This window comes from Rummeliibacillus sp. TYF005 (assembly GCF_003844195.1).
Taxonomy (GTDB): Bacteria; Bacillota; Bacilli; order Bacillales_A; family Planococcaceae; genus Rummeliibacillus.
Genome location: NZ_ML122547.1, coordinates 1 through 57,671, shown reverse-complemented (window position 1 = coordinate 57,671; position 57,671 = coordinate 1). Strand labels below are relative to the sequence as shown.

General features: G+C 33.7%; 55 protein-coding genes and 1 pseudogene (1 of these 56 running past the window's edge). 15 read left to right on the top strand and 41 right to left on the bottom strand.

Annotated elements, in window-relative coordinates:
* The 3 genes from CW357_RS06060 to CW357_RS06050 form a co-directional block, all read right to left on the bottom strand.
* Window positions 1-1,534 carry the 5' portion of a GGDEF domain-containing phosphodiesterase gene (locus CW357_RS06060; RefSeq protein ID WP_119414700.1) on the bottom strand. Its footprint begins 464 nt before the window's first position, so only the first 1,534 of its 1,998 coding nucleotides appear in the window; its start codon is at window positions 1,532-1,534; its stop codon lies beyond the left edge, outside the window.
* 237 nt (window positions 1,535-1,771) lie between these two features.
* On the bottom strand, window positions 1,772-3,883 hold the full coding sequence (locus tag CW357_RS06055; RefSeq protein ID WP_119414699.1) for an RNA degradosome polyphosphate kinase: 2,112 nt from the start codon (window positions 3,881-3,883) through the stop codon (window positions 1,772-1,774).
* Window positions 3,884-3,886: 3 nt separating this feature from the next.
* Window positions 3,887-5,425 carry a Ppx/GppA family phosphatase gene (locus CW357_RS06050; RefSeq protein ID WP_124217595.1) on the bottom strand — a complete coding sequence of 513 codons (1,539 nt, stop codon included), beginning with the start codon at window positions 5,423-5,425 and terminating at the stop codon, window positions 3,887-3,889.
* A gap of 144 nt (window positions 5,426-5,569) precedes the next feature.
* Between CW357_RS06050 and CW357_RS06045 the strand changes: the two genes are divergently transcribed.
* A complete protein-coding gene (locus CW357_RS06045; protein ID WP_124217594.1) occupies window positions 5,570-6,040 on the top strand; it encodes a YkyB family protein in 471 nt (156 codons plus the stop codon).
* 67 nt (window positions 6,041-6,107) lie between these two features.
* On the opposite strand, the gene CW357_RS06040 is transcribed toward CW357_RS06045, so the two are convergent.
* From CW357_RS06040 to CW357_RS06020, 5 genes are all read right to left on the bottom strand, one after another.
* The gene (locus CW357_RS06040) at window positions 6,108-7,013 is read right to left on the bottom strand and encodes a chemotaxis protein (RefSeq protein ID WP_124217593.1); all 906 of its coding nucleotides are present in this window, start codon (window positions 7,011-7,013) and stop codon (window positions 6,108-6,110) included.
* Window positions 7,014-7,083: 70 nt separating this feature from the next.
* Window positions 7,084-8,394 (bottom strand): MFS transporter, encoded by a 1,311-nt coding sequence (locus CW357_RS06035; RefSeq protein ID WP_124217592.1) that lies wholly within the window; start codon window positions 8,392-8,394, stop codon window positions 7,084-7,086.
* Window positions 8,395-8,656: 262 nt separating this feature from the next.
* Window positions 8,657-9,517 carry an NAD(P)-dependent oxidoreductase gene (locus CW357_RS06030; RefSeq protein WP_124217591.1) on the bottom strand — a complete coding sequence of 287 codons (861 nt, stop codon included), beginning with the start codon at window positions 9,515-9,517 and terminating at the stop codon, window positions 8,657-8,659.
* 287 nt (window positions 9,518-9,804) lie between these two features.
* Window positions 9,805-9,984, bottom strand: coding sequence for an aspartyl-phosphate phosphatase Spo0E family protein (locus CW357_RS06025; protein ID WP_119414693.1), 180 nt, complete (start codon window positions 9,982-9,984; stop codon window positions 9,805-9,807).
* A 91-nt stretch (window positions 9,985-10,075) separates the two neighbouring features.
* Complete coding sequence (locus CW357_RS06020; protein WP_119414692.1) at window positions 10,076-10,264, bottom strand: hypothetical protein; 189 nt, start codon at window positions 10,262-10,264, stop codon at window positions 10,076-10,078.
* 260 nt (window positions 10,265-10,524) lie between these two features.
* Between CW357_RS06020 and CW357_RS06015 the strand changes: the two genes are divergently transcribed.
* Complete coding sequence (locus tag CW357_RS06015) at window positions 10,525-10,716, top strand: YkvS family protein (protein ID WP_119414691.1); 192 nt, start codon at window positions 10,525-10,527, stop codon at window positions 10,714-10,716.
* Between the two features lie 353 nt (window positions 10,717-11,069).
* On the opposite strand, the gene CW357_RS06010 is transcribed toward CW357_RS06015, so the two are convergent.
* Complete coding sequence (locus tag CW357_RS06010; protein WP_119414690.1) at window positions 11,070-11,516, bottom strand: MarR family winged helix-turn-helix transcriptional regulator; 447 nt, start codon at window positions 11,514-11,516, stop codon at window positions 11,070-11,072.
* An 80-nt stretch (window positions 11,517-11,596) separates the two neighbouring features.
* A complete protein-coding gene (locus CW357_RS06005) occupies window positions 11,597-13,066 on the bottom strand; it encodes a PAS domain-containing sensor histidine kinase (protein WP_119414689.1) in 1,470 nt (489 codons plus the stop codon).
* Between the two features lie 268 nt (window positions 13,067-13,334).
* On the opposite strand from CW357_RS06005, the gene CW357_RS06000 reads away from it, so the two are divergent.
* Window positions 13,335-15,083 (top strand): B12-binding domain-containing radical SAM protein, encoded by a 1,749-nt coding sequence (locus CW357_RS06000; RefSeq protein ID WP_124217590.1) that lies wholly within the window; start codon window positions 13,335-13,337, stop codon window positions 15,081-15,083.
* A gap of 84 nt (window positions 15,084-15,167) precedes the next feature.
* Here CW357_RS06000 and CW357_RS05995 read toward each other — a convergent pair whose 3' ends face one another.
* A complete protein-coding gene (locus tag CW357_RS05995) occupies window positions 15,168-16,517 on the bottom strand; it encodes a TrkH family potassium uptake protein (protein ID WP_124217589.1) in 1,350 nt (449 codons plus the stop codon).
* A gap of 231 nt (window positions 16,518-16,748) precedes the next feature.
* Window positions 16,749-17,543 carry a TerC family protein gene (locus CW357_RS05990; protein ID WP_119414686.1) on the bottom strand — a complete coding sequence of 265 codons (795 nt, stop codon included), beginning with the start codon at window positions 17,541-17,543 and terminating at the stop codon, window positions 16,749-16,751.
* A gap of 512 nt (window positions 17,544-18,055) precedes the next feature.
* Here CW357_RS05990 and CW357_RS18725 point away from each other — a divergent pair.
* Window positions 18,056-18,181, top strand: a complete 126-nt coding sequence (locus CW357_RS18725) for a hypothetical protein (protein WP_255416296.1) — start codon at window positions 18,056-18,058, stop codon at window positions 18,179-18,181.
* Window positions 18,182-18,270: 89 nt separating this feature from the next.
* Here the strand turns inward: CW357_RS18725 and ahpF are convergent, their stop codons facing one another.
* The 6 genes from ahpF to CW357_RS05960 form a co-directional block, all read right to left on the bottom strand.
* On the bottom strand, window positions 18,271-19,827 hold the full coding sequence (gene ahpF / locus CW357_RS05985; RefSeq protein WP_124217611.1) for an alkyl hydroperoxide reductase subunit F: 1,557 nt from the start codon (window positions 19,825-19,827) through the stop codon (window positions 18,271-18,273).
* 263 nt (window positions 19,828-20,090) lie between these two features.
* Complete coding sequence (ahpC, locus tag CW357_RS05980) at window positions 20,091-20,654, bottom strand: alkyl hydroperoxide reductase subunit C (RefSeq protein WP_119414685.1); 564 nt, start codon at window positions 20,652-20,654, stop codon at window positions 20,091-20,093.
* Window positions 20,655-21,206: 552 nt separating this feature from the next.
* Window positions 21,207-22,292 (bottom strand): SDR family oxidoreductase, encoded by a 1,086-nt coding sequence (locus CW357_RS05975; protein ID WP_124217588.1) that lies wholly within the window; start codon window positions 22,290-22,292, stop codon window positions 21,207-21,209.
* A 291-nt stretch (window positions 22,293-22,583) separates the two neighbouring features.
* Entirely contained in the window at window positions 22,584-24,158 is a 1,575-nt protein-coding gene (locus CW357_RS05970; RefSeq protein ID WP_119414683.1) for a peptide chain release factor 3, read from the bottom strand.
* 434 nt (window positions 24,159-24,592) lie between these two features.
* Window positions 24,593-26,071 carry a UDP-N-acetylmuramoyl-L-alanyl-D-glutamate--2,6-diaminopimelate ligase gene (locus CW357_RS05965; protein WP_119414682.1) on the bottom strand — a complete coding sequence of 493 codons (1,479 nt, stop codon included), beginning with the start codon at window positions 26,069-26,071 and terminating at the stop codon, window positions 24,593-24,595.
* Between the two features lie 17 nt (window positions 26,072-26,088).
* A complete protein-coding gene (locus CW357_RS05960) occupies window positions 26,089-27,144 on the bottom strand; it encodes a M42 family metallopeptidase (protein WP_119414681.1) in 1,056 nt (351 codons plus the stop codon).
* Window positions 27,145-27,338: 194 nt separating this feature from the next.
* Here CW357_RS05960 and CW357_RS05955 point away from each other — a divergent pair, with 194 nt between their 5' ends.
* Window positions 27,339-28,826 (top strand): two-component system sensor histidine kinase NtrB, encoded by a 1,488-nt coding sequence (locus CW357_RS05955; RefSeq protein ID WP_164489553.1) that lies wholly within the window; start codon window positions 27,339-27,341, stop codon window positions 28,824-28,826.
* 40 nt (window positions 28,827-28,866) lie between these two features.
* On the opposite strand, the gene CW357_RS05950 is transcribed toward CW357_RS05955, so the two are convergent.
* On the bottom strand, window positions 28,867-30,258 hold the full coding sequence (locus CW357_RS05950; protein ID WP_233548016.1) for an aldehyde dehydrogenase: 1,392 nt from the start codon (window positions 30,256-30,258) through the stop codon (window positions 28,867-28,869).
* 146 nt (window positions 30,259-30,404) lie between these two features.
* Here CW357_RS05950 and CW357_RS18175 point away from each other — a divergent pair, with 146 nt between their 5' ends.
* Window positions 30,405-30,560, top strand: coding sequence for a hypothetical protein (locus CW357_RS18175; RefSeq protein WP_164489552.1), 156 nt, complete (start codon window positions 30,405-30,407; stop codon window positions 30,558-30,560).
* A gap of 104 nt (window positions 30,561-30,664) precedes the next feature.
* Window positions 30,665-32,833, top strand: a complete 2,169-nt coding sequence (locus tag CW357_RS05945; RefSeq protein WP_124217586.1) for a YhgE/Pip domain-containing protein — start codon at window positions 30,665-30,667, stop codon at window positions 32,831-32,833.
* 890 nt (window positions 32,834-33,723) lie between these two features.
* Here CW357_RS05945 and CW357_RS05940 read toward each other — a convergent pair.
* The 5 genes from CW357_RS05940 to CW357_RS05920 form a co-directional block, all read right to left on the bottom strand.
* A complete protein-coding gene (locus CW357_RS05940; RefSeq protein ID WP_119414678.1) occupies window positions 33,724-34,722 on the bottom strand; it encodes an inorganic phosphate transporter in 999 nt (332 codons plus the stop codon).
* Between the two features lie 11 nt (window positions 34,723-34,733).
* Complete coding sequence (locus CW357_RS05935) at window positions 34,734-35,354, bottom strand: DUF47 domain-containing protein (protein ID WP_119414677.1); 621 nt, start codon at window positions 35,352-35,354, stop codon at window positions 34,734-34,736.
* A gap of 381 nt (window positions 35,355-35,735) precedes the next feature.
* Window positions 35,736-36,311, bottom strand: a complete 576-nt coding sequence (locus tag CW357_RS05930; RefSeq protein ID WP_119414676.1) for a histidine phosphatase family protein — start codon at window positions 36,309-36,311, stop codon at window positions 35,736-35,738.
* 96 nt (window positions 36,312-36,407) lie between these two features.
* Window positions 36,408-37,211: a thermonuclease family protein gene (locus CW357_RS05925; RefSeq protein ID WP_119414761.1), complete on the bottom strand. Its 804-nt coding sequence runs from the start codon at window positions 37,209-37,211 to the stop codon at window positions 36,408-36,410.
* A 144-nt stretch (window positions 37,212-37,355) separates the two neighbouring features.
* On the bottom strand, window positions 37,356-37,901 hold the full coding sequence (locus tag CW357_RS05920; protein WP_119414675.1) for a phosphatidylglycerophosphatase A family protein: 546 nt from the start codon (window positions 37,899-37,901) through the stop codon (window positions 37,356-37,358).
* A 105-nt stretch (window positions 37,902-38,006) separates the two neighbouring features.
* Here CW357_RS05920 and CW357_RS05915 point away from each other — a divergent pair, with 105 nt between their 5' ends.
* From CW357_RS05915 to CW357_RS05905, 3 genes are all read left to right on the top strand, one after another.
* Window positions 38,007-38,729 carry an alpha/beta hydrolase gene (locus tag CW357_RS05915; protein WP_119414674.1) on the top strand — a complete coding sequence of 241 codons (723 nt, stop codon included), beginning with the start codon at window positions 38,007-38,009 and terminating at the stop codon, window positions 38,727-38,729.
* An 87-nt stretch (window positions 38,730-38,816) separates the two neighbouring features.
* Window positions 38,817-39,335, top strand: coding sequence for a YjcG family protein (locus tag CW357_RS05910; RefSeq protein WP_124217585.1), 519 nt, complete (start codon window positions 38,817-38,819; stop codon window positions 39,333-39,335).
* A 3-nt stretch (window positions 39,336-39,338) separates the two neighbouring features.
* Window positions 39,339-39,764: a GNAT family N-acetyltransferase gene (locus tag CW357_RS05905; RefSeq protein WP_119414673.1), complete on the top strand. Its 426-nt coding sequence runs from the start codon at window positions 39,339-39,341 to the stop codon at window positions 39,762-39,764.
* 124 nt (window positions 39,765-39,888) lie between these two features.
* Here the strand turns inward: CW357_RS05905 and CW357_RS05900 are convergent, their stop codons facing one another.
* The 7 genes and pseudogenes from CW357_RS05900 to CW357_RS05870 form a co-directional block, all read right to left on the bottom strand.
* Window positions 39,889-40,176, bottom strand: coding sequence for a hypothetical protein (locus tag CW357_RS05900; protein WP_124217584.1), 288 nt, complete (start codon window positions 40,174-40,176; stop codon window positions 39,889-39,891).
* A gap of 74 nt (window positions 40,177-40,250) precedes the next feature.
* A complete protein-coding gene (locus tag CW357_RS05895) occupies window positions 40,251-40,496 on the bottom strand; it encodes a stage VI sporulation protein F (protein WP_119414671.1) in 246 nt (81 codons plus the stop codon).
* Between the two features lie 11 nt (window positions 40,497-40,507).
* Window positions 40,508-40,579, bottom strand: a pseudogene (locus tag CW357_RS18855) (YjcZ family sporulation protein); the annotation flags it as partial.
* A gap of 143 nt (window positions 40,580-40,722) precedes the next feature.
* A complete protein-coding gene (gene spoVAE / locus CW357_RS05885; RefSeq protein WP_119414669.1) occupies window positions 40,723-41,088 on the bottom strand; it encodes a stage V sporulation protein AE in 366 nt (121 codons plus the stop codon).
* Between the two features lie 9 nt (window positions 41,089-41,097).
* Window positions 41,098-42,102, bottom strand: coding sequence for a stage V sporulation protein AD (locus CW357_RS05880; protein WP_124217583.1), 1,005 nt, complete (start codon window positions 42,100-42,102; stop codon window positions 41,098-41,100).
* Window positions 42,102-42,557 carry a stage V sporulation protein AC gene (gene spoVAC / locus CW357_RS05875; protein WP_124217582.1) on the bottom strand — a complete coding sequence of 152 codons (456 nt, stop codon included), beginning with the start codon at window positions 42,555-42,557 and terminating at the stop codon, window positions 42,102-42,104. The genes CW357_RS05880 and spoVAC overlap by 1 nt, the downstream gene beginning before the upstream one ends.
* Window positions 42,557-42,964 (bottom strand): YhcN/YlaJ family sporulation lipoprotein, encoded by a 408-nt coding sequence (locus CW357_RS05870; protein ID WP_124217581.1) that lies wholly within the window; start codon window positions 42,962-42,964, stop codon window positions 42,557-42,559. Before CW357_RS05870 ends, spoVAC begins: the two co-directional genes overlap by 1 nt.
* A 132-nt stretch (window positions 42,965-43,096) precedes the next feature.
* Here CW357_RS05870 and CW357_RS05865 point away from each other — a divergent pair, with 132 nt between their 5' ends.
* The gene (locus tag CW357_RS05865) at window positions 43,097-43,621 is read left to right on the top strand and encodes a CotY/CotZ family spore coat protein (protein WP_119414665.1); all 525 of its coding nucleotides are present in this window, start codon (window positions 43,097-43,099) and stop codon (window positions 43,619-43,621) included.
* Window positions 43,622-43,779: 158 nt separating this feature from the next.
* Here the strand turns inward: CW357_RS05865 and CW357_RS05860 are convergent, their stop codons facing one another.
* The 6 genes from CW357_RS05860 to CW357_RS05835 form a co-directional block, all read right to left on the bottom strand.
* Window positions 43,780-44,175, bottom strand: a complete 396-nt coding sequence (locus tag CW357_RS05860) for a hypothetical protein (RefSeq protein ID WP_119414664.1) — start codon at window positions 44,173-44,175, stop codon at window positions 43,780-43,782.
* A gap of 51 nt (window positions 44,176-44,226) precedes the next feature.
* Window positions 44,227-45,600: a magnesium transporter gene (gene mgtE, locus CW357_RS05855; protein WP_119414663.1), complete on the bottom strand. Its 1,374-nt coding sequence runs from the start codon at window positions 45,598-45,600 to the stop codon at window positions 44,227-44,229.
* Between the two features lie 256 nt (window positions 45,601-45,856).
* Window positions 45,857-46,756, bottom strand: a complete 900-nt coding sequence (locus CW357_RS05850) for an RluA family pseudouridine synthase (protein ID WP_124217579.1) — start codon at window positions 46,754-46,756, stop codon at window positions 45,857-45,859.
* Window positions 46,756-47,562 carry an NAD kinase gene (locus CW357_RS05845; RefSeq protein WP_119414662.1) on the bottom strand — a complete coding sequence of 269 codons (807 nt, stop codon included), beginning with the start codon at window positions 47,560-47,562 and terminating at the stop codon, window positions 46,756-46,758. Before CW357_RS05845 ends, CW357_RS05850 begins: the two co-directional genes overlap by 1 nt.
* On the bottom strand, window positions 47,559-48,239 hold the full coding sequence (locus CW357_RS05840; RefSeq protein WP_119414661.1) for a GTP diphosphokinase: 681 nt from the start codon (window positions 48,237-48,239) through the stop codon (window positions 47,559-47,561). Before CW357_RS05840 ends, CW357_RS05845 begins: the two co-directional genes overlap by 4 nt.
* A gap of 21 nt (window positions 48,240-48,260) precedes the next feature.
* Window positions 48,261-48,650 (bottom strand): UPF0738 family protein, encoded by a 390-nt coding sequence (locus tag CW357_RS05835; RefSeq protein WP_124217578.1) that lies wholly within the window; start codon window positions 48,648-48,650, stop codon window positions 48,261-48,263.
* Between the two features lie 209 nt (window positions 48,651-48,859).
* Between CW357_RS05835 and CW357_RS05830 the strand changes: the two genes are divergently transcribed.
* The 4 genes from CW357_RS05830 (at window position 48,860) to CW357_RS05815 (ending at window position 51,732) form a co-directional block, all read left to right on the top strand.
* A complete protein-coding gene (locus CW357_RS05830; protein ID WP_124217577.1) occupies window positions 48,860-49,453 on the top strand; it encodes a CYTH domain-containing protein in 594 nt (197 codons plus the stop codon).
* Window positions 49,454-50,317 (top strand): lytic transglycosylase domain-containing protein, encoded by an 864-nt coding sequence (locus tag CW357_RS05825; protein WP_119414658.1) that lies wholly within the window; start codon window positions 49,454-49,456, stop codon window positions 50,315-50,317.
* A 201-nt stretch (window positions 50,318-50,518) separates the two neighbouring features.
* Window positions 50,519-50,917, top strand: a complete 399-nt coding sequence (locus tag CW357_RS05820) for a globin domain-containing protein (protein WP_119414657.1) — start codon at window positions 50,519-50,521, stop codon at window positions 50,915-50,917.
* A complete protein-coding gene (locus tag CW357_RS05815) occupies window positions 50,914-51,732 on the top strand; it encodes a DsbA family protein (RefSeq protein ID WP_119414656.1) in 819 nt (272 codons plus the stop codon). Before CW357_RS05820 ends, CW357_RS05815 begins: the two co-directional genes overlap by 4 nt.
* A 563-nt stretch (window positions 51,733-52,295) precedes the next feature.
* Here the strand turns inward: CW357_RS05815 and pepF are convergent.
* The 4 genes from pepF to spxA all read right to left on the bottom strand — a co-directional run bounded on the left by pepF (window position 52,296) and on the right by spxA (window position 56,985).
* A complete protein-coding gene (gene pepF / locus CW357_RS05810; RefSeq protein WP_119414655.1) occupies window positions 52,296-54,113 on the bottom strand; it encodes an oligoendopeptidase F in 1,818 nt (605 codons plus the stop codon).
* Between the two features lie 64 nt (window positions 54,114-54,177).
* Window positions 54,178-55,299 (bottom strand): competence protein CoiA, encoded by a 1,122-nt coding sequence (locus tag CW357_RS05805; RefSeq protein ID WP_256386321.1) that lies wholly within the window; start codon window positions 55,297-55,299, stop codon window positions 54,178-54,180.
* A gap of 253 nt (window positions 55,300-55,552) precedes the next feature.
* Complete coding sequence (gene mecA / locus CW357_RS05800) at window positions 55,553-56,206, bottom strand: adaptor protein MecA (protein WP_119414653.1); 654 nt, start codon at window positions 56,204-56,206, stop codon at window positions 55,553-55,555.
* Window positions 56,207-56,589: 383 nt separating this feature from the next.
* Entirely contained in the window at window positions 56,590-56,985 is a 396-nt protein-coding gene (spxA, locus tag CW357_RS05795) for a transcriptional regulator SpxA (protein ID WP_119414758.1), read from the bottom strand.
* Window positions 56,986-57,671 lie beyond the last annotated feature (686 nt).

Below are 57,671 nucleotides of genomic sequence, written 5' to 3'. Positions count from 1 at the left end.
GTTTAGGTGAAATATTGACAGCTATTCTTATATTGGAAATGCCACAAAGTTTCCATTCTTTTAACTGTTTACAAGCTTGTTCTATTACCCAATCACCAATTTCAATTATGAGACCCGAGTCTTCGGCTATCGGTATAAACTGTCCAGGAGAAACAAATCCAAATTTTGGATTTTTCCACCGAAGTAATGCCTCACAACTTGTAATTTTACCAGTTTCCAATTCAATTTGCGGCTGGTAATATACTTCTAGCTCTTGTTTCTCAATTGCTCTACGTAAATGTGCTTCCATGAGGGCCGTATTTCGAAATTGCTCTTCCATATCACTATGGTAAAAATCAAATCCTGAGCGCAATTTTTCTTTTACGTAGAGTTGTGCTTGGTTTGATTTTCTTATTAGTTCATCAATATTTCCTCCATCATTTGGAAAAGTCGCAATACCTATAGATGCTGATATAGATAATTCTAAGTCCTCTACTATAAACTGCTCCTTTAAAATATTAATGATTTGGATTGCATAAGATTTTATCTCTTCTTTCGTAGCGTTTTGAATAACAAAAATAAAATTATCACCGTTTAATCTATATAAATATCTAGACTCACTAGTTAATCTAGAGATACGATTGACCACTTCACATAAAATAGCATCTCCAATAGCAGATCCATACGTCTCATTAATCTTCTTAAAACGTTCCAGATCAATGGACATGATTGCTACTTTATTTTTTCTTTGCTTAGCTGTTTCTACAAAATCTTGAAAATGCTTGGTTAGTGCTTTCTTATTCCATACCCCAGTTAATTGGTCATGATAAGTTAGATACGTAACACATGAATTTTCCAAGCTATAAGGTGTGATATCTCGTAATATTAACAATATTTTGCTTACTTGTTGTTGTTCGATTATCGGAATACTCTTAGCGAATATATTTAATGTTTTCCCATCGATTGTTTTAAAACCACATTCCGCTAGTTCAATTGGCTTTTGCAACTTTACCGTATTTTTAATGAACTTTTGCACAGTTTCTTTTGAAAATACCGAGATGAATTCATAAAAGGACTTACCATTTATGTTAGAACTTTTGTAACCAAATTTTCCGTTCGCTATATGATTAGCATTGATAATAGTACCATTAGCCTCAATCGTAATAATTGGATCTAAATTATGTTCAAACAATACAGAAGGTGAGGCTTGTTTTGTATTATTTAAGGCACAAAAATAGTAAGAATTTTTTTCTTCATGAACTACTAATAATGTGATTTTATAATTTTCTCCAAGTTGTTTTGTTACGATATTGCTTTGTGTATTTTCTAGCAATGTCTTTAATGGTAACCAAATATCTTTTGGTAAATAATCCTTTGCAATTTGATGTTCTTTTTGAAGATTTCCAAACTGCTTTTTACATCTATCATTCACAAAAACAACAGAATATGTATCTGCCATGCGATGAATTACGAAACTAAATGCATTTGTATCTAACTCACTATAATAATTAGCCATATTATGCAAAGTCGTAAGGTCTAAAGTTGTCCCTTTCATGTCATGCCTCCAATGAAAACATAAACTATATTCCTATGATAATCGATTTCAATGAGAATTCATATAAAAATTAGACTTATTTTTTAATCTTTTAATATAAATAACCTAAAAAGCACTCGCTGATTTTAGGTATTAAGACCTTATTTATAATAATTATAACTTAGAACCCACTAAAACAGATCTTCTTATTAATAAAGGCTAACTAGAAATCATGCCAATAGGTAGACGCCACTAGCTCTATTCCTCATCAACTAACCCATGGAAAGCCTCTTTCAAGAAAATCTCTTGGCTATTAATCCTAGCATCAGATTTTTTCTTTTCCTTATATCGATATACGCCATCTGCCCCTTGTACACGAGCTTTTACATTATCCTCTAATTCAGTTTCTAATATCTTCATAATACGTTTTTTTATCTCTGTATCAAAAATCGGAAATAGAATCTCAACACGTTTAATCATGTTCCTTGTCATCATATCAGCAGAGGATAGATATAAACGATTTTCTCCATTATGATGGAACCAGTAAATTCGCGAATGTTCCAAAAATCTACCAACTATACTGATGACCGTAATATTTTCACTAATGCCCGGTATTCCTGGTCTTAAACAACAAATGCCACGAATAACCAACTCAATACGGACGCCGGCAATTGAAGCTTCATACAATTTCATGATTAACTCTTTATCGGTTAAAGAATTCATCTTCGCGCGAATATGTCCTTTGCCAAACTTTTTATGGCATAAAATCTCTTCATCTATTAACTTGATAAACTCACTTCTAATATCGAATGGAGATACAACAAGATGATGGAAATTTGGTTTTTCTGTATACCCACTTAAATAGTTAAAGAAGTTCGTTGCGTCAATACCAATTTTTTTATTTGTGGTGATAATCCCCATATCCGTATAGACTTTTGCCGTTGCATCATTATAATTTCCCGTTCCTAAATGGACAAATCGTTCAATCCTACCTTGGCGTTTTCGAACGACTAGTGTAATTTTAGAATGAGTTTTTAAATTATGCATCCCGTAAATCACTAAACAACCTGCTTGTTCTAATTCTTTCGCCCAATGTACATTATTTTCTTCATCAAATCTTGCTTTCAGCTCAACTAAAACAGTCACTTGTTTACCATTTTCAGCTGCTTGCTTCAAGGCTTGGATAACAGGTGAGTTTCCACTCACTCTATATAAAGTTTGTTTAATCGCAAGAACTGTTGGGTCAACAGAAGCTTCTGTTACAAAGTCGACAATTGGCGCAAATGACTCATATGGATGATGGAAAAACAAATCTTGTGTCAATGCCTTTTCAAATAGATTCTCGTCGGATTGCAAATCTAATGGCGCTTGTGGGATAAAGCTCTCATACTCTAAATACTCTCTTCCTTCACTGATTGCCTTACAAAAAGAGAATAAGAATGTTAAATCTAAAGGGCAATCTACACTATAAACATCTGCTTCCCAATCTTCTAAAACTTTCAACAAATATTGTAAAACATCTTGATTCATCTCGCCTGAACGGACTTCGATTCGGCTAACAGCCCCCCATTTTCTCTTTTTTAACTCTTTTTCAATTTCAACAAGAAGGTCCCGTGCCCCTTCTTCATGAATTGTTAAATCTGCATTTCTTGTCAACCGAAAAGACTGAACAGATTTCACTTTATATCCCAAAAATAGTTTATCGATATTTGAAATAATTACATCTTCTAATAGAACTCCACGAATTTCATCTTTGGCAGTAGGAAGCTGGATAAAGCGTTCTAATACAGATGGTACTTGTACGACTGCTATTTTTTCTCGAAATTCAGGTTCAGCTACTTCATGCTCTAACTGCACGATTAGATTCATCGTTTTACTTAGTAATGTTGGAAAAGGTCGATATGCATCTACTGCTACAGGTGTTAATACAGGAAAGATAATCTCTTCAAAGTATTCATTCAAAAACGATTCTTGTTCTTTATTTAGTTTCTCTTTTTTCTGTAAGTATACTTTTTCTTTAGGAAGTTGCTTTAATACCAAATCTTTATATACTTCTGTTTGACGAGCAACTAATGCTTGTGTACGTTCTAAAATTCGAGCCAATTGTTCTTTAGGTGTAAGCCCTGACTTATTTTCTGGTTTATGAAAACCAGCTCTAACTTGATCTTGCAATCCAGCTACTCTAACCATAAAGAATTCATCTAAATTAGAACTAAAAATAGCTAAAAATTTTAATCGCTCTAATAATGGATTATTTGTATCCTCTGCTTCTTGAAGAACTCGCTCATTGAACGCCAGCCAGCTAAGCTCACGGTTATTATAATATTGTGGTTTTGCAATTTCTGTATAATCTATTTTTGTAGCTTCCATACCTTAACCTTCCCCTTCAATAAAATGTAAGTTAACATCCTCTATAAAAAGTTTATCAATATGTTTTTTCTGCCGGTTTACTTTATAGATTTCTGCTAATGCACTTCCTTTTGTATAGATGAATACATCAATTATTTGTGCATTTCGCCTAATAACTACGTCCTTTACAATTTTCCGTTTAGATGCATTTAGTGCATAGACGAACTTCAGTAGGGACCCTAGTCCTTGAATTTGCTTTAACTCATCTTTTGTAAACCACGACAAGAATGGAGCAGCATATCTTCTAAAGTCCTCTTTGTTTTTATATGAAGCTAATAACGCTAAACGTATCCGATCTTTATGATTTAAACCATCAATTGAACGATTAGACAGTAAATAAAATGTATGTTGGCTCGCTGAATCTGCTTCAATATATTCCCCTAGATAAAATAATTTTGCAGCTTGTTTCAACATCGCCAAGCTTTCATTTGAAAACTGTAAAATACTAAACCGGCAAAATTCTTGATATACTTTTTCGCAAAGTGACGTAAAATATTCATTGTTTTCTTTAGACTTTCCAAATTCTTCCGCCAAAAATTTCACATTGTATTCTGAAACATGATGTTTGTCAAAAGCTTTCGGGTTCTCCTTTATTATTTTTTCGATTACTAGACCTTCTCTAAGACCTTTACGGCTAAACTGAAAAATTGGACTTCCTACAACATCCATCAATGCTTGAAAAACTTCTAGTACCGGCGCAATGATATCCGCTCGATCACTTGATAAACCATCAAGTTGTTTTAACTCTTCGTAACTTAGTCCAGCAATTTTCACTCGAATCTCATCAAAATCCTCTTTTTTCATTTTATATTGATGAATACCAGAAATAGGATAGCCCTTTTTATGTTGGTCTATTTTAGCCATATTACGTGCGCTTCCACCAATTCCAATAACAGGTAGACTAAGCCCTTGTAACCACTTTAAAGAAGAAAACTGTTCTTTTGCAAACTGGTAAATGCTATTTCGTTCCTCACTTGTTAATGTATCGTCTTTCATAAACTGCTGTTTTAACGATACAGAACCAAAGGGAAAACTATACGAATACATAAGCTCTTTATCTTTATAAAGCGTAACCTCCGTACTCCCTCCCCCCATATCGATCGTAACTGCAGATGGTGTTGATAACGAATACACAACAGCTAAGTAACCATAGAAAGCTTCCCGTTCTTCAGACAATAACCTAATATCAATGCCAATCTCCTTTTTTATCTTCATAAGTATATGAGGTCCATTTGTAGCTTGGCGAACCGCAGCTGTTGCAGTTGCTAGAACATTGGTTATACCATAGTCATGTAACATCATTTTAAATGTATCTAGAACATTTAGTAACTTTTCGATACCATCATTAGATAATTGACCATTGGCCAATAAATAGTTTCTTAATCGAGCAACAACTTTAATATTTTCGATTTCTTTTAATCCACGCTTTACATCATACTTGTACAAAACTAGTCTAATTGTATTTGAACCAATATCAATAACAGCTATTTGATCATTTTTCACTAAATCACATCCTTTGTTTTCACCACTCTCTATATACATCGTGGTGTAATATTGGTATCATAGTATATTATAGATTGAATGGTCAGAATCTTCCCACATTCAATATTACTTATTATTTTCTTATAAAAGAAAGGTAGGTTTTCTATGAGTAATCAGCATAAAGATATCGAAATTGCTACTGCTATTTATACGGTAAATAAACATGCAAAAACCGCTCTCGACAATCAACCACTTTACACATTAAAACGCCTAGCTCTAGAGAAAATGATTCATACTGGTCATGCCAAAAAGTTAGGGCTGCATTTTGTAAAAAATCCACGTTATAGTCAACAACAATCCGCTGTAGTGATAAAATGTTCTGATTATTATTTCCACACATTACCGAAAAAAGAAGACTTTAAAAAACTACCACACTTAGGACATCTTGATGACACATATAGAAACCCTCGTAGGAAGATGAGTCTCAATTTAGCTAAGAGCATATTAAAGGATTATTTAGATTTAGAATGTTCTGAACAATCAACAAATAAATCTAGACTAACACCTAGAAAAATTTACGAAGAAAAAAGGAAACACGAAAGATTTAAAAAAAACAGTTATTTTTACGGGCATTAATGTAATGTTATTACAGAAAAACCGGAATCCGCTAAATGCTGACATCCGGTTTTTCACTTATAACTTATTATAGAATATATTCATCCACTTTTAGTATTAACTCCGCAATCTCTGGTTTACTTATTTGATCTTCAGCACCGACTTCTTCACCTTTATGGCGTAAATCATCTGTAATTAGGCTTGAGAAAATAATGATTGGTAATTTTTTTAAGATTGGATTTGATTTTACTTGTCTTGTTAAGTGATGTCCATCCATTTGTGGCATTTCAATATCTGTCACCATCAACTGTACGTAATCGCTGATATTATCTGTTTTATCGGCAATACTCAATAGATAATCCAATGCATCTTTCCCATTTTCAAAAAACTCAACATTTACATATCCAGCTTCATGCATTGTATCATGCAGTAATTTACGTAAGAGCGGTGAATCTTCTGCAATAATAATTTTCTTTTCTGAGCGCTCTCTTTTCCCCAGTTTCTTTACAGATGCTATATTTATACCTGAATCAGGATTAATATCAACCATAATTTTCTCAAAATCTAACAACAATAACATGAAGTCATCTCGTTTAATGACACCAATCACTTGTGAATTACCGCCTTGATAGATTTCTGTTGGTTTTTCAATTTGGTCCCATGAGAATCTATGAATTTGAGTAACATTATCTACATGAAAAACAACACGTTGTCTATTAAATTCTGCAACAATATATTTTTGTTGCTCGCTGTAGGCTGTATTCACTAATCCCAAAACTTTCTTCATATCCACAACTGGCAATACTTCACCACGTAATTGTATAATACCTTCTACATGTGGGTGTGCATGAGGAATGAACGTTACAGGTATTGGTTGGATAATTTCTTTTACTTTAATAACATTAATTCCAAATTTATTTGAACCAACTTCAAATTCAACAATTTCAAGTTCGTTTGTTCCACTCTCTAGTAAAATCCCCTTATTCTCATTCATTCATTTACCCTCCTGAAAAACTACTACTTTATTACTTTAATTGTATCATAATTGAATGATTGATCATATATCAATTCGTGACATTCGTCCGAACTCTTGTATGGAATATCAATCCGATTATTGTCATAACGATTAAAGTAGCTAGCGCAATCCTACTTGCAATCGTCCCGTAATCCTTTAGTAATAAAGTCACAGTCCCATAAATAGCTGGTCCGATAATAGAGGACACTTTTCCTGAAAAAGCAAACAGCCCAAAGAATTGTCCTTGTTTATCTTTTGGAGATAATTCTATGATTAATGTTCTGGAAGTAACCCACATTGAGCCTAAAGAAATACCAAACAAACTTCCAGCAATCCAGAACATCCATGGCTCTAGTGCTAGTACAGCAATGCTTAATGCCACGATCATCAAGAGCGATACCCAAGTAACAGCAGGTTTAGCTCCAATTCTTTTCGTTATATAACCAAATAGAAAAGATCCTATTATTGATGAAACTGTAGACACTAAGTATAGTAGTATAAACTCACTAGATGTAAATCCGACTATTGCTGTTGCATAAATAGCCATCATAGCAATGGTTGTAGCGATAGCATCATTTATAAAAAAATAAGCAATCATGAAAGTAAATATCGCTTTATATTGCTTCATATCTTTGAACGTTGCAATAATTTCTCTGTAGCCCTCGAAAAATGAACCACTTTTTCTTTCACTTTTAGCAATTGGATGGTCTTTATTGAAGAAAAAAATAGGCAAAGAAAAAAGAAAATATAAAACGGCTGTTGGTATAAACGCATTGTGAAACTGGGAATCACCAACATAAAGATAAACAAGTAAACCAAATAACGTTCCTAAATAGCCAATGCCGACTCCAAATCCAGAGATTAAAGGCATTTCCTCTTTTGTTCCTAAATCGGGCATCATAGCATCATAAAATACTAGACTAGAGTTGAAAAAGAATTTAGCGATTACAAAACTAACAACTACTAAAAATAAAGTAATAGGAATGCCATCCTTCGATAATCCTAAATTTAGGAAACTAAAAACCCCCATCAAAAAGGTGAAAAGGATTGAAATGGAGGCAAATAAAACGATAAATTTCTTTTTCTTACCTGTACGGTCAATCCAAACTCCAAATAGCGGTGAGAAGATTACTAAGAAAAAGCTTGCGATGGCATTCGCATAGGATATAAAAGTACTAGCAACTTGTTGCTTTACTTCATCAGTACCAAGTGTTTCATCCATGTAAAAAGGGAAAAAAATTGTATTAATATTCGAAGAGAAAATGGTGTTTGCAAAATCATAAAATGCCCATGACAAAATAGGTAACGATAAAAACATCGCAATCGTACTACGCGAATTTTGTGATCGAAATTGATTCATCTTCTTTCCTCCTTCTCTCACATTTATAATATTCCATCTATAGATGAAAAATCCTATTTCATCCATATTCTTAACAATGTTTTACACAACTGAATTTCACAATTCTATTTCTTTATTTTTTCTATAATCTATAGAACAAAATCTATTTAAAAAATAAAAAGCCACAAAAGTTTTTACGATAAGTAAAATTTTCGTGGCTTTGTTTTAAGTATTCTTCTAGTAATTGTTCTCTACTAAGGTGACGCTTTCACACTGCTCCAAATTACTTGTAAAAGTCAATTAAAGCTTGCGTGCCATTATTGTCATAACCTCTAGCAGATAATTCATCATACATTTTTTTTGCTAATGCAAGCCCAGGTAGCTCAAGTTTCATTATTTCAGCTTCCTCTAATGCAATACGCATGTCTTTTATAAAATGCTTTATATAAAATCCAGGTTCTAAATCTCCCTTTACCATCCGTGGTGCTAAATTACTTAATGACCATGATCCTGCAGCACCTGCAGATATGGATTCTAACATGGTATCTATATCTAATCCAGCTTTCTTTCCATATGCTATGGCTTCACAAACCCCTATCATATTCGTTGCAATAGCAATTTGGTTGCACATTTTAGTATGTTGTCCTGCTCCTGCTTGTCCTTGATATACGATATTATTTCCAAATACCTCAAGTAAAGGAATTACTTTTTCAAATACGCTTTTTTCTCCCCCTACCATGATTGATAGCGTACCGTTTTGAGCTCCAATATCCCCTCCAGAGACTGGCGCATCAAGGGCATCTATTCGCAAAGATTTTGCATGATCTGCAATTTTTATCGCTAATGTTGGTTGTGAAGTCGTCATATCAATAACAATTGCTCCAGGCTTAGCCATAGCGAAAATACCTTGATCTCCAAAATATACATCTTCTACATCTTGTGGATATCCGACCATAGTAAAAATCACTTCTGATTCTTTCGCTGCTTCTCCTGCTGTGCTAAACCATTTTGCACCTAACTGGATTAAAGACTCTGCTTTTGCCTTTGTACGAGAATATATATGTACCTCATGACCTGCGGCTAATAAATGCTTAACAATGCTAGCACCCATCACACCTGTACCGATAAAACCAATTGATGACATAAAGAACCCTCCAATGATATAGATACTATAAAAAGAATTTTCTGATTTTTAAAAGTGTTTCCTTTAAAAATCCACTAACAACATGCATATTATATCATGATTTTTTAGCAAAATTTTTGTTGTATGGCAAAAAAAGAGCAGATACAATCTGTATCTGCTTTAGAAAGGGGGAAATGAGATTGTTACTGTGTTCTTTAGTACTATTCCACCCTTTAAAATATTTATACCTTAATTTAAAGAAATAAATATCTAGTTTTATGGTTAGAACGGTTCAATGTTTTATCACATCAATTTTTTATAGTATAATCATTAAATTTTTTATTATTTTGCATTTGATAATCATTTAATAATTGATCTAGCTTTTTACTTAAGCGGATGGTTTCAACATTTGAAAAACCGTTCTCAATTCCAGAGCGAATCATTTTCTCTCTTGTTTTTTCCAACTTTTTTAAGATGGATTCAGACATACACCATCCTCCTTTCAGTAAAATTCATGTTCATTATTATACTATTATTTCCACTTTTTCGGATATGAAATTTCCGACATTATTCGACATGTTAACTTCTTGCTTCTTTTAAATATACATAAACAATATTGCCATTTTGATGAGCAATTCCTCTAAAGTGTTTGAAATCCTCTCTTTTAACAAGTTCTTCTCTAAGCTCATAAAATTCATGTTTATCAACTCTAATTTCTTGAATTGTACCGTTTTTAAGCTCTTCAAGTTTATTTTTATAATCATTCATAGTAAAGACTTCCTTTTTCCTTTGTTTATTTTTACTGTGCTTATATTATTCCCCTTTTCATTCAGCCATTTTATCCTTTTTATCCTGATTTACGTATGGATATTTATCGGTTTAACCATAAATGTTTGAAATAAAGAACAATCATTCATATAAAATTCAATTTCAAAAATAAAATTCATCTTCTATACATATATTACTTTACTGTTGAACAAATTTAAGGCAAACTGTAAAGTATTAGAAAATGAAAGGGGCTGAATTTTATGAAAATAGCTGAAGTTGGAAATATCATTGAATTTGGTGATGGTCTTCAAGGAATCGTTGAAAAAGTTAATGAAAACTCAGTAATTGTTAATCTTACTTACATGGAGAATTTTAACCAATTCGACATGGAAGAAAGAACTGTAGTAAATCATAAACGCTATAAAATTTTAGCAAACGCTGCCGAAAAATAGCGAAAAAATCTACGTCATACATACTATCTCATCATCAGCTCGATTAAATTCGTAGAGATTATTTATAGCAAAAACCAGTATGCTACCTGTTTAAATAATAGGTAGCATTTTTTGGATTTTTAGTTGCTCTGTAGGAGCTAACGAAAAAAATTTTAAAATCATTATCGTATTGCAATTTTTATATTTTTATTTGTGGACTAAGAAATATAATACCTTATTATTCCTATTATTACCACTTAAAAGAATTTTAAACTTAATTCCTCTTAGTTAACATTTTCATGGAAACCATATAATTACTTTTATAGCTCAATAAAAAACGAGTGATGATTTTATCTTCATCACTCACTTTCATTTTAATACGATAAATCCTTAATGGATAATCCGAGTTTTTTTAATAATTCGATTGCTTGATCCTTTTCTTCGGGAGATAAAGCACTCGTTAAGTTATACAACTGCTGTTCGTGTCTTGGAAAAAGCTCGTCCATAAATTTGCTACCTTCATCTGTAATCTCTGCATATGTAATACGACGATCAGATGGACAAGATATCCGAGCTAAGTATCCACGTTTCTCCAATTTATCTATTACATATGTAATAGAACCACTTGCCAACAATATTTTGCTACCAATTTTTTGAAGTGGTTGTCGACCTTTATGGTAAAGTAATTCCAATACTGCAAATTCAGTTGGGTTTAAGCCATTTTCTTGGAAGAATTGATTCGTACATTCATGAATTGCCTTATTTGCTCTTGAAAGAACAATAAACAATTTTAATGATTGTTTCACTTCTTCTGTTGCCATAATATTCATCCTCTATATTCTTTATGTTAATTAAAAATAATTATAGCGATACATCAGAAGCTTTGTCAAAGAAGCATTCCTCAAACTGGATAATAGAGATTTTTCTGAACTTGTAAATTGCTAAAACTCATTTTTTCTTCAGCTACTTGGCTTTTTTCGTTTTTAACCACAACAGGAAATACGATTTCAAAAGTTGTTCCTTCTCTTTCTTTACTTGTCACGAAAATTTCCCCATTATGCTCCTCTACCGTCTTTACAACAAATGGTAACCCTAAACCCGTACCCTCTGGTTTTGTTGTGTAAAATGGCATGAAAATATTTTGCAATTGTTGCTCAGACATTCCAGTTCCTTCATCTTGAACAGTGATTGTTACTTGGTTTTGATAATCATAGCTACAATTAATCTTAATACTCCCTCCAGTAGGCATTACTTCTATTGCATTTTTTAGTAAATTAATAAATACTTGTTTCATCTTATGTTTGTTTCCTAAGATATGATCTTCACCTAAGTTACTTTCTTCAAACTCTATACGAATATTATGGATTAATGCTTGAGGCTGCATTAACTCTATTGTTTCCTTAAGCAGTTCTCTAATGGAAATAACATTCATTTCATAGTCTCCAGGCTTAGAAAGGTTTAGAAATTCATTTACAATGTTTTCGATTCTTTGAATTTCACTGTCAATAACAGACAAATAGCGTTTATTTTCATCAGTTGCAGTCATTTTCATCAAATCTGTAAAACCTTTTAGCGAAGTCATCGGATTCTTAATCTCGTGTGCGATACTTGCTGCCATCTCACCAATCATTTGGAGTGTTTGCTGATGTTCTATTTGCTTAATCATCATTTTCTTCTCAGTTTCATCACGTAAAATGGTAAGGTGAATATCTGCTAAACAATCATAATTGCTCATTAGTTGGACATAGCGAATGCCTTCTTTTGTTGGTACCTGAATGGTCACTTCAGCTTTCCCAGTATCAAATAATTTCTTGAAAAAGCGTCGAATTTTATTTCTATCCTTTGGAAATAATGTTAGAAGTATCTTTGCGTATTGTCCTATAAATCCTTTACTCGTTATGTTAAGAAGTCTTTCAGCCATTTCATTTATTTCTATGATTTTACCTTCTTTATCTGTTAAGATAAAGCCGTTTCCAGGTTGATCAAATACTCGTTTATATTTTGTTTCGATATCATAATGTTTTTCAATTTTAGAAGGTGCTTCTGAATAATGAAAGCATAGTAAAATCCAATCGTATACATCTGAATAGTAGCTAGTTACTTTCATATCCTCAATTTTGTAGTAAATCGTATCAATTGTCATTTTCTCAGCTATATACGAATGAGTTTTAGCATTTTCAATCATCTTTTTCCATGTTTTAAGGGATTCTATACTAAACCAACTAGTTATATTAACATCTTCTTCGATTTGTAATAGATTTAAAGCTAAGTCATTTGCATACAGTACATGATATCTATGATCCAAAATTACGATTGGTTCTTCACAATCTTCAAACGAAAAATCAAAAGCTTGAAAAATTTCCCTAGTCATTTAGATAATCACCAAGCCCTTCTTTTTTAATCAACATAATATGAATCTTGTCCAAAAACTATGACAATCTTTTTAACTTCATTATAATAATAATGTCTGTATATATATTTGTTCTAATATTCAGATTATTCCACAACTTTCCTTTATTTAGAATAGGAATTTTTACTTATTGTATATTTAAATTGTATCTTATCTATTATTCTAATAGTTTGATGTAAAATATTCAATATATTACCACAATAACTTTTTTGATAGGAGCTTCATTTTCATGAACATTGTACTTGCAACATTAAACGCCAAATATATCCATACAAATCTTGCTATAAGATATTTAAAATCTTACGCCCAGCCTGAATATGACGCTGTTTTAGCTGAATATACGATTAAAGATCCCACTTTCAATATCGTATCAGACCTTTATCAAAAAAAGCCAGATATTATCGGATTTAGTTGTTATATTTGGAATATTGAGGAAACTATGCGTATTATCCATATGATTAAAAAAGTAAGTCCTAACACGAAAATTGTACTAGGGGGTCCAGAGGTATCCTACGATGTACATGACTGGCTTCAAAGAATAAAAGAAATTGATTACATCATTATGGGCGAAGGTGAATTATCATTTAAGCAATTACTTCACTATTTCCACGGTAAACTACCACTTGAGGAAGTACCCGGGATTGCATATATGCGCGATGAAAAAGTCATTATTCATCCAGCTGCACCTAAAATAGATTTGCGTAATTTGCCAAGTCCTTTCCGTTTCGAAGAAGATGTACATCATATTCCAAAACGTATTGCTTATATTGAAACAAGTCGCGGTTGCCCATTTAATTGCCAATTTTGTTTATCTTCCATCGAAGTAGGAGTACGTTACTTTAATCGCGAAAAGATTAAAGATGATATACGCTACCTAATGGAACACGGCGTCAGAACAGTGAAATTTGTCGACCGTACTTTTAATATAAGTAGAAGTTATGCGATGGAGATGTTCCAATTTTTAATAGATGAACATAAGCCAGGAGTAGTATTTCAATTTGAAATTACAGCTGATATTATGAGACCTGAAGTTATTCAGTTTTTAAATGAGAACGCACCAAAAGGTCTATTCCGCTTTGAAATTGGGATCCAGTCGACAAATGATTTAACAAATGATTTAGTAAAGCGTAGACAAAATTTTGCCAAATTATCACGAACTGTGAATATGGTAAAAGAAGGTGGAAAAATCGATCAGCACCTTGATTTGATCGCTGGATTACCTGAAGAAGATTATATGAGTTTCCGCAAAACATTTAACGATGTATTTGCAATGAGACCTGAAGAACTTCAGTTAGGCTTTTTAAAATTATTACGTGGTACTGGTCTTCGTTTACAAGCAAAACAATACGGTTACCAGTATGTCGATATGGCACCATACGAAATTTTTTCTAACAATGTACTATCCTTTGAGGATATCCTTCATATTAAACAAACGGAGGATATTTTAGAAAAGTATTGGAATGATCATCGTATGAATGGAACGATTGAATTTTTAGTTACCGATGTATTTGATACTGCATTTGACTTTTTCCAAGAGTTCGGAACATATTGGGATGAAAAAGGGTGGTCTCGTATTGGACATCAGCTAGAAGATTTGTTCACCCGATTGCTGGACTTTTTAGAACAACGTGGTAATGCACCTATTGATATCGTCACAAATTTGATGCAGCTTGATTATTTGAAGGCTCAACAATTCCAACCTCGTAAAATTTGGTGGCAACATCGAGTACTTGAGGATAATTCGAAACAAATTTTTAAAGCATTACGAGAAAATCCAGAAATTGCTGGAGAACAATTTGCCGAAATGAATCTCAGCGAAAAGGATTTATACAAACACACGCTTCTAACTCCATTTAATATTGATTATGAAGCATATCAAAAAGGGACAATTAAAAAGCAAAAAGGATATTTACTCACTTTCTTCCGTAAAAATGGTTCACCCTACTTTGCTACAATCGAAGCAGCTAAGTTTGAATAATGCTCTAAAATCTTTAGAAATGAACTAGCCGTAAAATGCAAAAGAGGAAAACTCTTAGTTTTAAACTAAAAGTTTTCCTCTTCTTTATCCAATAATAACTCGTTCTTTTGGATAGTGGAAATTCGTTTTTTCAGGTTTACCACCGATGAAGTATAAGAAGGAAATAATGCCGACCCTTCCAACAAACATTAAAATCATCATGACAACTTTTCCAATCCCTGATAGATGCTCTGTTAGCCCAAGAGACATCCCACAAGTACCAAATGCAGATGTAATTTCAAAAAGAATTTGCATTAATGTTGCATGTGGCTCTGATAACGATAAAATCATTGTAGCTAAAACTACTAAGAAAGTTGACAAAATAATGACTACATAAGATCGAAAAACATCAATCACATGAATCTCACGATGGAAAATTTGAATATCCTGCTTATTTCTCGCAAAGTTAATCAAAAATAGAATAGCAATAGCAAAGGTAGTTGTACGAATACCACCACCTACAGAACTAGGTGATGCCCCGATAAACATTAGAGCACTTAAAAATATGTCTGTTGCCTCGTTAAAATCAGTCACATCGATTGTTGTAAGCCCTGCTGAGCGGGCTGAAACAGAATGGAACATTGCTGTAAATAACGCTTCATGCCAACTCATTCCTTTAAACGCATGAAATGACTCTAATAATAAAATAACTAAAAAACCGATTACAAATAATATCGCATAAGTTGAAGTAGTTATTTTTGTAAACAGTGAAAATTTAAAATGTCTGTTTTTATTTGATAAAAAATTTTTCACTTCGATTAATACCGGAAACCCTATGGCCCCTAACGCAATCATAATCATATTAATTAGTTGGACAAAATAGTCATGTCGAAACGGCTTTAAGGAGTTTCCTGTAATATCAAATCCACCATTAGTCGTTGCTGATATTGCTGCAAACACTCCATTGTAGAGCGCTTCTTTAAACGTTCCAAAATATTGTGTAAAGTACAAAGTTAAAATCATTGCACCTACTATTTCAATTGTTAGTAAAATTTTTATAATTTCTTTGATTAAATGTACAACACCTGAAAGATTGTATTGGTTGTGATCTACCATGATTAATTGTCTTTCACGAAGTCCTATTTTTTTCCCAAACAAGAGCCATGTAAAGGTACCTAGTGACATAATCCCTATTGCTCCAAGTTGCATGATTAAAGACAACATAACAATTCCAAATACAGAATAGGTATCTGATATATCAACAACTGTTAACCCTGTAACACTTACTGCACTTACAGCTGTAAACAGGCTATCTAATAGAGATACGTGCACACCTTCTTGATGAACACCTGGTAATATAAGAAGGATAAAAGAAATAGCAATAGCGATGAAATAGTAAGAAACGATCGCTTGGAATGGCGTTGAACGCTTATTTAAATCTTTAGCTGTACCCATAATATCGATCCTTTCACTCTAGAAACCAACATACAAACTATTGTATTGAAAAATCAACAAAAAAGAAAGAGAGTTATAATATTTGTCATATTTCGTCGTATATCTCTTACATATAATTTACCCTATTTTCCATAAAAACATCCTACCCTTGTATTTCAGAATAGGATGTCTTGGAGATATATTTTAAATATAATAACTTGTAAGGTATTTCCTACATGGACAAAAATAGATTTATTTCTCGATTTTTGTGACTTCCTGAAGCTCTTCTTTCTTCTCCTTTTTCTTGTTCCGAACACTAGTAAAGTAACCGCCTAGTGCTAATAACACTAGAATACTCCAGAAGATGCTTTTCCAAAGAGCTGAGTGTGGGAAATGCTCATCTAAAAAACCAACTTTCGGATGTGCCAATGTCATCACCGTTAGTTTAACACCAACCCAACCAACTATAAGAAACGCTGCAGTTTCAAGAGAAGGGTAAGATTGTAATAAGCGAACAAACCATTGTGCAGCAAAACGCATAATGATTAAACCAATAATACCGCCTAAGAACATGACAGCAAACTGACCGCCATTAATACCACCTATATGAATACTTCCTAATTCCGGCAATGTTACAGCTAGTGCAACTGCAGCTAACATAGAATCAATTGCAAAAGCTAAATCTGCCAGTTCTACTTTAACAACCGTTGTCCAAAAACCTGATGTTTTTTTCTCTTTCCCGTGCTGTTCTTCCCCATCTTTGTGTTTACGCATATCATAAATATGTTTAAAACTAATAAATAGTAAATAGGCTGCTCCCAGTGCCTGTACCCACCACCAGTTAACTAAAAAAGTGATTAAAAACAATGCTGCAAACCTCAAAACAAAAGCACCTAGTAAACCGTAAAATAACGCTTTTTTCTGTTGTACTTTTGGTAAATGTTTAACCATAACAGCCATAACTACAGCGTTATCTGCAGCTAGTAACCCCTCCAAAATAATGAGTACTAAAAGCACCCAACTATATTCCAAAATAATCGATTCCATCCAATTTCCTCCTTTTCAACAAAAAATAAAAGACCTCTGCCTCTAAAAGGCAAAGGTCTCGCTTAGCAATTGTTAAAGTAATAATTTGCTCTCATACCCGATGACAATTAAGTCATGTAATGACGACTATGAGGTAGGTTTCCCTATAGCTACTCCCCTTTGACAATAACGTCAAAAGTGTATTTGTTTGTAAAACTAGTATATCTAATTATGATCTAAAAGTAAACTAAATTATTTGTCCAATGATTAGAAAGAATCCTGTCAGTTAGCCTATTCACTAACGCACTTTGCCAAGTATTTGTTGTTTAGACTTCCATTGTATGACTATAAGAATTTGTTTGATTCCTCAATAAAATGTTGTGAACAAACTGTGAAAGTATAAAAAAGGGCTTGCCATTTATAGAAATCCTAGTAGAATAAGAATCATAAAACATGTTATATAACAGATTGGTGAAAAACAGGGGAAATAATTATTGTTTTAATACACAGTAAATAAAAAGGAGAAATGAAATATGTGGGTAGTTACTATTTTTAATAATATCAACGACATTTGTATGTTTGAGTACACTAATAGAGAAGCAGCAATAGCAAAAATCGAAGGCTTAGAAAATGCCATTTTATCTTATACAAATTACTAAAAATCTTTAATTGTCTACTTTAAAGAAAAAACAAAAATGCCCTCAACAGAGATCAACACTCTGGGGGCATTTTTTATCATTAAAAGAGACTAAGCTTGCGCTAGCTCTTTAACATTGGAACGAATTAAATAGTCGGCAGCACCAAGTGCGGCAGTAGCACCAGAGCCAATGGAGATGACAATTTGTTTATAAACTGTATCCGTGCAGTCTCCAGCCGCAAAAACACCTGGCATATTTGTTGCGCCGTGTGCATCTACAATAATTTCATTCATTTTATTAAGTTCTAAAGTACCTTGTAAAAATTCTGTATTAGGTAATAGACCGATTTGAATGAACACACCATCTAATGCAATGTGATGTTCCTCATTTGTTTGACGGTCAACATAAGTTAAACCATTTACCGTTTTATCACCTGTAATTTCCTTTGTTAAAGCATTAGTTAAAATCGTTACATTTGGTAAACTACGTAGTCTTTCTTGTAAAACAGAGTCAGCCTTAAGCTCTGGACTAAGTTGTAATAATGTTACATGATTCACAATACCAGCTAAATCGATAGCTGCTTCAACGCCAGAGTTACCTCCACCAACAACTGCCACATCTTTTCCTTTAAATAATGGCCCATCACAGTGTGGACAATATGCTACACCTTTTGTCTTGAATTCTTGTTCTCCTGGTACACCTAGTTGACGATAACGAGCACCTGTTGAAAGGATCACTGTTTTACTTTTTAGGACGCCACCATTTTCTAATGTTACCTCTACTAAATCGCCTTTTGATATTTTTGCTACACGTTGGTCTTTCATGATTTCAACAGGATAAGTGGCTACATGTGCCTCTAAACTTGCTACAAAAGCAGGACCTTCTGTTTCTTTAATGCCAATAATATTTTCGATGGCTAAAGTATCATTTACTTGACCACCAAAACGTTCTGCTACAAGGCCTGTGCGAATCCCTTTACGTGCCGCATAAACAGCTGCGCTTGCTCCAGCAGGACCTCCACCAACAACTAGAACATCAAATGGTTCTTTCTCATTAAATTCAGTTGGGTCAGATGTTGCACCTAATTTATTTAAAATTTCTTCAAGTGACATACGACCACTTTCGAAAAAGTCACCGTCTGCATAAACAGTTGGAACACCCATAATATCTTTTTCCTGTACTTCAGATTGAAATGCGCCGCCCTCAATCATTGTGTGTGATATATTTGGATTTAACACTGACATAATATTCAAAGCTTGAACAACATCTGGACAGTTATGGCATGTAAGGCTGACATATGTTTCAAAATGAACAGGCTTTGTAATAGCTTGAATACGTTTGATTGTTGAATCTTCCACTTTTGGAGCACGACCTGAAACTTGTAAAAGAGCTAAAACGAGTGAATTAAATTCATGTCCAAGTGGTACACCCGCGAATACAACTCCCGATTCCGCAGAACCAGCCTTATTGACGCTAAAGCTTGGTGTGCGCTCTAATTGTACATGTTCAATAGTAATACGAGATGATAATTCAGCAAGCTCGTTAACAAGTTCTAGCATTTGCTTTGAAACTTTATCATCCCCTGCACTCACCTTTAATACTAAATCGCTCTCTAGAAGTGCAAGTAACTGTTTTAATTGACCTTTAATATTCGCATCTAATGCCATGATCATATTGTCGTTCAAATCGTTGTGCTCGTACCTGTTTTGCAACCTACCATCAATGCAAACATACAAGTCACACATAATTTATTCTCGAAACGACAACTTTCTCACCTCTATTTTCTGATTACACAGAGAACCATGTGTCTATTTTCATCCTCTTATAAATAGAGCGACAAATACTTAAAGAAGCCTTAGTATTTGCCGCCTGCTTAGTTATATTGTTATGAAGTTACATAAGTGATTCTGGAAGAATCAAATAAATCGAATTAGATTTTACCTACTAAGTCGATTCCAGGTGTTAAAGTTTCGCCGCCTTCTTTCCATTTAGCTGGGCAAACTTCACCTGGATGATTACGTACATAAGTAGCTGCTTTGATTTTATCGATTAATTGAGAAGCATTACGACCGATACCATCGTTATTGATTTCCATTGTTTGAACAATGCCGTCTGGATCGATTAAGAATGTAGCACGTTGAGCAAGACCAGCTTCTTCATCTAATACATCGAAGTTACGAGAAATTGTGTGGTTAGGGTCACCAATCATTGTATATTCGATTTTAGAAATTGCTTCTGAATGATCATGCCATGCTTTGTGAGTGAAATGAGTATCTGTTGATACAGAGTAAACTTCAGCACCAAGAGCTTTTAGGTTAGCATATTCATTTTGTAAATCTTCTAATTCAGTTGGGCATACAAAAGTGAAATCTGCTGGATAGAAGCAAAGTACAGCCCATTTACCTTTTAAAGTTTCTTCTGTAACTGTTTTGAAGTCACCATTTTGGAATGCTTCTGCAGTGAATGGTAAAATTTCTTTGTTGACTAATGACATAATCAAATTCCTCCTTAGGCTTTCTTTTATCAATAATTACTTCTTAATTATAATAATTATTGTTTACGTTTACATTATTATACGAAAAAAACTTTCTGTCAACTCTTTTACCTTATACAGTCAACTTTCTTGTTAACACCTCAGAACATTATTTTATCAACATTTTGAATTGACTTACTTATAATTCCACCTTTTTAGCAACACAATATTAAAAAGTAAAAAAAATATACTTTATGTATATAGAATTCCCTAAAATAAAGAATTTTATGTATTAAAAAAGAGCCACCAAATTATTTCTTATTTAAGAAGCCAAAATCTTTTCTTTTTTTCATTTAAATTTAACATTTCTCAAGTTGACGATAAAATTAAGGGAGAATCTGTCTTGAATAAGGAAGAAAAAAGTCTATTAATTTTGGGTGAGGAATTTCAAATGAAATAAACCATACAAGTTGGATAGGTACAGGAGAACTGCACATAAAAGCCTGAATAATTCAGATCACCATCTGTGGGATTGAAGCAAACTAAAAAACTCCCACTGATGGGAGTTTTATTCTATCTAATTTCAATATGAAAGTCTTTGTTATGTTTATTTTCTTCGTAATATTTTATCATAATGGGAATACTCTTAATAAAGTCTGCACATTCAATACCCGAATTTTTCAACAATTTATTTGCAACAGTTGTATCAAAATTCGCATTCCATGTTAAATAATCGAGTGACTCATACTCAACGCCCAACTTTTTTCGAATAGCATGTATACTTAATGATGCTTGGGCAAGGGATAACGGAATATGCCCCCTAGGTGTTTTACCTGTAATCTCTTTTACAAAAGCACGATACACCTCTTGAACTGGATGCGGATTTGGATCTGTTAAATGTACCGTTTTTCCTTCTGCTTCCTCTATTTCACTTAGATATACAGCTGCACGATAGATATAATCTACAGGAACAACATTAATAAGAGAAGTAGAGTGGCCTATATAAGGTATTATAGGTAGTTTTTTTAAACGATCAATCATATTGACGATAAAATAAGGTCCATCAAATTTAATCGTTTCTCCTGTTTTTGAATTTCCCCAAACAATTCCCGGTCGGATAATTGTTACTGGGAGATTACTTTTCAACTGATCGACTAATAATTCTGCCTCGAACTTTGTTTCTTCATAAAAATTCTTAAAGTTATTTGGACGTATAAGTTCTGTTTCTAATAAGTTTCCTTCACGAGTTCCTGCAACATAAGCTGTACTAAAATAGACATATCGTTTTAGTTTCGGTAGACTCTCTACAAAAAGATTCATCATTTCAGTACCATGTACATTTACTTTCCAGGCTATTGGACGAGGGACCGCCAAATCATAGATTGCAGCTAAATGCCACACAACTTCTACCTGTTCCTGTAACATAATAATTGTTTCATCACTTAAATCTAATTGTGGTAAAGTGATATCCCCCTCAATAATTACAATCTCCTTATCAGGGAATTTTGATAAAATACTTTTTTTCTCTTGTTGAGCTTTTTCTAATTGTGTAGCTAAAACAATGGTATAAACACGATCATAATTGTAATTTTCAAATGCCTCACGAATAATCCTACTTGCAATAAATCCCGGAAATCCTGTAAAAAATGCTGTTGTCATTTATTTACCTTCTTTCTATCTATTGAAATAAGAATGGTATCAATTCAAAATTAATTACTTTTATACCTCTATAGCTTTTCAATATTCTCTTTACTCCACCATAAGTAAAGAGAATATTGAAACTTTAATTATATAAATCTACTTTTATATAATCATAATAAAAATTATATTTTTTTACAAATATTTCATTAAATAATTCAAAACAAATAGTTGTAATTAAAACACAAAAAGAAGGCCCATAAATGAATAATTCATTCATAGACCTTCTCAAAATTTCAATTAAATTATTTTTTACAATAAACTATATAATTTAATATCAGGGTTTTTATCATGGAACCAACGCATTGCAAATTCATTTTCGAATAAGAATACATAGTTACCAAATCGATCATGGACTAGTGTACTTCGTGGACCTGACATGGATTCTTTAACATCTTCTTCATTTTCAATCCAACGAGCCATTTTATTGCCAATTGGTTCCATACGAACTTCAACATTATATTCGTTTTTCATACGATTTTCGAAAACTTCAAATTGTAATTGTCCGACAGCACCAAGAATGATATCTTCTGTGTGCAATGTCTTATAGTATTGAATAGCCCCTTCTTGTACAAGTTGCTCAATACCTTTATGGAAGTGTTTAGATTTCATAACGTTTTTCGCTGTTACACGGACAAATAATTCTGGTGTAAACTGTGGTAATTTTTCAAATTGGAACGTTTTTTTACCACCTACAATCGTATCACCGATTTGATAGTTACCAGTATCGTATAAACCTATGATATCTCCTGCAACTGCTTCATCTACTGTTTCTCGATCATCTGCTAAAAACTGAGTAGATTGCGTTACTTTGAATGATTTATTTGTACGCGTTAATGTAACATTCATACCACGTTCGAATTTACCTGAAACAATTCGAACAAAAGCAATGCGGTCACGGTGTGCTGGATTCATATTGGCTTGAATTTTAAATACAAAACCTGAAAATTCATCATCTAAAGGTTCTACCAAAGATTCTTCTTCTGTTAAGCGAGGTTGTGGTGTTGGTGCAAATTGCAAATAAGTTTCTAAAAATGTTTGAACACCAAAGTTTGTTAATGCAGAACCGAAGAATACTGGCGTAAGTTCACCTTTAATAATTTTTTCCTTTGAAAAATCATTTCCCGCTTCATCTAATAACATAATATCATCCATTGCTTGCGTGTAATAAGATGATTTTTTCATTTCATGGTCAACAGCAAGCTCACCATTTTCATCTAAAGGTAAGAATCGTTCATCTTCTTCAGTACGGAATTGTTCAATACGTTTGTTATAGCGATCATAAATTCCATAGAATTCTTTCCCCATACCAATAGGCCAGTTCATGGCATAAGCCTGAATTCCTAAAACTTCTTCTAATTCTTCAATCAATTCAAGTGGTTCTTTACCTTGACGGTCTAATTTATTGATAAAAGTAAAAATAGGAATCCCACGCATACTACAAACTTTAAATAATTTTAAGGTTTGTGCTTCAATCCCCTTTGCAGCATCGATAATCATAACCGCGCTATCTACAGCCATTAATGTACGATAAGTATCCTCAGAGAAATCTTGGTGCCCTGGTGTATCCAAAATATTCACTCGACATCCGCTATAATCGAATTGCATAACAGATGATGTTACAGAAATCCCACGTTGTTTCTCAATTTCCATCCAGTCAGATGTTGCAAATTTACCAGTTTTTTTGGCTTTTACAGTACCTGCATCACGAATAGCGCCACCAAAGTATAATAATTTTTCAGTCATTGTCGTTTTACCAGCATCCGGGTGGGAAATGATTGCAAAAGTACGACGTGCTAATATATCTTGTTCAAGTTTCGAACTCATGTTTTTTAACTCCTTTATTCAATCCTTATGTTTATGGGGTGCATAATTAGCCGTTAAAAATTGTAATGCTTTTAGACTTAGTTAATACAAAAGTCTACAATTTCCAACATAGGCTTTAAATTAGAAATCCAAGTTGAACTATTTACACCGGATATCACATTCCTTAATCATGATTATTTTTTAATCGCTATTGAGTCAATATTAAATTATATAAAAACCGAACATTTAATCTTTAAATCAGGTTATTATTTACTCTTTCGAACTGAATATCGATTTATGAAATGCACTCGTTTATCTATTTTGAACAATTATTTTTATCTTCAAAACTTAACTTTTCAATTATAACAAAAAAAGTGGGGATAGTAATACCCCCACTTTATCAATTAGTATATTTTAAATAATTCTTTTTCATAAATATAAGGAAACTGTTCGAATCATTTGGAAATATTAAATTTCACTCTAGCTGCTTCTAACGCAATTTCAGCGTCACTATGAGGATATTTTGTATTCCCAATAATTTGATAATCTTCATGTCCTTTACCAGCAAAGATGATCATATCTCCTGGCTCAGCAACTTCTACTGCATAGCGAACTGCTTCTGCACGGTCACCTATACATTTATATTGATCATGTTGCATACCTTTTTCAAGGTCATTCATAATACTCTCATATTCTTCATAGCGTGGGTCATCAGTTGTTAATATAACATAATCTGCACGTGAAGCCTCTTTTGCCATATCTGGTCGTTTTGATTTATCACGGTTACCACCTGTTCCGATTAAGAAAATCATTTTCTTTTTCTTATAAGGAATCGCTGCAGTTATTGCTTTTTCTATAGCATCTGGTGTATGTGCATAATCGACAAAAATACTAATAGGAAAATCTTTTGGAGAAACTTGTTGCATTCGACCTTTTACCGGTCCCATTGCTTCTAACTGTTCAATAATATCTTTAACAGCATAGCCTTTACAATACAGTGCGGCTGTTGCAGCTAAAGCATTGTAGACATTAAATTCACCAAGTAAATGTAATTGCACAGGGAATGTACCTTCTGGTGTCACCATATCAAAATAAGTCATATGATCATGATATTGACAGTTGATTCCTCTAAAGATTGCTTCTTCGTTTTTAAGACCATATGTCCAAATTGGGAAAGGTGTGATTCCTGCATATTTTTCAGACCAAGGATCATCAGCATTTAAAACTGCATGTTTGTCTTTTTCAAGGTCTTGTCCAAGTTGAGAGAATAATAAGCCCTTCGCATTCCCGTAGTTTTCCATCGTTCCGTGGAAATCTAAATGATCATGTGTTAGGTTAGTGAAGATAGCTACATCAAAGTCTACACCAGCTACTCTTCCTAACACGAGGCCATGTGATGATACTTCCATGACCATTCCTCGACAACCTTCTGCTCTAGCTCTAAAAATCATTTGTTGAGTAGAAAGGGCATCACTTGTAGTATTGCCAGAAGCATACATAATACCATTTAAATTATAACCAGTTGTACCTTTCATAGCAGAGCGAACGCCTAGACCAAGTAGAATAGTTTCGATCATTGTCGCTACACTTGTTTTACCGTTTGTACCAGTTACTCCGAACATCGTAATATCTTTTGATGGATAGTCAAAGAATTTCGCAGCTAATGCTCCGAGCGCTCTATTTGTATCTTTTACAATTACTTGAGCTACATTACCTTGTAAATCTAATTGGCGTTCTGTAACAACAATAATTGCACCATTTTCCACTGCCTTTTGAGCAAAGTCATGACCATCTACCGTATAACCTTTTATACAAACGAAGAGACTTTTCGGTTGAACGCTGCGAGAATCAATGGCTATATCTTTAATATTCTCAGGTAAATTACCAATGATTTTTTTCATCGGTAAACATTGAAGTAATTGTGTTGCTTGCATAATAATTGTTCCTCCTATTATTCATCAATCATTGTTGATGTAACGTACGCAAGCAGTAAAGCAGCTGTATTGCGTAGTGAATCTATATGTGTTCTTTCATAAGCATGAGATGACTCAATGCCAGCACCAAACAATGCATGTCTTACATCATATCCAGCACGAATAGCAGCAGATGCATCTGATCCGTAATATGGGTAGATATCTAATTTGTAATCTATATTATTTGCTTTTGCGAGAGCTACAAGTTGGTGTGTTAACTCATAATGATAAGGGCCACTTGAGTCTTTTGCACAAATTGAAACTGTGTATTCGTCAGTAGCTTGTCCATCTCCAATTGCCCCCATATCAACAGCTATATATTCTACAACTTGATCTGGAATACTTGCATTACCACCATACCCAATTTCCTCGTTATTGGAAATATAGAAATGAGTTGTATATGGTAACTCAATGTTCTCTTTTTTTAGTGTTTTTAGCAATTGAAGCATAAGTGCAGTACTTGCTTTATCATCTAAATGACGAGATTTGACAAATCCTGTTTCAGTTACTTCAAATCGTGGATCAAATGACACAAAATCCCCAACTTCAATTCCTACCGCTCTTGTATCTTCAGCATTAAAGACTTTTTCATCTACACGTACTTCTATATGTTCATCATTTCGAGGTAATTCTCCTGCTTTTTTGTAAACATGTACAGAAGTTTCATGCATTAAGATTGTACCACGTACTTTTTTTCCGGATGCAGTGTGGATTGTGCAATATTCTCCTTCAACTGCATTCCAATTAAAACCACCAATCATCGATAATTTTAACCGTCCGCTAGGTTTAATATCTTTGACAATAGCACCAAGAGTATCTACATGTGCTGTTAGTAAACGATGGCGTTCATCGTTTTTACCTTGGATAGTAGCGATTAATGCACCTTTATTGGTTTGCTTAAATTGTACACCTAATTCTTTTAATAATCCTGATATAAATTTCATAATATCCATTGTATAACCGGATGGACTGGCAGTATTTGCTAACTTTCCAAGTAATTCAACTGTTTCCGCTTCATTAAAAGTGGTTGCCATTTAAAAAACCTCCTACTCATTCTTTTCATAATATCAATATATGACATTTTACGACAACGGTAAATCATGTATTATGGTAATAGTATAATAATTAGAGGTGTCTTTATGAAGTACTCCTTAAAGAAAAAAATCAATATATTCTTCTCATACTGATGACTTTTGTTACCATACATTCAATCATTGGTTTTTTAGGGGTGAAAGATACTATCACACCGTTACCTGATTTTTTTATCATCTTTTGCTTATTAATCATAGTACTTTTTAGCCTAAAAAAAGCTGATAGACTTGTATGTATTCTTTTGACGATAGGATTAAATGGTTATGGATTACTATTCAACTTAGAAACCCATGATCTTACGCATCGTTTAATTATTTTTATTTTACTACTTTTTTTCTTGGCATTATATCAATCATTCTGGTTAAATTTAAGTATCATGGTTGTCACAATGGTGGAATTCTACATACTCTTAAAGTTTCATTATGATAATTTTTCACATTATTATAATCAATCAGATATTACGATTTTCTTTCTTGTTATCACATTCTTTAGTATCGTCGCAATTGTTCAAAAACTATATTTTCAGAATAAGTTGAAAAGATTAGAAGAAGAAGCAAACACGAAAGAGAAAGAATTATTCTCAAAAGAAGGGTATTTAAAGTTATTTTTCAAATACGCCAAAGACAGTATTGCAGTTTTTGATTTAGATAATCGTGTAATAGAAGTCAACCCTGCTTTTGAAGAACTTTATGGTTGGGCCAGGGAAGAGTGTATTGGGAAAAAGATTTGTATGGTACCTTTTGAAGATTTATATAAGGCAAATGAACGTATTAAACGTATGTACGACGGAGAAAGTTTCCATTTGCTTGAAACGAAAGATATGAAAAAGGACGGTACAATCTTTGATGCTGAGATCACTTTATCCCCTATTTTCGATTCAAAAGGCAAAATTATCGCTACATCTGTTATTACAAGAGATATTTCTTATAAAAAAGAAGCTGAACAAATACGTATTCACTCAGAAAAATTAAAAGTAGCAGGTGAAATTGCAGCAGGTGTTGCTCATGAAATTCGAAATCCATTAACCGTTATATCTGGTTTTGTACAAATGATGAATGAAGATCAAAATTCTCCTTATACATATTATACGAATTTAATCGATTATGAAATTGATCGTATCAATCTCATAATTAGTGAATTTTTAGTATTATCTAAGCCTTCTTCAATAAGGGCTGTAGACTTCAACATAGATCTAGTACTATCAGATATCGTAACCCTGTATAAACCTGAACTACAGACAAAAAACATTACTTTATCTGTACAACGGATAACGGAAGGACTTATTGTCTCTGGTAATCCAAATCAAATCAAACAAGTTTTTATTAACCTTATAAAAAATGCTTCAGAAGCTATTCAAAGAGATGGTGAAATTACAGTCACAATCGATAAGACAAATGATCACTTTTGTTCAATTAGCATAAAGGATACCGGACAAGGTATGAAAAAAGAAGTCGTGGAACATATCTTTGAACCTTTCTATACAACTAAACCTGATGGAACTGGTCTAGGAATGATGATTATTGAAAAAATCATCAAAGAACATCATGGACATATTGACATTGATAGTTCATTTGGAAAAGGTACCGAAATAAAGTTCTACCTACCTTTACATAAAGAAAATTAAAAAGACTTTCCCTAGTCAATCGACATGGGAAAGTCTTTTTTTATCGCAAAATCGTTTTTACTAATTTAACCTTTTGTTTATATGGTGGATATAAAAGATTATTGGAAAACTTAGTTGACTTTTTCAATATTGACTTTGGATGGGTAAAACATTCAAAGCTCGCTTTACCATGATAATTATGAACACCAGAAGTTCCAACTCCTCCAAATGGTAGATGCATACTTGCAACATGTGTAATCGTATCATTAATACATCCTCCACCAAATGGTAATTCATCTAAAAAGTATTGGATTGCTTTATCTGTCTCTGAAAAGAAATAAGCTGCCAATGGTTTAGGGTTTTGTCGAATTTGATGAATGACTAAACGTAAATCATCATAAACTAATATAGGCATAATTGGACCAAAAATCTCGTCTTCCATTATTGGACTATCCCATACAATGTCTTCTAACACCGTAGGTTCAATGTACAAATCATCTCGATCAGTATAACCTCCGAACAAAATATGATTTCGTTCTTGATCTAGCAAACCTTTTAAACGATCAAACTGTTTGGTATTAATAATTCGACCAAAATCCGGACTCTTCTGGGGATCTTTTCCGTAAAATTTTTGCAAGGTCTTTTTTAAATGGCGTATAAACGGGACTTTTACTGATTCATGGACAAGTACATAATCCGGTGCTACACAAGTTTGACCTGCATTCGTAAATTTCCCCCAGACAATTCTTTTCACAGCTACTTCTATATTCGCTGTTTGATCAACAATTGCAGGACTCTTTCCTCCAAGTTCTAAAGTATATGGAGTCAAACGTTCAGCACAAGCACTTGCCACAATTTTCCCTACAGCAACACTGCCTGTAAAGAAAACAAAATCAAATGATGAATGGATAAGCGCTGTTGTTTCTTCCACTTGACCTTCTACAATTCGAACATATTGTTCTTCAAATGTTTCTTGAATAATTTTTTTAATCACCGCAGTTGTATGAGGAGCCGATTCAGATGGTTTTACAATCGCAGTATTTCCACCAATAATTGCACCGATTAATGGCTCCATGACTAGCTGAAATGGATAATTAAACGGTCCAATAATTAATGTAACACCGTATGGTTCTCTAACAATAAAACTTTTTGCCGGTTGTAAATGAATCGGTGTTGATACTGCTACTGGATGCATCCATTCTTCCAAATACTTTTGCATATAACTAATACTATCTAATACTAATCCAACTTCTGTAGAATATGCTTCAAATTCACTTTTACGTAAATCATCATGAAGCGCTTGCATAATTTCCTTTTCATAATGACTAATCGTAGTCTTCAATTTTTTTAATTGTTCTTTACGAAAATCAATCTTTTTTGTAGCACCAGAAAAAAAATATTTCCGTTGCTCAGATATCATTAACTCTACATCTTGCATAGAAAATTCCGCCATATTCATCCCCCTTAAACGTATAAAAAAGTGCAAGTCACCCATACTATTTTCAGCTACATAGCCAATGATTTGCCAGCACGTACTGTCTTTTTTCAAATTGTACCATTTGTGAATTTTGAATTCTACTCGCGAAGGGAGAACAGACTATGTTAAAAACAGAAACTTGGTGGGAATCACTTTTTACTGGAGATTTATCAGTTGGTATTTCGTTTGAACGACAACAGGAATTAGAAGATGAAGAATTTTTGTATTTGCGACATTTAGATGATATAAATCGTAACGATGAATCTGAATTATTTTAACGACATTCGAATTTAAACTATTATCTCATCCATTAATAAGCGGGTATGTGTGCGGGTTTGCTCGTACACATACTTTTTTACTAGACCCGAGGTGGTACACACTTATGAAAAACATTTGGAGCATCTACTTAAAAGATTTAAGAAGTGTAGGAACAAATTGGGTATCCGCTATTATCATTTCAGGTTTAATAATTCTGCCATCCCTTTATGCATGGCTAAATATCGCTGCATCATGGGATCCATATGGACGAACAAGTCAAATTCCAGTAGGTATAGTCAATGAAGATACAGGAGCTACTGTTCAAGGTCATTCATTTAACGCTGGAAAAGAACTCATTTCTGAGTTAAAGGATAATCATGATATGAATTGGAAATTCTCCAATCAAAAAGAAGCGTTAAAACATCTAAACAATGGTGATTATTTTGCAGTTATTGTCATCCCTCAAAATTTTTCGGCGCATTTAGCAACCGTGATTAACACTCACCCTGAAAAAGCAACTCTTGAATACTATGTCAATGAAAAGATAAATTCTATTGCCCCTAAAATTACGAGTAAGGGGGCCAGTGTCCTTGTCGAAACAATGAGCAGTAAATTTATCGGTACGGTCAATGGCACTATTTTTGATATATTTAATCGAATTGGTGTCGAGTTGCAAAGAGATATACCAGATATTGAAAAATTCAAAGATTTCGTATTTACATTAGAAAAAGATTTACCTACAATTTACGACAAATTAAAAATAGCACAACAAGATGTAGAAAAAGCGAGTGAAATCCTTCAATATGCAAAAGAAAAGGCTCCACAAGTAAACAATTTAACTTCAAAAGGATTATCAACAGTTGATCAAACACTTACTTTTGTCGATCATGCGGAATCACAACTAAACTCGATTAGCCCTCAAGTGAAACAAGATATAGAAACCGTTAAACAAATCTCTACGACCACAAATAACCTTTTAACACGATTAAGTAAAAGTAATCTTACCTTTTCGGATGCAACAGCTATTAAAACACAGTTAAACAAAAATGTTTCAGAAGCAAATGAAAAAATAACAACCATAAATCAACTATTACTTTCTTTAAAACAATACAATACTGATCACAATATAGATTCAAACTCGCAACAATTAGATAATGCGATTGCTCAAACAGAGACCATTCAAACTATTTTACAACAAGCTCAAACACAAGGAACTGAGCTTAATACCTTACTTGATAACAAAGAACAAGAAATAAGCAATTCGCTTGGTCAACTTCAACAGATAGCGTCTAACACATCTATCGGATTAGATCGATTTACAAATATATTTGAACAAACAATTGAACCAACAATACTCTCGCAGATTACAAACGTAAAACAAACTTTGACACAGGCCAAAACTATTCTGTTGGACATTAAAAAAGCAATTCCCGAAGTAGAAAATATACTAAATAACGCAAATAGCTTTGTGAATGATACTAAAAAAGGTATGAATACACTTATCAGCGAATACCCAATAATTTACGATCGAGTGCATCAATTGGCCAATAAAATACGGAACTTCGATAAAGAGATGAATTTAGAAAGTATTATTCAGTTATTAATAAATGATCCCTTGGCAGAAAAATCATTTTTCGAAGAACCTATTAAGATGCATGAAAATCGTATTTTCCCTATCCCCAATTACGGAACTGGTATGGCGCCATTTTATTCAGTATTAGCTATTTGGGTTGGTTGTCTTTTACTGATTTCTTTATTAGCGGTCGACACAAATGAAGACGCACAATACAAAATTCGCGAAGTATACTTTGGAAAACTTCTTACTTTTTGGACCATAGGATTACTTCAAACGGCTATCATTGTATTAGGAGATATTTTCATCTTGCATGTATCTGCACAGTCCCCGGTTTGTTTCTTTTTCTTCAGTTTATTTATAAGCCTTGTTTTTATGTCCATCGTTTATACACTCGTATCTGTTTTTGGCGATGTCGGTAAAGCTCTATCCATTATTTTGCTTGTTTTACAACTTGCGGGTTCAGGTGGGACATACCCTACAGTTTTATTACCAAAGTTTTTTCAAATTATAAATCCGTATCTTCCTTTCACTTATGCGATTTCTTTAACAAGAGAAGCAATAGGGGGAATCACACAACATACAATCATTATTGACTTTATCTTCTTATCAATACTGTTGATTTTTTGTTTAATATTTGGGAGTATTTTCAAAAAGCAGCTACGTGATTTAACCCGAAAAATGTTACGCAAATCAAGAGAATCTGGTCTATTTCATTAAAAAGCGACTACATCTCCAATTATGTAGCCGCTTTCATTTTTGGATTATTTCATGTTAATATATTGACATTTATGAAATTGAAAATTATGATTGACTAGGATTCTTACATAAGTATAAGTAAGACTCAATAATCTCAGACAAAGGCCTTGCACAATAATTTATTGTGTAAGGCTTTTGTTTTTTAATATTCTGTATCGCCTAAAATACTAAAAACTGCTGTATTTAAAATCATAAAAGCAACGATAGAGATAATTTCAATAGCCATTCTATTTCACTTCCTTGTTATATTCTGTAACTTCATTTGATAAGGCTATCTAGATAAATATGTAATTCCAAATAATTTCTAATTTAATATAAAAGAAATTTTCCATCTGAATCATATTATTAAAAAGATAGTCACTTTTAAAACCCATTTAATAATTATAATCAAAAACTATACTTTCCTGCAAAGTTTTTTACTTTTTCATCACTGAATCTAATTGTATTATACTAAAAAGTATATATAAGCTTGCCTTTTTCAAAATAACTTGTATAATAATATATTAGGTGCCAAACCTATGTGATATTTATTTATAAATATTCACAAAAAAGAACTCCGTAACAGCACGGATTGCTGGGAGTCCTTTTCTTACGAGCAGGCAGATGAGCGCCTGCTTTTTTATTTTGCCTATTATTTACCTTTCGTATTCTTCAATGTATTAATCATCATCAAGTCCTTCTTACATAACAAACTTCTAATTAACTTTGTTCGACTTATTCCTAACAGATACTTTAAGTAATTTGATATAAAAGAGTTGCTTACAATCATCCATAAGACTCTTTTTTTGACTTGGTTTTATTTCAAATCAAAAACTGCCTCAACAGTTTTTGACTGTGAGACAGTAATAATTTTAAAATATCAAATTTAAAACAAAGTAACACAATGCGGCTAGTGTTGCAGCTATTGGCATAGTGATGATCCAAGTAAGTACAATTTTACGTGCCACACCCCACTTAACCCCTTTTACGCGTTGAGCAGAACCTACACCCATAATCGCTGAGGAAATAACATGTGTTGTACTAACAGGTAAGTGGATTAATGTAGCTCCAAAGATAACAGAGGCTGAGGCTAAATCTGCTGCTGCACCATTTATCGGTCGCAGCTTCATAATCTTGCCACCAACTGTTTTGATAATCTTATATCCTCCCACAGAAGTTCCTAATCCCATAGCAGTTGCTGCCGCAATACGTACCCAAAGTTGGATATCGTCGCCGGCTTGCATTTCAGCAGCTATTAACGCCATTGTAATAATACCCATTGCTTTTTGCGCATCATTAGTACCATGTGTGAATGATTGAATTGCTGCCGTACAAATTTGCAACAACCGAATTCCTTTGTTTGTCCTATAGAGATTTGCATTTCGGAATAATATTTTAAATAGTGACATCATTAAGAAGCCGGCTACAATTGCGATAAAAGGTGAAAGAAGTAGAGCTTCTAATATTTTAATAAATCCACTATAATTTAATATTCCAAATCCTGCAGCTGCAATTGCTGCACCAGCTATAGAACCAATAATAGCGTGGGATGAGCTAGATGGTATTCCAAAATACCAAGTAACCAAATTCCAAATAATAGCGGCTATTAAAGCAGCTAAGATTACAACTGATCCATTAGATAACGCAAAAGGATCTACAATATCCTTTGTTATTGCTTTTGCCACGCCCGTAAAAGTAATAGCACCGATAAAGTTCATAATAGCAGCCATCATTACAGCTGCTTTTGGTGGAAGAGCTCTAGTTGAGACTGATGTTGCAATAGCGTTAGCTGTATCATGGAAACCATTTATAAAATCAAACGCTAGTGCGAAGATTACCACTAATACGGTTAAAATAACTACTGTATCCATTTGCCCGCTCCTTAAGCATTACGCATAATAATTGTTTCCATCGTGTTTGCAACATTTTGACAATCATCTGCAATATCTTCAAGTTGTTCATATATATCTTTAAATTGAATAATTTTAATCGGATCTTTTTCACGCAAGAATAATTGCTTAATAGAAGTACGTAATACTTCATCACATTTACTCTCATAATCTTTTATTAAAATAGCATTCTCGCGCATACTCGTTAAATTTTTATTTTGCAATTTTTCCATTGCTTTTACAACCTCATCAGCACTTTTTACAATATAACTAATAAAAGTATTCATGGAATTATCAGGTTTAGTTAAAGCAAACATGTATATATGTGCAATACATTCTTCCATACCATCAAGAACATCATCCATGCTATTCGCTAAAGCAAGGATATCTTCTCTCTCAATAGGTGTCATAAATGATTTATTGAGCATTACGATCAATTCATGAATAAGTGAGTCACCATCAGTTTCATATCGTTTCATTCGAGTACTAATCTCATGTAAGTCCTCTAAATTTTGAACATGAACATCATTAGCGTAGTGTACTGCCTCTTGAACATTCAATGAAATTTTGTGCAATACCTCAAAAAATGGATCTTCTTTTTTTCGACTAAACATAAATTCCTCCTGAAAAGTTAGTGTCAAAACATGTTGTTTTGAGCGCAAAAATATCTTAACAACAAATTCATAAAAATACTCGAAAATTTACACTAATTAACGCAAGATTTACAATTCTGTAATATAAGCGTTCACAAATTCGCAAAAGAATTTATTTTTTAATAAAAAAACGGATCTTCCATTTCATTTAAATAAAAGTCCTTTACCGTTAAAACATTGATATCAATAGGTTTAATGAACTTCCAACATCTAAAGTCCATGTCAATAGTTATTTCAGTTTTAGATATTCATAATTTTTACAATTATAAAAATACTTATTTACAAATTCACAAAAAAAGAGATGTCAATTTTCGACATCTCCTTTAACTCTCATAGGATAAACTAAATATCCTTTAAATGTTGTATTTCATTATAGTTGTCCAACCACCAATTTCCGTCTTTATTATAAATCAGGCTCACCCCACCATTTGAAAGAAGATCACTTTGAGGGTAGATAGAAGAATTTTTTACCATCGTGAAAAGTGTGTGTATGACTGCACCATGTGTAACTAATATCACTTTCCCTTCAGGATATTGATGTTGAATGGTTTGTAGTCCTTTTGAGATTCTTTGTTTTAAATCTTCAATTGATTCTTGATTTGGATATATTTTATCGGGATAGTTTTTAATCCTTTCCTCGTAAGTCATCCCTTCCGCTACTCCAAAAGTACGTTCAGCGAATTCTTTTAAAGTATAAAAAGGTAGTTGTAATGTTTCATTTATGATTGCTGCCGTTTGACTCGCCCGATCAAGAGAACTCGTATACATGGCATTACAAGCTTTATTTTCAAAATAGCTTCTACATGCCATTGCTTGTTGTTTTCCTCTTTGATTTAAAGATGTATTTGTTCCACCTTGGAGCCTTCCTTCACAATTCCAATCTGTTTCCCCATGTCTTACTATATAAATTTTAGTCATATGCACACCTCTTTTACTTTGAGTAACATCGTAACATATAAATCTCAATGCAAACTATACATTTTTTTGAAATTTTTTATTTCATTACTTTTCCTTTTACCCTGCAGCTTTTGTAAAACCAGCTTCTTGTGCTTCTTTTTCAGAACAAAACATTTTTTCAGCCTTTACAGCATCATAATTGTTCATACCTGGGAGATGATAGAGCTTTTTACCCTTACTATTAATATTTCCTTTAATGTTACATGTTGCTCCTGATTTCACGTTAGATTGATTTTCTTGAGAGTGGTTATCTGTAGAAGGATGATTTGTTGATATTCCTTTTGACGAATCAGTTCCTGGGCTCCAATTTTTTACTACTGATTTTACAAAGCCTCGATCTGTCACATATCCGTCATATTTCCATATACCTTTTTTCTCTCTTTTTGCTTCTTCTTGAATTTCCTTATACTTTTTTACATACCTTGTGTTAGGTTCATATATGTAACCAACCCGAACAAGACCTTCCCGGATTAATTGTTCTTGAACACTCTTACCATCTGCATAGACATAGGCGAGTAGTCGTCCATACTTATCTTCTTTACCACCTACATCAAACTCTAATGTCACATTCTTGGCATTATTTAAAATCTCACGGTTTCTAGCTTGTGCTTCACGTCCAAATGGCTGCTCCCCTAGTGTCTTATGATACATTTCAGGCGCATCTACTAATAAAAAACGTACTTTTTTCGTCTCACCTTTATATTTTACTTTCATCGTATCGCCATCCATAACACTTACAACTTCCACTTTTTCTTGATTTGAATCATTTTTAGAGTTGGATGTATTACTAATTTTGCAACCTGCTAAAAACACAATTACAAGGCTACATATTACGATCATCCATATTTTCAATTTTTTCACCATCATTCTTATATTTTTTCATGTTGAACCAGCGGAGTACTTGTCCAGTTCAATAAGAGAAATCCGAAACGCTAAAGTATTTCCTAGCGCTTCGGATCTAGCTTAACAATTTGACTTTTAATCTATTAAATAATCATTTTAATATTAAATCTTATCTTTCTCGATTATTGATTCACCTGCTTCTTCTAAATCACGAATACGATGGGCTAATCGAGAGGAAGCTGATGCTGCAATACTTCCGACTAAATCATCTAAGAATGTATGCACACCGTTTTCTCCCTTTGTATCAAGCTGTTGAATAATCCCCATTTTCTTTTTATCTAAATGCCCATAGGTTGTGACAGCAATACTACCATACGTCAATACAGAGCCAATTGCTAATGTTTCATCAACACCAAATAGGCTTTCATCAGATTCGATTAACTGTTGCAATGGTTGAGATAGCATGCCTTTCTCTGCTAATTCATCTAATTCGATTCCTACGAGGAGTGCGTGTTGAACTTCTCTCTTATTTAAAACCCGCTCAACTGACCCAATGCAATGGCTAAGTGTTAAGCCATTGTTATATGGATATTGCATTTCATAAACAATTTCTGCAATATCATTTATCGTTACGCCTCTGCGTTCTAATGCTTCTCTTGCCGCTTTGGCTACCGTATCTGAAGAAACTTTCAATTTTTCGTTGTACATTCGATAAACCTCATTTCCACTATATAATTCAGTCTATCTTCCATTATACCTTTGCTAATTCATATGTTACAATTTCCCTACATACACATTAAAGGAGTGTTCAATGTGGGACAAGGTACCATCACAGATTTAGAATTTTACAGCGAAGCCCTAAAAGAATCGTTGGAACTACTAATATATCTTCCAGCTAATTATTCTCCTTTTTATAAATATTCGGTTTTAATCGCTTCAGACGGAAAAGATTACTTCCAATTAGGTCGAATTAGCCGTGTAGCTGATGAGTATTTAGAAAATGAAGAAATAGAAAATTTAATCATAGTTGGCGTTCCATATAAAAACGTAGAAGATCGCAGAAGAAAATACTTACCTACTGGAGATTTACATGACGCTTATTTGCGTTTTTTAGCACATGAACTTGTTCCGTATATTGACAAAAATTATTCAACATATCAAATTGGCATGAGTCGTGCGCTTATTGGAGATTCTCAGGCAGCAACCGTTTCTTTGTTAGCCGCAATCGCTTACCCTAACATTTTTGGTAAAGTCATTTTGCAATCACCATATGTTGACGATGAAGTGCTGAAAAAAGTTCACGAGATAAAAGATCCGAATGCGTTATCCATATATCATGTCATAGGACTTGGTGAACATAAAGTAGTAACAATGAATAAGTCAATCAAAGACTTCCTTACACCAAATCGGGAACTTCATCAATTATTTCTTAAAAAAAACATTTCAACCTTTTACGAAGAAATTGAGGGGCAGCATTCATGGAAATATTGGCAGTCAGATTTGCGAAGAGCTATTTTGCAAAAATTCGGTCTTTAAAAAGGTTATGTTATTCCTAGAGTAAGTTTTTCTGCTATACTGAAAATTAAATACAATTATTGTTGAACTCCAAGGAGGTCGTTCATGATGAAATATGGTATTGTAGCTTTTCCTTCTAAGCAACTACAAGACTTTGCAAATTCTTACCGAAAAAGATATGACTCTCATTATGCTAAAATCACACCTCATATTACATTAAAAGCTGGTGTAACAGAAGTAGAGGACTCACAGATTGAAAGCATATCAGAATATGTTAAAGAGATTTGTCATCAATTTAGTCCCCTTAAGATTCATGTTACAAAAGTTAGTTCATTTGCACCTGTAAATAACGCAATCTATTTAAAAGTCGAGCCAACCGAAGAGCTTCTGAATTTGCACAATGCATTACATACAGAGAGGTTTGGCGGAAAAGCAGAGTATAAATTCGTTCCTCATATCACCATTGCTCAAGATATGAGTTCCGGAGAACATGACGATATTTACGGACAATTACGTATGACAAAAGTAGATTTTAGCGAAGTCATCAATCGTATTCATTTACTCTATCAACTAGAGGACGGTTCTTGGACTGTTTACGAAACATATCGTCTAACAGGAGAAGCATAGTCTTTGGTATTCGCAAAAATTGTTGAAACGGAAAAAGAACTTCAGGATGCCTTTTTTGTTCGTGAAGAGGTTTTCGTGAAAGAGCAAGGTATTCCTCGACCTTTAGAAAAAGATGAATATGATGATATCGCTACACATTTTGTTGCTTATTTTGATCATCGTCCAATTGCTGCGGGGCGAGTACGCTTTAAAGATCTGACAGCTATCGTTGACCGTGTTTGTGTTATACCACCTTTTCGTAGAAAGCAAATTGGGGTATTAATGATGCAAAGTCTTGAACAGTATATTCAAGGATCGAATATCAAAAAGGTTAAACTTAATGCACAAACTCATGCAATTCCATTTTATGAAAAACAAAATTATTGCATTACTTCTCCAGAATTTTTAGATGCGGGAGTGCCTTACCGTGCAATGGAAAAAGTTCTATAATGTATAAAAAAAGCTACGATGTACTATGAAAAAAATCATAACACATCGTAGCTTTTTATTTGGAAGAAAGTGTAACTAGCTAGTTTGTACCGTTGTTCGAATGATTGTGTTGTTTAATAGATGTCTATACATAAAAATCAAAATATAATCCTCCACCTACAGTATGCCAAAATACCAAATCATCTGAAGAATTATGAGGGGGTATATTTATCATTTTTTTCTTTAAACGGGGTATTTTTCTCCAATATTCCATGTTCGTATAGCTATGTTGCCGATTCATTTGTGGATTAAGTTGATATTGTAGGTTTACATTTTGAACCGGATGAATATAAGAGAAACGCTCTTTCTTTTGCCATGAACGTATCAAATCTTGGTTTGCTTGGAAATTAGGAATTGGTAAAAGATATCCCATTTGAAATCACTCCCTGTAATATATATTTACCTATATGTGAGAGTAGGAACGTATATTACAGGGGCATGATTAAATTACATCATATTTTGAATTTTACTTAGGTCTAAGGATTTGCCATTTTTAAGAATAGACGCAACAATTTGTTCTTCAAGCTCTTTTGTTACAGGTTTATTTGCAAGCTTAGCAACTTTTCGAACAATTTTACGAACTTGTCGCTCATCTTGAAAATTCGCGTTTTGAATAGCATTAGCTAGTGCGAAGACTTCTTCCATTGGAACTCCCGTTTTCTCTTCGATTCTTCGAAAGAAAGATGGATTCATCTCAACGCCTCCTAGTAGATAAAGCTAGTGCCAACGATAATTAACAAAATGAACAATACAACGATCAAAATGAAAGTTGAACCGCCATAGCCACCGCTATAGCCACCGCCGTAGCCACCGCTGTTGCCACAACCGTATCCATATCCTCCCCATCCTGACATTGCAATCCCTCCTCTCTTTTCTCCCCTATCTTATGCGGAGTTAAAAAGAAGAATCGGGCTTTTAACTAGGGTTGCTGACCTTTTGAACGGAAAATTAAGGCTCCAATCATTCCAAATAAAATAGCTGCACTAATACCAGAGCTTGTTACTTCAAACATACCTGTTAACACACCAATCCAGCCATGTTTTTCAGCTTCTGCAATAGCTCCGTGCGTTAACGAATTTCCAAATGACGTAATAGGGATTGTAGCTCCTGCACCAGCAAAATCAATTAACGGTTCATAAAGATTAAAGCCATCTAATATTGCACCTGTAACGACTAAAATGCTTAAAGTATGTGCAGGAGTCAGTTTGCCAACATCCATTAGCAATTGTCCTATTACACAGATTAAACCGCCTACGATAAAAGCAATTACTATTGAAACGAACATTTATATTCCTCATTTCATTGAAATTTCAATTGCATGAGCCGTACAAGGAATGCTCTCATTTTGCTGTACGGTCAATGGAGAAAGTAGAGCACCTGTTGCTACAGCAAGTACGCGCTCGATTTTCTTTTCGTTTAATTGTTTTAAAATATAACTATAAAACACTGATGCAGAACAACCGGCACCGCTAGCACCAGCTAAAAAAGCCTCGTCATCTCCATAATATTCTGCTCCTGCATCTCTAATTTTTTGGACATCTTGTTTAGCCATTCCCTGCTTTGTAAGCATTTCTTTCAAAATAGGAAGCCCTACTTTTCCAAGATCTCCCGTCATAACTAAATCATAATCCGCAAGTTTTTGACCTCTACCCTTTAAATGTCGAGTTATTGTATCACATGCCGCCGGTGCCATAGCTGCTCCCATATGAAAGGGATCCGTTTGCTGCAAATCGATAACTTTTCCTATGGTTGCAGCCTCCACAGCTGGACTATTCATCTGCCCTTTTGCGATTAAAACATATCCGGCAGCTGTAACAGTCCATTGAGCTGTACCTGGTTTTTGCCCACCATATTCGACTGGGTAACGAAATTGTCGTTCAACAGAATTATGCTGGCTACCTGCCCCAGCAAGTGCATAGCGACTTCCGCCTAATTCTGTTAAAAGAGAAGCGATAATAACACTCGAAACTGCAGTTGCACAGGCAGAGAAAAGTCCAATATAAGGCACTTGTAAAGTTGCTGCAGCAAAATTTGATGGAGTCATCTGATTTACTAAATCTCCACTCATTAAGAAATCCACATCATTTTGTTTAACATTTGCTTTTTTTAGCGCAATTTGACAGGCTTCTTCTACCATTGTTTGATGCCCTTTTTCATTAGAATCCTCATCGGCTCTTTCATTGTCATAAAGTCTGTCGAAATCTTGCGCGAATACGCTATTCTTTTCGACTGGTCCAGCTACAACACCTGATCCAATAATCGCAGGTTTTGAAGGGAAATATATTACACCTTGATCCATCACCAGTTAGCAACCCCCATTGTTACTAAGATTAGCTTTACAAGAGCCACTAAAAAAGCAGAGACAACTCCAAATACAATAACTGAACCTGCTAATTTGAAGATATTCCCGCCTACGCCTAAGACAAATCCTTCTGTTTTGTGCTCTATTGCCGCAGAAATAACCGCATTACCAAACCCTGTAACAGGTACAGCTGAACCTGCACCAGCAAATTGTCCAATCTTTTTATACAGACCAAATCCTGTTAAAAGCATAGCGATGAAAATCATCGTAGCTACTGTCGGATTCCCTGCAGTTTTCTCTGTAAAATTAAAATAGCTTATATAAATATAAGTTATAAGCTGACCAACCGTGCAAAAAATGCCACCAACAAGAAAAGCTTTTAAACAATTTTTTAAAATTGAAGGTTTCGGTGAAATCGATTGTTGTAAATTATCGTATTGTTTTTGATCCATTACGTTTCCTCCTTCTCAAGCTTTTTAAGATCTTTTATTTTCTTATCTAGCTTTTTTTCACTCAATTGTTTTTTTGCCAATTTATCGGTTTCCATAATAAGTTTCAAGTCTGTACTTACGACTACATTTCTATCGGGTAAAGCCTTTTTAACTTCCTTTTTCCACTTTTTTTCATATTTCTGTTTGTTCCATTTTGAAAATGGTTTTACCTCTATACCAACTATGGCCGAATCCTTTGTGAAAACTGCTGTAACCCTTTTTACGTGTTTATCCTCCTTTAGTATTTGCTCGATCTTCTGTTGTTGTTGCTGATACTCTTCTTTGTTATTGGTTGCCATGAAATCATTTTTTCCATTGTTACAACCAACCAAAATGAGTATTACTAATAGTCCAAACCATTTTTTCATATTTTTTCATCTCACCCTTTTAGTTTTAGTATGTCGATTTTTAGATAAAAATATTCAAACGTGACAACAGCCCGAGCCTATTATTGTCAAACTCATATGGTATAGAGAGCTGAAAAGAGGAGGTGAAAGTTGATGGGTTGTTGTGGAAAAGAAAGTTCAAGTTTTAGTGGTCCAGTACATTCCAAAAACTGCGTATGTGATGTAGTGCGTGCTATTTTAGATATTCAAACACAAGGTGCAAATGATGATTGTGATTGCCCCACTAATTGCTTTTTAGAGCCACTAGGAGGTTTAGTAAACCCTGCTAGAACAAATGCAGATACTCGAGTATTCATGTTATTAGGAAAGGACGGTACGCCATTCAAAGCTTTCTTCAGAGATATTATTGGAAATACAAGTACAGATTGCAGATGCTTCTCTGTATTCTTCCGAGTTGAAGATGTATTCGATAATTGCTGTGCAACTTTAAGAGTATTAGAGCCACTTGACAGAAATGGTGGTGAAGTGGATATTCTTAATGATGACGGAACAAAAGTTGATTTACACAAACTATGTAAAGTAAGAAACTTTAACCGTACAAATAGTTGTATTACTGTAGATTTAACTTGCTTCTGTGGCGTACAATGTATCCGTGATGTAGATTTGGATATTTGCTAAGATTTACAAGGTGAGACAGCGTCGGAATACAGGAGTGGTTGGAACTATCAATCACTCCTTCTTATTATTAGGTAAAAAAAAACGAGTTCAGAAGAATAAATTCTGATACTCGTTTTAATATGCAATTATTATTTAATTGTATACATACTACACTTTTGCTAACTATCTAAAAATGATTTTCCACGCCATAGTAAATCCTTTAAATCTGCAACTGGAATGGCTTGAACATCATCATCAGTTGTTCTAATTAGTACTTGCTGCTTTTCAACATTGAGTTCGTAAACTTCTCCTGGAATTTCTCTGCCATCATTTACGATGAATACAAGAGGTTGGTAGACCTTTTGTTGAAAGGGCCTAGATAAAAACAAAAGCTTCTCTTTTCGTTTTCGCCATTCACCAGTATCTAAAATAGCATTTGTTTCTTCCGTCTCTAGATGTTCTTCCTCAAATTTAACTTCTTCCATATCTACTTCAAATTGAGCATGAGATAATACGTCAATTTCTTTGAAAACTGCAGGTGGGCTCTTCACGAAAAGGAGTGGGCGATTTACCACAATTACACTTCCTTTTTTTATTTTTATACTATGCCCGATTTTCAAAATGTTTCACATTAGATGGTTTATAAACATTGTAGCAATTCCAAGATAAATGACGATACTTGTTATGTCATTCAAAGTTGTGATAAATGGTCCCGACGCAACTGCTGGGTCTATATTCAAACGATGCATCAATAATGGAATAAATGAGCCTGCCAAAGTTGCGACGACAATAGAACAACAGATTGCTACACCAACTAGTATGCCTAATAATAAAGTATGCTGCCAAAAATATACAATACAAAAAGCGACGACACCACACACAAGACCCATAATCATTCCCGTAACTAATTCACGGAATATTAACTTAAGCTTACTCTGTTCTTCCACATCCCCTGTTGCAATACCTCGAACCGCAACGGCTAATGCCTGTGTTCCGCTATTTCCTGACGTACCACCGATTAATGGGATAAATGCTGCAAGCAATGCTACCTTTTCAAGCGTCCCTGTGAATAAATCTATTAAATTAGCTGTTAGCATTCCTAAAAACAATAGAACAACAAGCCAAGGCAATCGTTTTTTTGCTGCTGCAAATGGATTGGTATCAAAATTATCCATATCAGATACCCCAGCCAGTTTAGAATAGTCTTCCGATGCTTCTTCATCAATAACATCAATAATATCATCGACAGTAATAATCCCTAACATTTCATTTTTAGAATTGATAACTGGAACAGCCAAGAAATTGTAGTCTTTCATAATTTGTGCAACATCTTCCTGGTCATCGGTCACATTTACACTAACGACGCGTTCGTTCATAATTTCATGAATCAGTGTGTCTTCTTCTGCAATAATTAGGTCACGTAATGAGATTACACCTGTCAGATGATTCGTATCATCGACCACAAAAATATAGTAAATCGTTTCCGCTTCAGGTGCTGCATTACGTAGAATAGTCATCGCAGATCTTACGGTAGAGTTTTCAGGAATTGCAACATATTCAGTTGTCATAATCGAACCAGCTGTATATTCTTCATAATGTAACAAGTCTTTTATATCTTGTGCAGATTCGTTATCCATTATTTGAAGGAAATGACTGATTTGATCCTTATCTAATTCATTTAATACATCGACCGCATCATCTGTATACATTTCTGCTATCATTACTGCAGCATAATCCGGTGACATTTCTTCCAAGAAACCTTTATATTCGTTATCATCAAGATCAAGAGCTTCGAAAATCTCAGCCATCTCTTTTGGGGACAAATACTGATAAATAATCTGTCGTATATCAGGTTCCACCTTCTCATAAAACTGTGCCTGATCATACGGATGAAGTGACAAATATTGATCTCTAAAAGTTGTTGGCGAATCAGTTTGTAATAACCCACGTAATTGCTCTTCATCAAATTGTACTTCATCTTTTTTTGCTTCGTCTATCATGCATTGTCCCCTCCTCTCGACGTTTATATTTTTTAGGACACCTTATAATAATAATTCGAACATTACATAAGGACAATTATTTTTTTAAATATATTGTTACAACTTAAATAGTAACATTAGATGTTACTTATACTCAAATAACATTTTCTTCATTCCCTAGGAAATACATTTAAAAGTAAAAACTTTATATTAAATAATAAAAATAGAAAAGGCGTTGTCTACTTAAAGACAACACCCAAATCAGGTTAACCTATAATCATTCGTATATTCGCCTTATATCTTCAGGAAATTCGCTTGTCCATTTTAAAGTCTGACCATTTAGTGGATGTAGCAGTTCGAGTTCTACACAATGCAATGCTTGTCTTGCTACTAACTCTCTTTTACCACCATATAAATCGTCTCCCAATAACGGATGACCAATAGAAGCCATGTGTACTCTAATTTGGTGCGTACGTCCTGTGTGCAAGTTCAATCTTACATGACTTATATCTTCACCATGAATACGATATCGATTGAGTACTTGTACATCTGTATGTGCAAACTTACCGTCTTCTCTTACTTCTCTTTCAATAATGCTTCCGTCTTTTCTCCCAATGGGAGCAATTATTTGAAGAAAGTCTTCAGATATTTCCCCGTGTACGAGCGCTTCATATGTTCGATGAATCTCACGTTTCTTTTGCGCTTCACTCATTAAATGATGGATATGACGATGTTTTGCTATACACATTAGCCCTGATGTATCTCTATCTAATCTAGTAACTACATGCACAGTAGAACGAATTTGTTGCTCTTTTAAATGTGCTGCTACAAAGTTAGCGATGCTACCTGTTGGATGATCATGTGAAGGAATTGTACTTTGATAGGGTGGCTTTTCCAAAATGAGTAATACATCATCCTCGTATTTTATAGCTAATTCTCCACTTTCAGGAAGCAGTCCATCACTGACTTCCTCTATAGGAAAAATAACTGTAACTTCATCTCCTATATTCAAAAGAAAACGTACATTCTGCTCTTTTCCATTCACAAGTAATGCTCCACCTTGAAATTTAATCGCTGTTAACGCTCTTTTTGAAACGCCTATATCTGCTAATGCTTCCCTTAATAATTGTTGCTCTTTTTGTGCAGTAAAGGTTAAACGATATCGTAAATCTTGCATCAATCTTTCAAATCACTATCGATAAAGGAATCATGAACACGTTGCCAGAACGGGAAAGCTTTAAAGCGAGCAAAACGTATCTTTTCTTTGGCAACGCGATATTGAATTGACTTTACATTTTTATGCAACAATTGCACATGATCCACAGTTACCATAAAGTCTTCTGCTTTTACCGGTTTGAGGATACATTTATGATGTGCAGGCAAAACAAGTGAGGAACCTACCGTTCTGAAAACACGGTTATTAATCGAAGCCATTTCCGTAAGTTGTAATGCTTGCAATGATGGATGTAAGATGGCTCCGCCTAGTGCTTTGTTATAAGCTGTACTGCCCGAAGGTGTTGATATACAAAGGCCATCTCCACGAAATCTTTCAAATGGGCGACCATTTAGTTCAACATCCATTACAAGTGTAACTTCAGGTGATTTAACAGTGGATTCATTTAAAGCCAGATAGGTATAACAATCATCGCTATTTTGATAGTTAATCTTCACTTCTAATAATGGATATTCAATAACTTTAAACTCACCTTTTGCAATTGAAATGACAAGTTTTTCAATTTCACTTGGTTTCCAATCGGCATAGAAGCCAAGATGACCTGTATGAATTCCGACAAATGCAACTTCAGATAGCATATGAGTATAGCGATGGAACGCGTGTAATAATGTTCCATCCCCCCCAATAGATAGTACGATGTCCGGTTTTTCTTCATCAACTTCTAAGCCAAAATCAGTTAAATAGTTCGTAGCACATTCCATTAGTTCGTTAGACAATGGGTCATTACGGGATTGAATAGCGAATCTCATTGGTACTCTCTGTCCCCTTTCGGATGATTTTGGCGTACTTTAGGTTTTGAAGCTTCTTTATATTCTGTGAAATATTGTTGTGCTTCCCTGATTTCTTCTCGTATTTCAGACATCTCTTCGTCGAGTTTAAATGCTGCCTCTGCAGCACTTTGCAGACGATTTTTTATTTCTTTAGGAAATACACCTTTATATTTATAATTCAATGAATGTTCAATCGATGCCCAGAAATTCATCGCAAGGGTGCGAATTTGAATTTCTGCTAAAATCACTTTTTCTCCTTGAATTGTCCCAACAGGGTATTCAATAATCATATGATAAGACCGATATCCACTCTTTTTAACATTTGTGATATAGTCTTTTTCCTCAATGATATGTAAATCATTTCGTTGTCTTAGTAATTCAATAACAGTTGGTATGTCATCTACAAACTGGCACATAATACGAACCCCTGCAATATCTTGTAATTCATGAGCAAGTGTATCCGATGGCTCAAATACTAATCCTTTTTCTAATGTCTTATCATAAATACTCGCAAGTGGTTTTACTCGTCCAGTGACAAATTCTATAGGTGATGTCGTGTTCGATTTTTCGAATTGCGCACGTATCCCTTTTAATTTTATTTTTAGTTCGTCCACTGCTTGCTTATAGGGCTGTAAAAAGCGATCCCATTGTCCCATGATAAGTCCCCCTAACAAAATTTAGGCTTCACTTAATAGTTCTGCAAAGGTTTCTTCGACTGTACTTGTAAAAACCTCTCCATAATTATAGTTACCTTCAATATTATATATAAGTGATTGTAATTCATCCTGAAAGTTGACCAATTCAATCGCCTCAGTTCCACATTTTAACATAGGAATTGCTTTTGATTGTAACGTTTCTACTAATAATGGCCAAACTGATTGTGGAAATTTCACATAACTATACTCAGTTTCCTCATCCATTAAATAAATAAATGCCAATTCATCTGAATCAGCAATTATACGACCTGAGGCTTGCCAATTTTTCACTTGGTCTTTTGGATTTTGTAACTCAAAATAGATATGTGAATCTTGAAGTGTTCCTTTTTCGACTATATAAGTTTTACGCAAAGTCAATCTTCCTTTCTGTGAATCTGCTATCTATTTTATCATAGGCTTATTCAAATCTAATCATTTTTTCAGGATATTTGTCATGTATTTTCAATTTAAAATGAAACTACATATAACAGCGATTTACTGTCCAATAATACGGGCTGGCTGTACATTGCAATTTGTTATAAAATTCCTTTATAATTCATAAATAGAAAGGGTGTCCTAAAATGACCCAACAATTAGAAATTGAATTTAAAAACATGTTAACAAAAGAGGAATTTTCACGTCTTTGCACTACATTTAATCTAACCGATGAAAATTTCCATTCTCAAACAAATCATTATTTTGATACCAAAGATTTTGCGCTAAAAAATTTAAAATCCGGTCTACGAATCCGTGAAGTTCAAGATCGTTTCGAGTGTACATTAAAAGAACCCGCAATTGGGATTGGCTTAACAGAAACAACCGATTTACTTTCAAAAAAAGAAGTTCAATCTATTTTGTCTGGTAATTCTGTCCTTCATGCTCATGAAGTAGAGGGTAGACTACAAGCATTGGCAATAGATCCACACGATTTAAAAATTTTGGGTACACTCCAAACAAAACGTGCCGAAATAAAATATGAAGGCGGTCTATTAGTATTCGACCATTCCCAATATGCTGGAACGGATGATTACGAGTTAGAATATGAGGTTTTAAATGAGGAAACTGGGAAAGTGATTTTTGACCGTTTCCTAGCACTCCATTCGATACCACGTAGACCAGCTGACAAAAAAATTGCTCGTTTTATGAGCGTCGTGAAGAAGAAACGAGGTTTATAGATGGATATTCAATCATTAGCACAACTTCAAGCATTACAGAGCACCAATTCTTATGACACTAGCGCAACAAATAATGCAACTTCCTCAACATCTGACGTATTTGCACAAATGTTGTCGCAATTGACATCATCTAATTCAGCAAGTGCAACGCAAATGCTTGGCTTAACAAATGCTCTTTCAAATAGTAATGATGCAACTAATTTAATGCAACTTTTAAGTAATGGACTAAATGGGAACTTATTTAACAGTGGTTCTTCAAGTAACTATAGCCAGTTACTTGGCAGTGGTAGCTCAGCATACTCAAATTATAGTCAAATCTTAAATAGTTTAAGTAGTGCACCTGCTACTACAAATAATTCGCTTTATTATAATGGTACATCGCCTGTTTATACCCCTTCATCTGTATTGAGTAATTATGTGAACAATTACAACAACCTAACAAGCAGTACTATAAACCCGCAAGTGGGAACGAAAAGTGTATCATCTAATACAAATTATGATGCAATTATAAAAAAAGCATCCGAAACATATGGTATACCTGAAAAGTTGATCAAATCCGTTATTAAACAAGAATCAGGATTTAATAATAATGCAACAAGCTCAGCTGGTGCTGGTGGATTGATGCAACTAATGCCTGCCACAGCCAAATACTTAGGTGTTAGCAACGTATATGATGCCGAGCAAAATATTATGGGAGGCACCAAATATTTAAAGCAACTATCGAACAAATTTAACGGAAACTACAATTTAATGTTAGCTGCCTATAATGCCGGACCTGGTAACGTAACAAAATACGGTGGTATTCCACCATTTAAAGAAACTCAAAATTACGTTAATAATATTATGAGTACATACAAAGCTTAATAACATAATTTTTAAAATTGCCAATAACTTCGCATCTACCCATCCATTATTTTTATTTTTTAGAATGGCTCTAAATGCGACAATTATTGGCTTTTTTCATCATAAAATATGAAATTTAAAATAGAGACCGAGTGATTTGTTTGAGAAAATACATAGAGGTTGCTAAAATAGAATTACAGCTAAAGCAAAGGAGAATCATCTATGACGCAAAAACCTATCATTCCTTATGAGGAAATTGGTAAAGAAAAACTTAATAAATTAATTGATATTTTCTATTCCAAAGTCGCTAAAAATCCGAAGCTAAAGCCTATATTTCCTGAAGATTTAACTGAAACAGCTCGAAAACAAAAGCAATTTCAGACACAATATTTAGGTGGCCCGAATATTTATACAGAAGAGCATGGTCATCCAATGCTAAAAGCACGACATATGCCATTTAAAGTTACACCAGAACGTGCGCAAGCATGGTTAGAGTGTATGTCCGAGGCAATGGATGAGGTAGGTTTAGAAGGTAAATTCCGTGAAATTTATTATAAACGTCTTGTCCTTACAGCGCATCATATGATTAACTCTCCGGATGACGAGGAGGTTTTAGAGTGAACAATATTCACTATCTAGCCGAAAAGCCTGTAGTATCTCCATCTACTACTTTAAGCAAACCCATTGAACTCTATGTTTTCATGGATTTGTTATCTCGTGGTAGTTGGGAACTTCAGTCATTAATTCGTCAATTGCAGATAAGTTACGGTCAATACTTTTCACTTCGAATTGTTTTGAGCACTGAACTCAACTCTTTGAACACAGCTTGCCAACGTATTAATAGTTGTGAGTCTCATGAGGATCTTGTCGATGTTGCTCATCCTGTCCTTCCTTCAATTGCAGTAAAAGCTGCTGAACTACAAGGAAAAAAAGCAGGATATCGCTATATGATGAAACTTCAAGAATACGCTTTGATTGATACAAAGAATGTCTGCCAATGTAGTACATTACAAGAAATTGCTATCGAAACCGGCTTAGATATTGAAGAATTCCAATCTGACTTTCTTTCAATAGAAGCATCCCGTGCTTTCCAAAGTGATTTATGTATTACTCGTGAAATGGAAGTCGAAGAAGTACCGAGTTTTGTATTCTTCAATGAAAATATAGAAGATGCTGGATTAAAAGTTTCTGGTTCTTATTCCTATGAAGTTTATGAAAGAATTTTAGAAGAATTACTTGATGAAAAGTTGGTTTGTCAACAGCCACCTTCAGTAGAAGATCTATTCCATCGCTATCATACTTTAACAACTAAAGAAGTTGCTGCTATTTATAATATCTCTCTGAATACAGCCGAACGCGAACTTAAGAAAAAAATGCTCCAACAAAAACTTGATCGAGTAAACTGTGATGAATTATCGCTCTGGCGTTTAAAATAAATCATTAAATTCCAAGGTTGATATAGCTCAACCCAATAATTAAGGGAAATTGCACTATGCAATTTCCCTTTGGTGTTTTATATATCATAAACTATACGATATTAGAAGTTCTTCTTCTCACGTATAGTTACTATGTCATCTTTCGATAAAAAACAAAAGAAGCACCTCTACGGGAGATGCTTCTTTTCACAAAGGGGATGGGAGAAATGTTCACGTTCAAACAAAGGGGTGTATGTTTGTTTGTGATTTATTTCACATCTACACTTTAGCATGAATATACTCTTATATCAACGTTTCAAGCTTATATTCACAAAGTTGTCATATAGTAAGCGATTACAATGGAAATTCAATTTTTTTATGTATAAAATGTCATGTAATTGTCAATTAATATAAGTCATAGGTCGAACTACTTATTTCGAGACTCATATTTAAGCCACAACCTATGTGCCGAGGATGCATTGGTCCATCACGGAGCAGCATTATTATACATTGTAAATATTTAGTATAGAAGAAGGGGTGCCCACAAGTTTTCGACTTATGGAACACCCCTCATATAAATTTTCTTATTCAGCTAATAGTTTTTCAAGTTCATCTAGATTACGTTCAAATACTTTACAAGCTTCAACGATTGGAGAAGCAGATTCCATATCTACCCCAGCTGCTTTCAACACATTAATAGGATAATCCGAGCAACCAGCTTTTAAGAACTTATTAATATAACGTTCTACAGCTGTATTACCTTCAGAAAGGATTTGTGAACTTAGAGCAATTGCTGCGCTCTTACCTGTTGCGTATTGATATACATAATAATTGTAGTAGAAGTGAGGAATACGTGCCCATTCTAAGCCGATTTCATCGTCTACTACCATATCTTCGCCAAAGTATAGCTTATTTAAATCATAGTACACTTTAGTCATACTTTCAGCAGTAAGTGCTTCCCCTTTTTGATCCATCTCATGAATGATATGTTCAAACTCAGCAAACATTGTTTGACGAATAATTGTACCGCGGAATCCTTCCAACCAATGATTCAAAATGTAAATTCTTGTTTTAGGATCATCAATTGTTTTTAACAAATAATCATTTAATAACTCTTCGTTACAAGTAGAAGCTACTTCTGCAACAAAAATAGAATAATCGCCGTAGACAAACGGTTGGTTATTTCGAGTATAGTAACTGTGAACGCTATGTCCAAATTCATGAACAAGCGTGAAGAGATTATCTAAGTTATTTTGCCAGTTCAATAATATATATGGATTTGTACCATATGAACCTGATGAATAAGCGCCACTACGTTTTCCTTTACTTTCTAATACGTCTACCCAGCGGTCTTCAAGTGCCTTTTTAATAATCCCTACATAATCATCACCCATTACACTTAAAGCTTTTAACATATGACCTTTTGCTTCTTCATATGTCATATCAATTTTAGATTCTGGTACAAGTGGTGTATAAACATCCCACATATGCAATTCATCAACACCAAGAATTTTCTTGCGCAATGAAATATAACGATGCATTAAAGGTAAATATTGATGAATCGTTTCAATTAGTTGATCGTACACTTTTTCAGGAATACTATTTGCTGACATCGCAGCTTGACGAGCAGAATCATAATGACGGATACGAGCACTAACATTATGTGCTTTAACATTTCCTGATAGTGTAGCAGCAAATGTATTTTTGAAACTGCCATAAGTACCATACATTGCATGGAATGCTTCTTCACGTACAGAACGATCTTTACTTTCTAGGAAGTGAACATAGTTTCCGTGTGTTAATGGTACTTCGTTACCATCTTCGTCTTTAATATTTGGGAACTCTAAATCTGCATTATTTAACATACTAAATGTGTTAGATGAAGCACTTGTCACTTCTGACATTTGAGACAGTAATGCTTCTTGTTCAGCTGGTAATATGTGAGGTCGTTCTTTATTGATTTCTTCAATTTCTTGTTTATATAATTGAAGCTCTTCATTTTCTTTTAAGTAACTATCTATAACAGCTTCGTCTAATGATAAAATTTCAGGTGTTAAGAATGATAGACTTGTTGAGATTTGAGCATATAATGTTTGGGCACGGCTATCCATTGCTTGATAAGTAGAATTAGTTGTATCTTGGTCATTACGCATATGAGAATATGCATAGAGCTTGCCTAATTTAAGATATACATCGTCGCGGAAACGAAGTACTTTTAACAAAGCTTCCGCACCATCTTTGATCGTACCTTGAAAAGTAGCAGCTTCTTTACCTAGTTCGCTAATTTCTTTATAGGCTTTTTCCCATTCAGCATCTGTTTCGAAAATATCTTCTAATTTCCAAGTAAGTTCAGTTGGTACCTCCTCTCTTGTTAATACTTTTGTTTGTTGATTTTCAGCCATAATATGACCTCCCAAATTTAATTTGTTCCTATAAAATGAGTACTCTCATATTTTCTCAATTTTCTTAACGCTTTGCAAGAAATTGGTCATATAGAAGCTTTAATAGTATTTTTTCATTGAATTTACTTTGCATACATGTTATGCCTAAATTTCTTAGTATAAAATTGTAATTTTTAACTGATTGCTCAGCCTCATGATTCAAAAATAATGTAGGATATCTTTTACTAAATTCGTAAATCGTTCTCGTGGAAAGAAAAGTGAACTGTTCTCCCTTCTCTACTAGAAACATGAGCCAAAGTAATTGCCATTCTGCATCCACTACAGAAAAATGGATATTCTTTGCAACAGGGATTCCTATAAACAAAGGCAACTTTTCAGCTTGAATACGGAGAAAATAACATGCGCGTAAAAATGGATCCTGTACACCCTTTTTACTCAGCAATAACCGTCGGCTCAAAAATAGTTTTCTTTCTTGCTTCCATAATTGCCAATAGATTTGAAAATCAGATTCCGATAGTTGTTTCGCAGTTAAAAAAGGGAAATGTTGTGCATCTAATGATAAATGCTGTACGTTGCCTATAAAACGATATCCTCCAAGTGGGACTAAATGAGAAAAATAAACAAAAGACTCAGCTTCGGGATTAAAAGTCATCATATGTGCATCGTCTTGGGTATATGTGATAAACCGCTGTTTAAATGGGGAAATTTTAAGTAGTTGTATACCATTTCGATAAGGTTGTTTGTCTTTTGGGGTTTGTAAAATCCAAATAGGAATTATATCTTCTTTCAAATAGCCTTCTGTACGAGATTCCATTTTGGGGATAGGAATCGTACTACATTGAAACTCAACTGCATATTTCATGGCGTTATATTCAATTAGCAAATCTGGGCGTTGTGCTAATTCTTTTAAATAAGGTTCAAGTTGAACGTTCAAGTTCAGTTTTTGAAACTTTTCGTATAATAACTGCTTTCCTAATAAATGTGTAGTTGTTTCACCTTCTGAAAACAACCCTTTACACTTACTGTTCTTTTGATGAGCAAAATGTGGGATTACAACTTGTCCTATTCTCATCAGTAATGGCTCCTGACACTGCGGACAATAAAACTTCTCTCTCCTCCTCAATTCTATTAATTCGTCATATTCTATATTTCTAGTTAATGTGATCATCCGTTTTTGATCATTAATCGCTGTTAAAATATAATCACCCCCTCTATTAAATTTTATGAATAATCTCTCTATTTTGCAAACAAAGTGAAGATTCTATCAATAGTGTATAAGAATGCACTTTTTCGATTAAAAAAAGAAGCTATTTGAAAATGAATTAATCCATTTTCTAATAGCTTCTATTGTATTTATACTGCAGAAACTCATTGGTTATATTTGCATACCGATAAAAAAGTATTGTTATTCTTTTTACCAATTGAGTTCAATTTTTCATTTAAAAATATTTTCGGACATTTTCAAAGCAATTTTCTTCCATTATTACTTTTCCATACTCTTCTAATACATGGATTGTCTTATCCGCTTCATCTGCAAATTCTGAAATAACACTTAGATAATTCTCTAAATCTCCCATTAAACAATCTTCATCAAATTCGACATGCAAGTAAAACTTTCCGTCCATTTCATATAAAGAATTGTCAAAATCGGCCTCTTTCGGCATTCTGTAGGCTATATCAATAATATCATCAAATTGGTTTAGTTCGAACGTATAGCCATCGAAGATTTCATCTGATTCACCAAAAAATTCATTAAACTCATCTGGTTTTATGTCCACACCACTAAAGGCATTTTCAAAAAACTTTCTTTTATCTTCTAAATTTGAAGGCAGGTCTAGTAATCCATCCGAGTTCAATTTGGCAGTAGTGACTGTTAATTCAAGTCCGTTTTCTTTTGCTACAACTTGAATCCATAATGGACCGTCCATTTCAAAATCTATATCGTCATTAATCTCTTCCATCATTACCCAGAAGAGTTCTTCGCCTTTTTCTCGGTTATACCATATTTCATCTTTCGTGAAACCGCGTTCTTCAATGTCAAGATAAGAAATGAAGAGTTTTAGTGTATTCTCATTAATGCGTTCCATATCCATATTACACAACTCCCTCCGGTCACTACTTCTAAAAAAGATTTGTCTGTTAGCCAGATTCTTGAAGGTGTACCATATAAACAGCGTCTCTTACTATTGTATGACGAGATGACGAAAAATGAAAAGAATAAATCTTAGGAAATAACAATAGTATATGAAATATAATAGAGTATGTTGATAAAAGCTTCAGAAAAATTAATGTTACTTATTTCATATTACCATACTGCTATAAAATATAAGTTGACACAGAGGTAATTTTCTTCATCCTAAACATACTTTTCAGCTATGTTCAACTTCAAAATTGATCAGACTAAATAAAAAAGCTAAAACCCCAGCCTTTTCGGGAGCTCTAGCTTAGCTTGTACATATATTCTCCAACTATACGATTAGTTCACCATTTTTTGGGCTTCTTGTAATTGGTAAGCACGTACTTTCCTTGGTAAGAAACGTCTAATTTCATCCTCGTTATAACCAACTTGAAGACGTTTTTCATCTAAAATAATTGGACGACGCAATAGCCCTGGATTTTCTTGAATTAATTCATATAATTTTTGTAATGGAAGAGATTCTAAATCCACTTTTAGCTTTTGGAAAATTTTAGAACGAGTAGAGATAATTTCGTCTGTTCCATCTTCAGTCATTCGTAAGATTTCTTTAATTTCACTAATACTTAGAGGCTCAGCAAAAATGTTACGTTCTTTATAAGGAATCTCATGTTCTTCCAACCACGCTTTTGCTTTTCTACATGAAGTACAACTTGGTGATGTAAATAATGTAACCATCATATCAAACACACCCTTTCAAATAGTAAGTAATTATATAAACATTTATCTATTTTTAAATTAGAATTACTCTAATAAAGAAGTCTAACATCATTATACAACATATTTTCTCATTTGGATATACACAAAAAAGAAATAATTTCAATTGATTTATGTCTTTTATTTCTATAACAATAAGCATTTTATATTATTTATCAGGCTCAATTCTCACTTACAATATTACTATAGCCAAAAACATTAAACTTTAATCACTGAGAAAAAAATAAAATTATTCTCATTTAGAAACACGAAATTGAAAATAGATAATCTTCTAAATATACATACGATTCATTTCGAAAAAAGGTTTCATTTTTTTGATTTTTTATAATGTTTAGGTGGACAAATCAATTTAAAAAATGAAAAGAGGCTGAGACAAAAGAGCTTTAGCTAATTAAAAATCCGAACAATAATGTGAAATTCTATTTAGTGCTTCACATTTGTTCGGATTTTCTTTTTAATATTTTTAACCTTTAATAACTCATCGTAATATTATTTTCTGTGTTCCGTTCCAGATGGCGCTTTCCGCGGGCTTGGCTTCAATCTCCTCGTCACTAAAAACCGTGTGCTCCTGCATCGCTTCGCTAGCTTCGTCGCAGAAAATCCCTTTTGCAAAGACGAGGGCACTGAAAAAGTCCTTTCTGATTTTT

Coding starts and splice junctions, on each gene's coding strand:
- CW357_RS06055 (WP_119414699.1), bottom strand. CDS start 3,883: ATGGAAGCTACAAAAATAGATTATACAGAAATTGCAAAACCACAATAT.
- CW357_RS06045 (WP_124217594.1), top strand. CDS start 5,570: ATGAGTAATCAGCATAAAGATATCGAAATTGCTACTGCTATTTATACG.
- CW357_RS06040 (WP_124217593.1), bottom strand. CDS start 7,013: ATGAATGAGAATAAGGGGATTTTACTAGAGAGTGGAACAAACGAACTT.
- CW357_RS06035 (WP_124217592.1), bottom strand. CDS start 8,394: ATGAATCAATTTCGATCACAAAATTCGCGTAGTACGATTGCGATGTTT.
- CW357_RS06030 (WP_124217591.1), bottom strand. CDS start 9,517: ATGTCATCAATTGGTTTTATCGGTACAGGTGTGATGGGTGCTAGCATT.
- CW357_RS06025 (WP_119414693.1), bottom strand. CDS start 9,984: ATGTCTGAATCCATCTTAAAAAAGTTGGAAAAAACAAGAGAGAAAATG.
- CW357_RS06020 (WP_119414692.1), bottom strand. CDS start 10,264: ATGAATGATTATAAAAATAAACTTGAAGAGCTTAAAAACGGTACAATT.
- CW357_RS06015 (WP_119414691.1), top strand. CDS start 10,525: ATGAAAATAGCTGAAGTTGGAAATATCATTGAATTTGGTGATGGTCTT.
- CW357_RS06010 (WP_119414690.1), bottom strand. CDS start 11,516: ATGGCAACAGAAGAAGTGAAACAATCATTAAAATTGTTTATTGTTCTT.
- CW357_RS06005 (WP_119414689.1), bottom strand. CDS start 13,066: ATGACTAGGGAAATTTTTCAAGCTTTTGATTTTTCGTTTGAAGATTGT.
- CW357_RS06000 (WP_124217590.1), top strand. CDS start 13,335: ATGAACATTGTACTTGCAACATTAAACGCCAAATATATCCATACAAAT.
- CW357_RS05995 (WP_124217589.1), bottom strand. CDS start 16,517: ATGGGTACAGCTAAAGATTTAAATAAGCGTTCAACGCCATTCCAAGCG.
- CW357_RS05990 (WP_119414686.1), bottom strand. CDS start 17,543: ATGGAATCGATTATTTTGGAATATAGTTGGGTGCTTTTAGTACTCATT.
- CW357_RS18725 (WP_255416296.1), top strand. CDS start 18,056: ATGTGGGTAGTTACTATTTTTAATAATATCAACGACATTTGTATGTTT.
- ahpF (WP_124217611.1), bottom strand. CDS start 19,827: ATGGCATTAGATGCGAATATTAAAGGTCAATTAAAACAGTTACTTGCA.
- ahpC (WP_119414685.1), bottom strand. CDS start 20,654: ATGTCATTAGTCAACAAAGAAATTTTACCATTCACTGCAGAAGCATTC.
- CW357_RS05975 (WP_124217588.1), bottom strand. CDS start 22,292: ATGACAACAGCATTTTTTACAGGATTTCCGGGATTTATTGCAAGTAGG.
- CW357_RS05970 (WP_119414683.1), bottom strand. CDS start 24,158: ATGAGTTCGAAACTTGAACAAGATATATTAGCACGTCGTACTTTTGCA.
- CW357_RS05965 (WP_119414682.1), bottom strand. CDS start 26,071: ATGCAAGCAACACAATTACTTCAATGTTTACCGATGAAAAAAATCATT.
- CW357_RS05960 (WP_119414681.1), bottom strand. CDS start 27,144: ATGGCAACCACTTTTAATGAAGCGGAAACAGTTGAATTACTTGGAAAG.
- CW357_RS05950 (WP_233548016.1), bottom strand. CDS start 30,258: ATGGCGGAATTTTCTATGCAAGATGTAGAGTTAATGATATCTGAGCAA.
- CW357_RS18175 (WP_164489552.1), top strand. CDS start 30,405: ATGTTAAAAACAGAAACTTGGTGGGAATCACTTTTTACTGGAGATTTA.
- CW357_RS05945 (WP_124217586.1), top strand. CDS start 30,665: ATGAAAAACATTTGGAGCATCTACTTAAAAGATTTAAGAAGTGTAGGA.
- CW357_RS05940 (WP_119414678.1), bottom strand. CDS start 34,722: ATGGATACAGTAGTTATTTTAACCGTATTAGTGGTAATCTTCGCACTA.
- CW357_RS05935 (WP_119414677.1), bottom strand. CDS start 35,354: ATGTTTAGTCGAAAAAAAGAAGATCCATTTTTTGAGGTATTGCACAAA.
- CW357_RS05930 (WP_119414676.1), bottom strand. CDS start 36,311: ATGACTAAAATTTATATAGTAAGACATGGGGAAACAGATTGGAATTGT.
- CW357_RS05920 (WP_119414675.1), bottom strand. CDS start 37,901: ATGTACAACGAAAAATTGAAAGTTTCTTCAGATACGGTAGCCAAAGCG.
- CW357_RS05910 (WP_124217585.1), top strand. CDS start 38,817: ATGAAATATGGTATTGTAGCTTTTCCTTCTAAGCAACTACAAGACTTT.
- CW357_RS05900 (WP_124217584.1), bottom strand. CDS start 40,176: ATGGGATATCTTTTACCAATTCCTAATTTCCAAGCAAACCAAGATTTG.
- CW357_RS05895 (WP_119414671.1), bottom strand. CDS start 40,496: ATGAATCCATCTTTCTTTCGAAGAATCGAAGAGAAAACGGGAGTTCCA.
- spoVAE (WP_119414669.1), bottom strand. CDS start 41,088: ATGTTCGTTTCAATAGTAATTGCTTTTATCGTAGGCGGTTTAATCTGT.
- CW357_RS05880 (WP_124217583.1), bottom strand. CDS start 42,102: ATGGATCAAGGTGTAATATATTTCCCTTCAAAACCTGCGATTATTGGA.
- spoVAC (WP_124217582.1), bottom strand. CDS start 42,557: ATGGATCAAAAACAATACGATAATTTACAACAATCGATTTCACCGAAA.
- CW357_RS05870 (WP_124217581.1), bottom strand. CDS start 42,964: ATGAAAAAATGGTTTGGACTATTAGTAATACTCATTTTGGTTGGTTGT.
- CW357_RS05865 (WP_119414665.1), top strand. CDS start 43,097: ATGGGTTGTTGTGGAAAAGAAAGTTCAAGTTTTAGTGGTCCAGTACAT.
- mgtE (WP_119414663.1), bottom strand. CDS start 45,600: ATGATAGACGAAGCAAAAAAAGATGAAGTACAATTTGATGAAGAGCAA.
- CW357_RS05850 (WP_124217579.1), bottom strand. CDS start 46,756: ATGCAAGATTTACGATATCGTTTAACCTTTACTGCACAAAAAGAGCAA.
- CW357_RS05845 (WP_119414662.1), bottom strand. CDS start 47,562: ATGAGATTCGCTATTCAATCCCGTAATGACCCATTGTCTAACGAACTA.
- CW357_RS05840 (WP_119414661.1), bottom strand. CDS start 48,239: ATGGGACAATGGGATCGCTTTTTACAGCCCTATAAGCAAGCAGTGGAC.
- CW357_RS05830 (WP_124217577.1), top strand. CDS start 48,860: ATGACCCAACAATTAGAAATTGAATTTAAAAACATGTTAACAAAAGAG.
- CW357_RS05825 (WP_119414658.1), top strand. CDS start 49,454: ATGGATATTCAATCATTAGCACAACTTCAAGCATTACAGAGCACCAAT.
- CW357_RS05820 (WP_119414657.1), top strand. CDS start 50,519: ATGACGCAAAAACCTATCATTCCTTATGAGGAAATTGGTAAAGAAAAA.
- pepF (WP_119414655.1), bottom strand. CDS start 54,113: ATGGCTGAAAATCAACAAACAAAAGTATTAACAAGAGAGGAGGTACCA.
- mecA (WP_119414653.1), bottom strand. CDS start 56,206: ATGGATATGGAACGCATTAATGAGAATACACTAAAACTCTTCATTTCT.
- spxA (WP_119414758.1), bottom strand. CDS start 56,985: ATGGTTACATTATTTACATCACCAAGTTGTACTTCATGTAGAAAAGCA.